The sequence below is a fragment of the Glycomyces sp. NPDC021274 genome (assembly GCF_040641195.1).
Lineage (GTDB): Bacteria > Actinomycetota > Actinomycetes > Mycobacteriales > Micromonosporaceae > Glycomyces.
This window is the reverse complement of the sequence record NZ_JBFADC010000016.1, coordinates 1-55,704: the sequence shown is the minus strand read 5'-3', so window position 1 is coordinate 55,704 and position 55,704 is coordinate 1. Positions and strand designations below refer to the sequence as shown.

The 55,704-nt window shown below is 70.2% G+C and carries 51 protein-coding genes, 1 tRNA gene and 3 pseudogenes (1 of these 55 only partly in view); 25 read left to right on the top strand and 30 right to left on the bottom strand.

All coding sequences use genetic code 11. The annotated features are described in order from the left end of the window. Window positions 1-277: the 3' portion of a hypothetical protein gene (locus tag AB0I03_RS24505; RefSeq protein ID WP_360416667.1), read on the top strand. Its footprint begins 26 nt before the window's first position; only the last 277 of its 303 coding nucleotides appear in the window; the start codon falls outside the window, past its left edge; its stop codon occupies window positions 275-277. Between the two features lie 235 nt (window positions 278-512). Then, the gene (locus tag AB0I03_RS24500) at window positions 513-2,336 is read left to right on the top strand and encodes a protein kinase (RefSeq protein WP_360416665.1); all 1,824 of its coding nucleotides are present in this window, start codon (window positions 513-515) and stop codon (window positions 2,334-2,336) included. A 259-nt stretch (window positions 2,337-2,595) separates the two neighbouring features. On the opposite strand, the gene AB0I03_RS24495 is transcribed toward AB0I03_RS24500, so the two are convergent. Next, a complete protein-coding gene (locus AB0I03_RS24495; protein WP_360416663.1) occupies window positions 2,596-5,565 on the bottom strand; it encodes a UPF0182 family protein in 2,970 nt (989 codons plus the stop codon). A 164-nt stretch (window positions 5,566-5,729) separates the two neighbouring features. After that, the gene (locus AB0I03_RS24490; protein WP_360416661.1) at window positions 5,730-6,701 is read right to left on the bottom strand and encodes a PDZ domain-containing protein; all 972 of its coding nucleotides are present in this window, start codon (window positions 6,699-6,701) and stop codon (window positions 5,730-5,732) included. Between the two features lie 112 nt (window positions 6,702-6,813). Here AB0I03_RS24490 and AB0I03_RS24485 point away from each other — a divergent pair, with 112 nt between their 5' ends. Further along, window positions 6,814-8,082 carry a zinc-dependent metalloprotease gene (locus tag AB0I03_RS24485; RefSeq protein WP_360416659.1) on the top strand — a complete coding sequence of 423 codons (1,269 nt, stop codon included), beginning with the start codon at window positions 6,814-6,816 and terminating at the stop codon, window positions 8,080-8,082. Between the two features lie 24 nt (window positions 8,083-8,106). On the opposite strand, the gene AB0I03_RS24480 is transcribed toward AB0I03_RS24485, so the two are convergent. Beyond that, entirely contained in the window at window positions 8,107-8,637 is a 531-nt protein-coding gene (locus AB0I03_RS24480; protein WP_360416657.1) for a M48 family metallopeptidase, read from the bottom strand. A gap of 145 nt (window positions 8,638-8,782) precedes the next feature. After that, entirely contained in the window at window positions 8,783-8,947 is a 165-nt protein-coding gene (locus AB0I03_RS24475) for a DUF5679 domain-containing protein (RefSeq protein WP_360416655.1), read from the bottom strand. 364 nt (window positions 8,948-9,311) lie between these two features. On the opposite strand from AB0I03_RS24475, the gene AB0I03_RS24470 reads away from it, so the two are divergent. Continuing rightward, window positions 9,312-10,610, top strand: a complete 1,299-nt coding sequence (locus AB0I03_RS24470; RefSeq protein ID WP_360416653.1) for an AarF/UbiB family protein — start codon at window positions 9,312-9,314, stop codon at window positions 10,608-10,610. A gap of 110 nt (window positions 10,611-10,720) precedes the next feature. Here AB0I03_RS24470 and AB0I03_RS24465 read toward each other — a convergent pair whose 3' ends face one another. From AB0I03_RS24465 to AB0I03_RS24450, 4 genes are all read right to left on the bottom strand, one after another. Further along, entirely contained in the window at window positions 10,721-10,942 is a 222-nt protein-coding gene (locus AB0I03_RS24465; RefSeq protein WP_360416651.1) for a hypothetical protein, read from the bottom strand. Then, window positions 10,939-11,298, bottom strand: a complete 360-nt coding sequence (locus tag AB0I03_RS24460) for a WhiB family transcriptional regulator (RefSeq protein ID WP_353895565.1) — start codon at window positions 11,296-11,298, stop codon at window positions 10,939-10,941. Before AB0I03_RS24460 ends, AB0I03_RS24465 begins: the two co-directional genes overlap by 4 nt. Before the next feature lie 159 nt (window positions 11,299-11,457). Continuing rightward, window positions 11,458-11,826 carry a hypothetical protein gene (locus AB0I03_RS24455; protein WP_360416649.1) on the bottom strand — a complete coding sequence of 123 codons (369 nt, stop codon included), beginning with the start codon at window positions 11,824-11,826 and terminating at the stop codon, window positions 11,458-11,460. A 221-nt stretch (window positions 11,827-12,047) separates the two neighbouring features. After that, entirely contained in the window at window positions 12,048-14,195 is a 2,148-nt protein-coding gene (locus tag AB0I03_RS24450; protein ID WP_360416647.1) for an ATP-dependent DNA helicase UvrD2, read from the bottom strand. Between the two features lie 168 nt (window positions 14,196-14,363). Here AB0I03_RS24450 and AB0I03_RS24445 point away from each other — a divergent pair, with 168 nt between their 5' ends. Then, complete coding sequence (locus AB0I03_RS24445; protein WP_360416645.1) at window positions 14,364-14,597, top strand: mycoredoxin; 234 nt, start codon at window positions 14,364-14,366, stop codon at window positions 14,595-14,597. 180 nt (window positions 14,598-14,777) lie between these two features. Further along, a pseudogene (locus AB0I03_RS24440) lies at window positions 14,778-15,599 on the top strand (EamA family transporter); the annotation flags it as partial. A 132-nt stretch (window positions 15,600-15,731) separates the two neighbouring features. Here AB0I03_RS24440 and nudC read toward each other — a convergent pair. Genes nudC through AB0I03_RS24425 form a run of 3 tightly spaced genes read right to left on the bottom strand, consistent with a single transcriptional unit; the run spans window position 15,732 to window position 19,218 of the window. Beyond that, entirely contained in the window at window positions 15,732-16,613 is an 882-nt protein-coding gene (gene nudC / locus AB0I03_RS24435; protein ID WP_360416643.1) for an NAD(+) diphosphatase, read from the bottom strand. Continuing rightward, entirely contained in the window at window positions 16,610-17,920 is a 1,311-nt protein-coding gene (locus tag AB0I03_RS24430; RefSeq protein ID WP_360416641.1) for a pitrilysin family protein, read from the bottom strand. Before AB0I03_RS24430 ends, nudC begins: the two co-directional genes overlap by 4 nt. Next, on the bottom strand, window positions 17,917-19,218 hold the full coding sequence (locus AB0I03_RS24425) for a pitrilysin family protein (protein WP_360416639.1): 1,302 nt from the start codon (window positions 19,216-19,218) through the stop codon (window positions 17,917-17,919). The genes AB0I03_RS24430 and AB0I03_RS24425 overlap by 4 nt, the downstream gene beginning before the upstream one ends. Between AB0I03_RS24425 and AB0I03_RS24420 the strand changes: the two genes are divergently transcribed. From AB0I03_RS24420 to AB0I03_RS24400, 5 genes and pseudogenes are all read left to right on the top strand, one after another. Then, window positions 19,217-19,423, top strand: coding sequence for a hypothetical protein (locus AB0I03_RS24420; protein WP_360416637.1), 207 nt, complete (start codon window positions 19,217-19,219; stop codon window positions 19,421-19,423). The two genes, AB0I03_RS24425 and AB0I03_RS24420, sit on opposite strands and share 2 nt — an antisense overlap. Before the next feature lie 64 nt (window positions 19,424-19,487). Then, window positions 19,488-20,198 (top strand): annotated as a pseudogene (locus tag AB0I03_RS24415) (methionine ABC transporter ATP-binding protein); the annotation flags it as partial. Between the two features lie 53 nt (window positions 20,199-20,251). Then, window positions 20,252-20,905 (top strand): methionine ABC transporter permease, encoded by a 654-nt coding sequence (locus AB0I03_RS24410; protein ID WP_360416635.1) that lies wholly within the window; start codon window positions 20,252-20,254, stop codon window positions 20,903-20,905. Window positions 20,906-20,937: 32 nt separating this feature from the next. Then, on the top strand, window positions 20,938-21,771 hold the full coding sequence (locus AB0I03_RS24405; protein WP_360416633.1) for a MetQ/NlpA family ABC transporter substrate-binding protein: 834 nt from the start codon (window positions 20,938-20,940) through the stop codon (window positions 21,769-21,771). 113 nt (window positions 21,772-21,884) lie between these two features. Continuing rightward, window positions 21,885-21,957, top strand: a tRNA-Trp gene (locus AB0I03_RS24400). A 120-nt stretch (window positions 21,958-22,077) separates the two neighbouring features. On the opposite strand, the gene AB0I03_RS24395 is transcribed toward AB0I03_RS24400, so the two are convergent. Together AB0I03_RS24395 and AB0I03_RS24390 are read right to left on the bottom strand one after the other, a co-directional pair. Further along, window positions 22,078-23,343 carry an ATP-binding protein gene (locus AB0I03_RS24395; protein WP_360416631.1) on the bottom strand — a complete coding sequence of 422 codons (1,266 nt, stop codon included), beginning with the start codon at window positions 23,341-23,343 and terminating at the stop codon, window positions 22,078-22,080. Window positions 23,344-23,648: 305 nt separating this feature from the next. After that, complete coding sequence (locus tag AB0I03_RS24390; protein ID WP_360416629.1) at window positions 23,649-24,755, bottom strand: epoxide hydrolase family protein; 1,107 nt, start codon at window positions 24,753-24,755, stop codon at window positions 23,649-23,651. 234 nt (window positions 24,756-24,989) lie between these two features. Here AB0I03_RS24390 and AB0I03_RS24385 point away from each other — a divergent pair, with 234 nt between their 5' ends. The 3 genes from AB0I03_RS24385 (at window position 24,990) to AB0I03_RS24375 (ending at window position 27,794) form a co-directional block, all read left to right on the top strand. Continuing rightward, entirely contained in the window at window positions 24,990-25,943 is a 954-nt protein-coding gene (locus tag AB0I03_RS24385; protein ID WP_360416627.1) for an NAD(P)-dependent alcohol dehydrogenase, read from the top strand. Window positions 25,944-26,176: 233 nt separating this feature from the next. Next, window positions 26,177-26,341 carry a hypothetical protein gene (locus AB0I03_RS24380; protein WP_360416625.1) on the top strand — a complete coding sequence of 55 codons (165 nt, stop codon included), beginning with the start codon at window positions 26,177-26,179 and terminating at the stop codon, window positions 26,339-26,341. A gap of 241 nt (window positions 26,342-26,582) precedes the next feature. Beyond that, on the top strand, window positions 26,583-27,794 hold the full coding sequence (locus AB0I03_RS24375) for a zinc-dependent alcohol dehydrogenase (protein WP_360416624.1): 1,212 nt from the start codon (window positions 26,583-26,585) through the stop codon (window positions 27,792-27,794). A gap of 40 nt (window positions 27,795-27,834) precedes the next feature. Here the strand turns inward: AB0I03_RS24375 and AB0I03_RS24370 are convergent, their stop codons facing one another. The 4 genes and pseudogenes from AB0I03_RS24370 to AB0I03_RS24355 form a co-directional block, all read right to left on the bottom strand. Then, entirely contained in the window at window positions 27,835-28,980 is a 1,146-nt protein-coding gene (locus tag AB0I03_RS24370; protein ID WP_360416622.1) for a hypothetical protein, read from the bottom strand. Beyond that, on the bottom strand, window positions 28,968-30,422 hold the full coding sequence (locus tag AB0I03_RS24365) for a hypothetical protein (protein ID WP_360416620.1): 1,455 nt from the start codon (window positions 30,420-30,422) through the stop codon (window positions 28,968-28,970). Before AB0I03_RS24365 ends, AB0I03_RS24370 begins: the two co-directional genes overlap by 13 nt. A gap of 174 nt (window positions 30,423-30,596) precedes the next feature. After that, window positions 30,597-31,763, bottom strand: a complete 1,167-nt coding sequence (locus AB0I03_RS24360; RefSeq protein ID WP_360416618.1) for an epoxide hydrolase — start codon at window positions 31,761-31,763, stop codon at window positions 30,597-30,599. A gap of 34 nt (window positions 31,764-31,797) precedes the next feature. Next, a pseudogene (locus AB0I03_RS24355) lies at window positions 31,798-31,986 on the bottom strand (hypothetical protein); the annotation flags it as partial. 81 nt (window positions 31,987-32,067) lie between these two features. Here AB0I03_RS24355 and AB0I03_RS24350 point away from each other — a divergent pair. The 5 genes from AB0I03_RS24350 (at window position 32,068) to AB0I03_RS24330 (ending at window position 36,263) form a co-directional block, all read left to right on the top strand. After that, window positions 32,068-32,904 carry a CPBP family intramembrane glutamic endopeptidase gene (locus AB0I03_RS24350; RefSeq protein WP_360416616.1) on the top strand — a complete coding sequence of 279 codons (837 nt, stop codon included), beginning with the start codon at window positions 32,068-32,070 and terminating at the stop codon, window positions 32,902-32,904. Then, on the top strand, window positions 32,901-34,049 hold the full coding sequence (locus AB0I03_RS24345) for a histidine kinase (RefSeq protein WP_360416614.1): 1,149 nt from the start codon (window positions 32,901-32,903) through the stop codon (window positions 34,047-34,049). Before AB0I03_RS24350 ends, AB0I03_RS24345 begins: the two co-directional genes overlap by 4 nt. Next, window positions 34,046-34,705, top strand: coding sequence for a response regulator transcription factor (locus tag AB0I03_RS24340; RefSeq protein ID WP_360416612.1), 660 nt, complete (start codon window positions 34,046-34,048; stop codon window positions 34,703-34,705). The genes AB0I03_RS24345 and AB0I03_RS24340 overlap by 4 nt, the downstream gene beginning before the upstream one ends. A gap of 84 nt (window positions 34,706-34,789) precedes the next feature. Continuing rightward, window positions 34,790-35,308 carry a hypothetical protein gene (locus AB0I03_RS24335; RefSeq protein WP_360416610.1) on the top strand — a complete coding sequence of 173 codons (519 nt, stop codon included), beginning with the start codon at window positions 34,790-34,792 and terminating at the stop codon, window positions 35,306-35,308. 97 nt (window positions 35,309-35,405) lie between these two features. Beyond that, window positions 35,406-36,263 carry an arylamine N-acetyltransferase gene (locus tag AB0I03_RS24330; RefSeq protein ID WP_360416608.1) on the top strand — a complete coding sequence of 286 codons (858 nt, stop codon included), beginning with the start codon at window positions 35,406-35,408 and terminating at the stop codon, window positions 36,261-36,263. Window positions 36,264-36,313: 50 nt separating this feature from the next. Here the strand turns inward: AB0I03_RS24330 and AB0I03_RS24325 are convergent, their stop codons facing one another. Together AB0I03_RS24325 and AB0I03_RS24320 are read right to left on the bottom strand one after the other, a co-directional pair. Next, window positions 36,314-36,778 (bottom strand): SRPBCC family protein, encoded by a 465-nt coding sequence (locus AB0I03_RS24325; RefSeq protein WP_360416606.1) that lies wholly within the window; start codon window positions 36,776-36,778, stop codon window positions 36,314-36,316. A 141-nt stretch (window positions 36,779-36,919) separates the two neighbouring features. Then, complete coding sequence (locus AB0I03_RS24320; protein ID WP_360416605.1) at window positions 36,920-38,308, bottom strand: cellulase family glycosylhydrolase; 1,389 nt, start codon at window positions 38,306-38,308, stop codon at window positions 36,920-36,922. 119 nt (window positions 38,309-38,427) lie between these two features. On the opposite strand from AB0I03_RS24320, the gene AB0I03_RS24315 reads away from it, so the two are divergent. Both AB0I03_RS24315 and AB0I03_RS24310 read left to right on the top strand, forming a co-directional pair. Then, entirely contained in the window at window positions 38,428-38,826 is a 399-nt protein-coding gene (locus AB0I03_RS24315; RefSeq protein ID WP_360416603.1) for a hypothetical protein, read from the top strand. 99 nt (window positions 38,827-38,925) lie between these two features. Next, window positions 38,926-39,600, top strand: a complete 675-nt coding sequence (locus AB0I03_RS24310) for a DUF6766 family protein (protein ID WP_360416601.1) — start codon at window positions 38,926-38,928, stop codon at window positions 39,598-39,600. Here AB0I03_RS24310 and AB0I03_RS24305 read toward each other — a convergent pair. Beyond that, complete coding sequence (locus AB0I03_RS24305; protein WP_360416599.1) at window positions 39,597-40,100, bottom strand: DUF4395 domain-containing protein; 504 nt, start codon at window positions 40,098-40,100, stop codon at window positions 39,597-39,599. The two genes, AB0I03_RS24310 and AB0I03_RS24305, sit on opposite strands and share 4 nt — an antisense overlap. Window positions 40,101-40,239: 139 nt before the next feature. On the opposite strand from AB0I03_RS24305, the gene idi reads away from it, so the two are divergent. Then, window positions 40,240-40,788 (top strand): isopentenyl-diphosphate Delta-isomerase, encoded by a 549-nt coding sequence (idi, locus tag AB0I03_RS24300; protein ID WP_360416597.1) that lies wholly within the window; start codon window positions 40,240-40,242, stop codon window positions 40,786-40,788. A gap of 30 nt (window positions 40,789-40,818) precedes the next feature. Here idi and AB0I03_RS24295 read toward each other — a convergent pair whose 3' ends face one another. From AB0I03_RS24295 to AB0I03_RS24270, 6 genes are all read right to left on the bottom strand, one after another. Then, window positions 40,819-41,583, bottom strand: coding sequence for an enoyl-CoA hydratase-related protein (locus AB0I03_RS24295; protein ID WP_360416595.1), 765 nt, complete (start codon window positions 41,581-41,583; stop codon window positions 40,819-40,821). Between the two features lie 15 nt (window positions 41,584-41,598). Continuing rightward, window positions 41,599-42,891 (bottom strand): hypothetical protein, encoded by a 1,293-nt coding sequence (locus AB0I03_RS24290; protein ID WP_360416593.1) that lies wholly within the window; start codon window positions 42,889-42,891, stop codon window positions 41,599-41,601. Beyond that, entirely contained in the window at window positions 42,888-44,393 is a 1,506-nt protein-coding gene (locus AB0I03_RS24285) for an amino acid adenylation domain-containing protein (RefSeq protein WP_360416591.1), read from the bottom strand. Before AB0I03_RS24285 ends, AB0I03_RS24290 begins: the two co-directional genes overlap by 4 nt. Window positions 44,394-44,640: 247 nt before the next feature. Continuing rightward, entirely contained in the window at window positions 44,641-46,041 is a 1,401-nt protein-coding gene (locus AB0I03_RS24280) for a hypothetical protein (RefSeq protein WP_360416589.1), read from the bottom strand. Window positions 46,042-46,192: 151 nt separating this feature from the next. Further along, window positions 46,193-46,870 (bottom strand): response regulator transcription factor, encoded by a 678-nt coding sequence (locus AB0I03_RS24275; protein WP_360416587.1) that lies wholly within the window; start codon window positions 46,868-46,870, stop codon window positions 46,193-46,195. Next, entirely contained in the window at window positions 46,867-48,066 is a 1,200-nt protein-coding gene (locus AB0I03_RS24270; RefSeq protein ID WP_360416585.1) for a histidine kinase, read from the bottom strand. Before AB0I03_RS24270 ends, AB0I03_RS24275 begins: the two co-directional genes overlap by 4 nt. A 143-nt stretch (window positions 48,067-48,209) precedes the next feature. Between AB0I03_RS24270 and AB0I03_RS24265 the strand changes: the two genes are divergently transcribed. The 3 genes from AB0I03_RS24265 (at window position 48,210) to AB0I03_RS24255 (ending at window position 50,466) form a co-directional block, all read left to right on the top strand. Next, the gene (locus AB0I03_RS24265) at window positions 48,210-49,130 is read left to right on the top strand and encodes an ATP-binding cassette domain-containing protein (RefSeq protein WP_360416583.1); all 921 of its coding nucleotides are present in this window, start codon (window positions 48,210-48,212) and stop codon (window positions 49,128-49,130) included. Next, complete coding sequence (locus tag AB0I03_RS24260; RefSeq protein ID WP_360416581.1) at window positions 49,127-49,930, top strand: ABC transporter permease; 804 nt, start codon at window positions 49,127-49,129, stop codon at window positions 49,928-49,930. Before AB0I03_RS24265 ends, AB0I03_RS24260 begins: the two co-directional genes overlap by 4 nt. Window positions 49,931-49,998: 68 nt before the next feature. After that, a complete protein-coding gene (locus AB0I03_RS24255; protein WP_360416579.1) occupies window positions 49,999-50,466 on the top strand; it encodes a GNAT family N-acetyltransferase in 468 nt (155 codons plus the stop codon). 64 nt (window positions 50,467-50,530) lie between these two features. Here AB0I03_RS24255 and AB0I03_RS24250 read toward each other — a convergent pair whose 3' ends face one another. From AB0I03_RS24250 to AB0I03_RS24235, 4 genes are all read right to left on the bottom strand, one after another. Then, entirely contained in the window at window positions 50,531-51,856 is a 1,326-nt protein-coding gene (locus AB0I03_RS24250; RefSeq protein WP_360416577.1) for a hypothetical protein, read from the bottom strand. A 123-nt stretch (window positions 51,857-51,979) separates the two neighbouring features. Beyond that, entirely contained in the window at window positions 51,980-53,878 is a 1,899-nt protein-coding gene (locus AB0I03_RS24245) for a beta-L-arabinofuranosidase domain-containing protein (protein WP_360416575.1), read from the bottom strand. A 4-nt stretch (window positions 53,879-53,882) separates the two neighbouring features. After that, window positions 53,883-54,695, bottom strand: coding sequence for a carbohydrate ABC transporter permease (locus AB0I03_RS24240; protein ID WP_360416573.1), 813 nt, complete (start codon window positions 54,693-54,695; stop codon window positions 53,883-53,885). Further along, entirely contained in the window at window positions 54,692-55,681 is a 990-nt protein-coding gene (locus AB0I03_RS24235) for a sugar ABC transporter permease (RefSeq protein WP_360416691.1), read from the bottom strand. The genes AB0I03_RS24240 and AB0I03_RS24235 overlap by 4 nt, the downstream gene beginning before the upstream one ends. Window positions 55,682-55,704 lie beyond the last annotated feature (23 nt).

The window sequence follows — 55,704 nt, the reverse complement described above, 5'->3', positions numbered from 1 at the left end:
CCCTCCGCCAGACGAGCCGCCCAGCGAAGTGCTGGTGCCGAGCCTCTGGCGCGTGCAGGCGCGCTGGTGGAAACGCCACACACCCGCCCTCGACCAGCGCAGCGCCAAGCATCCCGTGTGCGGACACTGCAGCCAGTCCTGGCCGTGCCACTCGTGGGCGTGCTGGGACGGCCAGCTCGGCCAGGCCGTCGGCGGCCGGGCCGCCCCCCGCTCGCTCCCCGGACCCGCGACCCCGGTCCGCGCCATCGGCGCCGTCGTCGCCGCGGCGAAGTCCTAGCGGCCGGCGCCGCGAGCGGACGCGGCGCCGAAATCCTTCGATCGAGCCGAAGTTCGGCCCATCCAGCGCGTAGCCTCAGCCCCCGCCGTTCGTTAGACCCTCAGAACTGGTCCGACACCGGGCAGAGATGATGGCTCGCAAGCTTCGCCGGAGCTGCGGAACCACAGCTCGCGAGCTTCGCCAAGGCTGCGAATTCGCGGCTTGCGAGCTTCGCCGAGAAGGGGAAAGCCGCCGGATGCTGAGCACTCGCAACCTCAAGGCAGGCGTGGTCCTGGACGGGCGGTACCGGCTCGAACGCCGCATCGGCGGGGGCGGCATGGGCGACGTCTGGGAGGGCGTCGACACCATCCTCTGGCGCACCGTCGCCATCAAGGTCCTCCTCGCCGACCTCGTCGACGACCGCGGGTTCCGCGAGCGCTTCCGCCGCGAGGCCCGCGCCATCGCCGTCATGCAGGGGCCCGGCGTCGTCGAGGTGTACGACTACGGCGAGATCGAGGACGAGGACGCCCAGCTCGCGTACCTGATCATGGAGTACGTGGACGGCAAGCCGCTCTCGCGGCTGCTCGGCCTGTGGGGCAAGCTCAGTCCCGCCGACTCGCTGCGCGTCATCGGCGGCGTCGCCGAGGCGCTGCACGTGGCCCACTCCGCCGGGATCGTCCACCGCGACATCAAGCCCGGGAACATCCTCGTGCGCTCCGACGGCTCAGTGGTCCTGGTGGACTTCGGGATCGCCCGCGTCAGCCACAACCTGACCCTCACGACCACCGGGGTCGTGCTCGGCACCGTCACCTACATGTCCCCCGAGCAGGCGGCCGGCGAGAACCTCACGGCCGCTTCGGACCTCTACTCGCTCGGCGTCGTCGCCCATCAATGCCTGGCCGGGTCGCCGCCGTTCAAGGCCGACACCCCGCTCGGGGTGCTCTCGGCCCACCTGCGCAACGCCCCGCCGCCGCTGCCCACCGAGATCCCGTACGAAGTCGCCGAGATCGTGCGGCGCTCGCTCCAGAAGGACCCCGCGGCGCGCTGGACCGACGCCGCTGAACTGGCCGACGCCTGCAACGAGACGCGCGCCGCGATGCTCGCAGGCCGCGCACCAGCCATGGCCCGCACGCGGGTGCAGCCCGCGCGGGCGGCGATCGGCATGGGCTCGATCGGCACCGGTGCCGGCGCGGTCGGCCCGCCTTCGGGCGCGCACCGGCGGCCGTCGCCGGAGGGCGACACGGGGCTCGGCGCAGGGCAGCTCTCGACGTACCAGACCGGGCCGCAACCGGTCTCGCGTGCAGTGCCGCAGTCGCCGCAGCGCGAGCCGCATCCGTCCTCGCCCCCCTCGCCGCACACCGACGGGCACACGCTGCCGCCGTTCACCGGCGCGCACACCGGATCACACGCGGCGGCCCCGCCCGCCGGTCCGACCGGCCCGGCCCCGGTGCCCGCTGACGAGAGCCCCCGCGACCGCTCGCGGCGGCGCGGCCTGTGGCTGTCGCTCGCCGCCACGCTCACGGCCGTGGCCGCCATCAGCGCCATCGCGATCACGCTGCCGTGGAACGAGGAGGAGCGCGGCGGCACCCTGCCGACGGGCGAGACCGGGCTCGACGGGGCCGAGGTCCAGGGTCAGGACGGCGACGGCGGCGTCTGGCATGAGGGCGACGACGACGGAGGCGACTCGCCTTCGGCCGATCCGAGCGAGACCGCTTCGGACGCAGGGCAATCGGAGCCCGAAGCGGGCACGGCCTCGGCCGGGCCCTCCTTGACGCCGAGCGGCACGCCGAGTGCCTCCGAGAGCTCGTCACCGCCGCCGCCCGCAAAGACCGCGGTGCCGAACGTGGTCACGCAGTCCGAGTCCGACGCCCGCGCGCGAATCGAGGAGTCGGGGCTCACCCCTGCCGTGGACTACGAGGGCGAAGGCGAGGCCCGCTGCGGCGTGGTGCGCCAGTCGCCCAGCGCCGGAAGCGAAGTCGATCCGGGCTCCACGGTGCAGTTGACCGTGCGACGCGCGGTCGATGCCGAGGGCTGCAAGCCGGAGACGGGCGAGACCGAAGCTCCCGAAGAGGAGCAGTAGTGCTGTACGCGCCGCGATGACCGGTCGGGCCGGCGGGCGGTCAAGCCCGCTGCGGTCCACAGTGCCTTGCCGACCGCATGGAACAGTGCAGCAGCGCTCGCCGGCACTACCGCGACGGCCCGCATTGACGTTCTGCAAGGAGACGGTCGAGCCCGCGGCCGCCTCCCACGCCTCGCGATCGCATCCACGCCACGAACACGAAAGCGCCCGGCGACCAGATGGTCGCCGGGCGCTTCACTTCAATTGCGGGGCAAGGCCCTTACTGGCCCGCCGCCTGCCTTGCGGCCTCGAGCTCGTCGAGCGCTGCGAGCAGTGCGTCGAGGGCCGCGCCCTCCTGCTCGTTCGAGCCGGAGGCCTGCGCCTCCTCGTAGGCCGCCTGTGCGTCGAGGACCTTCGTGATGGCCGCCTCCACTTCCGGCGGGTCGGCTGGGGCCGGAGCCTCGGCCGAAGGCGTCTCGCTCGGCGTCTCCGACGGGGTCTCGGTCGGCTCCTCGCCTTCCTCGCCCTCGTTCTGCTCGGCCTCGCTCGGCGCGCCGGACACGTACTTGTCGACCACCATCGCCACGGCCTCTTCGAAGCTGGGCGCGAAGCCGACGTAGCCGCCGTAGCTGATCGCGACGTTCGTGAGCCGCGGCAGGTCCTCGCCCTGGCCGCCCGCCTGCCGTCGCAGGTACATCGGTTCGAGGTACAGGATGCCGTCGCCCACCGGCAGCGCGAGCAGGTTGCCCCACTCCACCGTGGTGCCGGCCTGCGTGGCGTCGCGGAGCGTCGTCACCACCTCCGATGTGGACGTGATGATCTGGTGTATCTGCCGCACCGACTGGTCGTCGCCGCCCACCACGTCGTAGATCTGGAGTTTCGGATCGCCGTTCTCGTCGTAGTAGCCCGACATGAGGCTCGCCAGCGCGTTCTCGCGGTTTCTCGGCGTGAAGGTGCTGGTGAGCTGGAAGTACGGCTGCGTCTGCTCGGGGTAGGTCGCGTACACGTAGTAGGCCGGCTGGATGACCGGCGACTGCTGCGACGGGTCCTCGGGGGTCGCCCAGGCCTCGCTGCCCTCGATGAAGGTGCGCGACTCGTCGACGTGGTAGCGCTGGAGCAGGCTGCGCTGGATCTTGAACAGGTCCTGCGGGTAGCGGAAGTGCGCCTCGAGGGACTCGGGGGTCTCCTCCTTCGGCGTGATGAGGTCGCCGCCGTAGATCGCGTTCCAGGCCTTGAGGATCGGGTCCTCGTCGTCGAACTCGTAGAGCTCAACGGAGCCGTCGTAGGCGTTCACCACTGCCTTGACCGAGGAGCGGATGTAGTTGATCTCCTCGGACGGCTGGTTCGCCACGCCCTGACCGGAGTAGGTGTCGTTCGTCGCGTCGGCGAGGTTGACCCGGTCGGAGTAGGGGAAGTCGTTCGTGGTGGTGTAGCCGTCGACGATCCAGACGATCTCGCCGTCGACGACGGCCGGGTACGGGTCGGCCTCGACGGTGAGGAACGGGGCGACCTTCTGGACGCGTTCGCGCACGTTGCGGTTGTAGAGCAGCTGCGACTCGTCGTTGATCTGGTCGGAGAGCAGGAAGCGGGGCTCCTGGAACTCCCAGGCGTAGAGGAGCCGGCGGCCGACGGAGCCGATGTCGATGCCGCCGTCGCCTTCGAAGGTGGTGTACCGGTCGGCGCCGATCTCCTCGGCGTCCTCCTCGGTCGAGTCCTCGTCGGCGACCGCGACGTCGATCGGCCGGTCGTACTCGCGCGGGGTGTCGCCGTTGGGGATGCCGACGATCGCGTACTCGTTGTTCAAGAGCCCGTAGTAGATCTGGGGCTTGTCGACATCGATGATGTCGTTGCCGATCTGGCAGTTGCCGGGGTCGTCGGAGAGGACGCCCGAGGTGAAGCAGGGCGCGCCCGAGTCGCTCTCGGTGGTCGAGGCGGAGACGAAGCCCCAGCCGTGCGTGTAGACGGTGTGGGCGACGGTCCAGTCCTGCTGCTCGTCGGCGAGCTGGCTGGGGTTGAGTTCGCGCAGGCCGACGACGAAGTCCTGTGTGACCTCTTGGCCGTTCTCGTCGGTGTAGGTGTAGCGGTCGATGTCGAGCTTCTCGTTGAAGTCGTAGAAGCTGCGCGGCTGCTGCGCCTGGGTGAAGGCGTCCGAGACGACGAACGGGTCGATGAGGCGCACGAACGGGACCGTGGACTGGTCGGCGGCCATGGTCTCGGCGTTGGGCTGGGAGGCGACCGGGTAGGTGGTGGTCTCCAGGTCCTCCATGCCGTACGCGTACCGCGTGCCGTCGATGGTGTGCTGGGCGTAGGGGCCTTCGCGCTGGGGGCGGTTGGGCTCGACCTGGAAGTTGCGGACGACGGCGGGGTAGATGCCGCCGGCGGCGATCGCGGTGACCACGACGAGGCCGAGTGCGGCCGCGGGGAGCGCGAGGGAGCGGGTGAAGCCCCAGGAGAAGACGAGGATGACGACGGCCGCGATGAGGGAGACCCAGATGAGCGCGTTCTTGGCGTTCATGAGGGCGGTCATCTCGGTGTAGCCGCCGCCGACGATGCCGGTGACCTGGTTGTCCTGGGTGGTGAAGTCGAAGCGGTCGAAGTAGTACGCGACGGCCTTGAGCCCCAGGAAGAGCGCCACGAGCACCGAGAGGTGGATGCGGGCGACGTTGGTCATGCGGTCGCCGGTGCCGGAGAACCGCAGTGCGCCGTAGAGGTAGTAGGCGCTGAGGGAGGCGAGGATGCCGACGACGACCGCGGCGAAGCCGAAGCCGATGAGGAACTGCCAGAACGGCAGTTCGAAGACGTAGAACCCGGCGTCCATGTGGAGGACCGGGTCGCTCTCGCCGAACTCGCCGCCCTGGCGGAACAGCAGCCAGGTCTCCCAGCGGCCCTGGGCGGACATGCCGGCGAAGATGCCGACGATGACGGCGACGCCGCCGATCCACCATCCGGCCTTGGGCGAGATGAGCTCGCGGTAGCGCTCCAGGCCCTCCTGCTCGCTGGTGGCGGGCCAGGTGTCGGGCCGGAACCGGTAGGCGAGGTAGAGGTTGAGGCCGCACCAGGCGGCCATCGCCAGGGTGAAGACCCCGAAGAGCCCCAGGCGGGTCCACATCATGGTCGAGAACACCGCGGTGTAGCCGACCGAGTCGTACCAGAGGTAGTCGGTGCGCAGGCCGACGAGCCAGCCCAGTACCGACAAGAGGACTATCGCCCCCACCAGGAGTATCAGGACGTAGCGTCCTCGTCGGCTCATCCGTGGGGGGGTGGGCGTCCGGTTCGCCACTGCAGCAACTCCTTCACGTCTTGCGGTGCGGGCTCGGCTTTCGCTCTCTTACGGTTCGCAGGCTTCGCCGAGGCCGCTCGGTGTCGGCTCGCAAGTGTCGCCGAGGCTGCGTACGAGCCGTAACTTCAGCGGGGTCAGCAGGTCGTGACTTCCCCGCCGGCCGCTAGGGACTCGAGCGCCGAGACCGCGTCTGCGAGCGTCTCGACTCTGACAATAGTCATGTCGTCGGGCGCGACGGTGACGGCGTCCGAACAGTTCGAAGCCGGGGCGAGGAAGACTTCGGCCCCGAGGTCCGCCGATGCGGTGATCTTCTGCTGGATGCCGCCGATGCCGCCGACGTTGCCTTCGGCGTCGATCTCGCCGGTGCCGGCGATGACCTTCCCGTCGGTCAGATCGCCCTCGGTGACCCGGTCGACGATGCCGAGCGCGAAGATGAGGCCGGCCGAGGGGCCGCCGATGTCGAGGGCCTCGGTGTCGATCTCGATGCCGTACGGATCGTCGTGCGTGGACTGCAGATCGGCCTCGCCGAGCGTCACTGCGGGGACGTCGACGCTCGCTCCGGCGCGGGTGACGGTGACCGTGGTTTCGCTCTCGGCGTAATCGGCGAGGTCCTGGAGCGAGGTGACGGCGGTGCCGTCGACCGCGGTGATGACGTCGCCGGCGACGAGGCCGCCCGAGTCGGCCACGACCTCGATGACGGCGGGCTCGCCGAGGTAGGCCAGGGCGGCCTGCTCGGCGTTCGACTGGGATTCGGCCCAGTCGGCCTCCTGCTCCTCGGCGATCTCCTCCTCGGACTCGCCGGGCGGGTAGACGAGGTCGCGCGGCACGATGGCGTACTCATTGGACGTCCAGTACTTCAGTGCCTGGACGAGGGTGACCGACTGCTTGACGCGCACGGTGGTGAGGTGCAGCTGCCCTTCGGAGTCGTACTCCGTTTCGGCGCTGATGATCTGGTGCTCGACGCCTTCGACCGCTTCGGCGCCGAGGACGTCCTCGGTGGGGCCGGGGCTGAAGACCACGTAGGCGACGTCCATCGTGAGGGCCTGCCAGGTCAGCAGCGCCACCAGGGCCGCACCCAACAGGACTGTGATTCCTCGCCTTCGCATGCGCGGAAGCCTACATGCCCTAGCCCACAGGCGCGTTCGGCCCGCAGCGAACAGGGCGTTTCAGTTCGGCGGGCCGTGGCCCGGGACCCCTACTCTGACGTACGGTTGGCCCATGGGCTCCGACATTCCTTTCGGCTTCGGCAACCTGGGCGGCGACCTGCCCGACCCGAACGATCCGCGGGTGCAGCAGATGATGCAGCAGCTGCAGCAGATGATGGCGCAGTCGCTGTCGTCCGGTCCGGTCAACTGGCAGCTGGCCAAGCAGCTCGCCGAGTCCGAACTGAAGGCCGAGAACACCGTCGGCCCCGCCGAGCAGTCGCAGGTCGCCGAGGCCGTGCGCCTCGCCGACCTCTGGCTCGACTCCGCCGTGAACTGGCCTTCGGGCGTCACGGCCACTGACGCGTGGACCCGCAAGCAGTGGATCGCGCAGACCGAGAACTCCTGGAAGCAGCTCGCCGAGCCGCTCGCCGCCCAGATGGGCGAGGCGATGCAGACGCTCGTGCCCGAGGAGATGGCCGGGATGCTCGGCCCCATGGCCGACGTCATGAAAGGCGTCGGCTCGGCCCTGTTCGGGGCGCAGATGGGGCAGGCGCTCGCGAAGCTCGCCGGGGAGGTGCTCTCCTCCTCCGAGGTCGGCCTGCCGCTCGGCAAGACGGGCGTGGCCGCGCTGCTGCCGGGCAACCTCGCCGCCTACGCCGAGGGCCTGGAGCTGCCGGTCGAGGAGGTGCGCCTGTACGTGGCGCTGCGCGAGGCCGCGACCCACCGCCTGTTCACGCACGCGCCGTGGCTGCGCGCGCACCTCTTGGGCGCGCTGGAGGCGTACGCGCGGGAGATCCGCATCGACGAGTCCGCGATCGAGGAGGCCATGTCGGGCATGGACCCGATGGACCCCGAGGCCGCGGCGACCCTCGACCTGAGCGAGGTCTTCAAGACCGAGGACACCGAGCAGCAGAAGGCGGCGCTGTCACGCCTGGGCACGATGCTGGCGCTCATCGCCGGCTGGGTGAACACGGTCGTGGCCGAGGCCGTGGGCGACCGGCTGCCGACGATCGACCGGCTCATGGAGGCCGCACGGCGGCGCCGGGCCACCGGCGGGCCCGCCGAGCAGACGTTCGAGGCGCTGGTCGGGCTCGAGCTCGACCCGGCGAAGGTGCGCGCGGCCACGCGGCTGTGGCACTCCCTCACCGAGGCGCGGGGCATCGAGGGCCGCGAGGCGGTCTGGGCGCACCCGGACCTCATGCCGAGCGCCGGCGACCTGGACCACCCCGAGGGGTTCGCCACGGTCTCCGAGGCGCTCGAGGACCTCGACATGTCGATGTTCGACCAGCTCGCGGTCAACGACCCGAAGGACGAGGACGACGAGGAGCCCGGGGAGAAGTAGGCCCCGGGATTCGAGGATCGGCGGCTACTGCCGCTCGCTCGCCTCGGCGTCCGCGATGCCTTCGAGGTACCCGCGGGCCCGCTCGGCCTTGGAGTAGCGGGCGACCATGTCCCAGAACGGGCGCGAGTGGTCGGGGTGCACCAGGTGCGCGAGTTCGTGGAGCAGGACGTAGTCGATCACCCATGAGGGCATCATCATGATCCGGCGGGAGATGCGGATCGTGCCGTCCGAAGGCGTGCACGAACCCCACCTGCGCTGCTGGTTGTCGACCCATCGAACGCTCCTGGGGGCGGCGCATTCGGGGTGTTCGGGGTAGTACCGGCGGGCGAGCCTGACGGCTCGGTCACGCAGGGCCGTGTCGGACGCGCGGCCGTCGCGGGCCTCGCGCTTCTGCAGCCTTGCGAGCATGTGGTCGATCCACTCCCGCTCCTCGGTCTCCGAGAAGGCGTCAGGGATCATGACCACCACGCGGCCTCGTTCTTCATAGGCCGCTACGGTTGCCCGGCGTCGGGGAGAGCGCCGCACTTCAACGGGGGGATGCACTTTGCGCGCCATGAACGCACACTAAACCCGGGGGGTGACAATCGCATAACGCGGATGTCGCGATTGCGGTGAGAGCAGTGGAATGCCAAGAAAATCCCCTCGCCGATTTCCCGCAGAATGGGATCAGACGAGGGGGTGGGGCCGTCCGGCCCCGAGGTCACGATTCCTTGCCGAGAATCCGGTTCATCTTGGTGCCGCACTTCGGGCACGTGCCCTTCGCCATCCGGCGGCCCGAGTCCGAGACGACCACGGTGCCCTCGAAGTCACGCTTCTCGCGGCACTTGACGCAGTATCCGGTGTAGGTCTTCGTCGCTTGAGCCACTGGTTTCCCCCTGTTGTGCGCGAGCCTGTGATGAGGCCCTGTTGCAACGATCACTCTGTGCGACCGTTCGGCCTCAGAATGCCACAGATTTCACGCCTGTAAGCCCCGCCTCGCCGCATCACCCGGAGGGGTGACATGGGCACAGCACTCGGGTGGGTGACATGAGCGGGCTTCCAGGCGGGGGAGGCGTAAGGGACGGCCGGGTCGTTACGAGGACGCCGGGTCGGAGCCGAGACGGGCCGACATGGCGTACCCGTGCCGTCGCCAACTGCCGCTTCGCCGTGAGAGCATTGGGAACGTGAGCGACAGGCATGGACCGGGCCATTCGGGTGACGACCTCCCCCGGCGGGCGATCGTTCGAGGTATGAAACTCGCCTCGCTGCCCTTGGGGCTGGCGGGCCGGGCGACCGTGGGGCTGGGCAAGCGGGTGACCGGGCTGGCCGACGAGATCCTGAGCGAGCAGGCGCAGCGGCGCACGGCCGAGCACGTGTTCAGCGTGCTGGGGCAGCTCAAGGGCGGTGCGATGAAGCTCGGCCAGGCCCTCTCGATCTTCGAGGCGGCCCTGCCCGAGCACCTCGCCGCGCCCTACCGCCAGGCGCTCACGAAACTCCAGAACGCCGCTCCCCCGCTGCCGGTTGCCAGCGTCCACGGGGTGCTCGAGCGGCAGATGGGCGCCGACTGGCGCGAGCGGTTCGCTGAGTTCGACGACGCGCCGGCCGCGGCCGCGAGCATCGGGCAGGTCCACCGGGCGGTGTGGCACGACGGCCGGCAGGTCGCCGTCAAGATCCAGTACCCGGGCGCGGGCGACGCGCTCCGCTCCGACCTGCGCCACCTCTCGCGCATGGCCCCGATGTTCAAAGTGCTGCAACCGAACTTCGACGTCAAGAAGATCACCGTGGAGCTGCGCGAGCGGCTCCTCGAAGAGCTCGACTACGAGCTGGAGGCGGCCACCCAGCAGCAGTTCGCCGAGGCCTTCCTGGACGACCCGCTCATCGTGGTGCCCCAGGTGGTGCACGCGAGCGGCGAAGTGCTCGTGACCGAGTGGATCGCCGGACGCCCGCTGTCGGAGGTCATCACCGAGGGCACGCAGGAGGAGCGCGACGCGGCCGGCCTCCGGCTGGCGACGCTGCACTTCTCGGCGCCGAAGCGCGCCGGACTCCTGCACGCCGACCCGCACCCGGGGAACTTCGCGATCGGCGAGGACGGGCGGCTCGTGGTGTACGACTTCGGCGCGGCCGCGCGCATGCCCGGCGGGATGCCGGTGCAGGTCGGCCGGTTGACGCGGCTCACGCTCGACGGGAAGGCCGACGACGTCGTCGCGGGACTGCGCGGCGAGGGCTTCGTCCCGCCGGGCCTGAAGATCGACGCGAAGGCGATGCTCGATCTGCTCCAGCCGATGCTCGAGCCGATCGCGGGCGACGAGTTCCAGTTCTCGCGCGAATGGCTGCGCAAGGAGAGCACCCGGCTGACCGGGCAGGGCTCCGAGGCCGCGAAGCTGAACAAGCAGATGAGCTTCCCGCCCGCGTACCTGCTCATCCATCGCGTGACCATGGGTTCCATCGGCGTCCTGTGCCAGCTCGGCGCGACCGCGAAGTGGCGCTCGATCCTCGAGGAGTGGCTCCCCGGGTTCGCCGACCCCGAAGGCACCGACCCGAACCGCTGAGCGCCGCTCGCGTAAGCGCACGTTGCCGAGTACGACGCCGGGCTGCATAACAAAAGGGGCCCATCCCCTCTCAGGGATGGACCCCTTCAGCCAACGCGGTTAGTGCGTCGTCAAAGTCGGCCCCGGCGGCGGTGCCGTCCGGTGTGTCGCGGCGTCCGGGCGTAGCCGGCTTCCTTCCACAGGCTCCGCATCCGGAGTCGTCCGACCCCGCTGAACAGCGAGCCCGTCTCATGCAGCGGCCGGACCGCTTCGATCTCCTCGCCGAGGAGCACTTCGAGATCCGGGGCGCCGACATCCTTCTTGAGATGGCGGCTCAGGTAGTCGACCGTCATGACACCGTCACCCCCGCGAGCGCGAGTTCCCGGGTCCGCTCGGCGAGCTCCGCCTGGGCGGCCTGCTCGATGAGCGCGGCGTCCTTACGGGGCCGGCCGCGGGGCCGCTTGCGGGCCACGACGTTGCCCTTCTCGAAGATCTCGCCGCCCCACACGCCCCAGGGCTCGTGGCGCTCGAGCGCTCCGGCCAGGCAGGCCAGGCGCACCGGGCAGTCGGTGCACAGGGACTTGGCGAACTCCAGTTCGGTGGGCTGCTCCGAGAACCACAGGTCCGCGTCGTACTCGCGGCAGGCCAGGTCGCCGCCGGTCTCGCGGGCCTGGTCTCGCAGCTCGGGCCCGATGAGGGTGTCGGTCATGAACTCGGTCTCCTCTCTCATCTCGATGGTCTTCTCGACGTTCGGTCGCATCAGTGCTGGCTGAGGACTCAATTGCTTCGCAATCTGTCTCGTCTGTCTTCAACTGGTGTGGGCCGCGACCTTGCCGATTTCTGACTCGCCGTCGAGGTGACGGGCGTTTCAGCCATACAAAAAGGCCGCGATCCCTGGGGCGGGATTCGCGGCCTCGAGAGTTCCGAGCGGGCTTAGCTGTAAGCCCTTTCGATGATCTCGAGGCGGTCTCCCGCGGGTGGCGCCGTGACGCTTCTCGGAGCCGTTGACCGGCTGCCAACCGAGGCCCGCGAATGCACGGCCACGTCCGAGGGCGACATTGGTGCCCATATCGGTGCTGTCAATGGTCTTCACGGTGCTCAGCGTCGTGATCTGGACGGCGCCGGGCAGAGTGGTGCCACGAACCGGGGCGGAGACGGGCGCGATGTGCCGATAGACGTCGGCTGCGAACGCCACGCCGAGCGGCGTCGTGCTCTGGGTTTCGTTGAGCAGCTTCATCGTCTGTCCCCTCCCTTCGGGTTTCGTGGTCAACATGGTGTCTTCATCTCCTAGTCGCCGGGCGCAGGTTCGGCTCGCAAGCTTCACCGTATTCCGCCTTGAGGCACACACCTCACCCCGGCTTGAGCAACGCTACGCCCGTCTCGCTTGGGAGCGCAACGTCTTTTTCTGCGAGTCTCGCGAGAAAGTTTTTGCCATGAGATTTACCGGTCAAGTGCCGGTCAGGACTCGCTGTTGCACATCGCGATGGCCTCCGTCACCTCTCCGCCGTTGACCAGGTGCAACACCGCCGGGCCATATTTGTCGAGTTTGGACTTGCCGATGCCGTGCAGGGAGGCGAGCTCACTGTCGGATCCCGGACAGCGCTCGGCGATAGCGATCAAGGTCACATCAGTGAAGACCGTGAAGGCCGGCTTACCGTCCTGCTTGGCCACGCTGACGCGCCACTCGCGCAGCCGCTCGAACAGACCCTCGTCCATAGTGGCGGGACAATCTTCGCAATGCCCCAGCTTGCGGTCGCGCGCGTCGGTGAGCGGCTTGCCGCAGCCCGAGCAGTCGAGGACCTTCGCCTTCTTGCGCTCGCGCGGCTTCGGCGCCGCCGCACCGGGGTCGGACGGGCGCGGGAAGCCGCCGAGGCCGAGCGGCGCGAGGAAGCGGCAGAGCCGCCGCTCGCGCCCGCCCGCGTTGCGGGCGAGCCCGTAGGAGAGCTGCAGGCGCTCGCGGGCGCGGGTGATGCCGACGTACAGCAGGCGGCGCTCCTCTTCCAGCGCGGTCTCGGTGCGGGCGAACGTGGTCGGCAGCGTGCCGTCGGCGAGGCCGACCAGGAACACCGCGTCCCACTCGAGGCCCTTGGCCGCGTGGAGGCTCGCGAGGGTGACCCCTTCGACGGCCGGCGCGTGCTGCTCGGCGGCCCGCCGGGAGAGCTCGGCGCAGAACGCCTCGAGGTCGGGGTCCGGGCCGTCCTCGTCGGGGTTCGCCCGGTGGTGCTCCAAGAACTGTTCTGACAACGCCGCGATCGCGGCGACCGCTTCGTACGCTTCGCGCTGCGCCCCACCGGAAGGCGCGGCGTCAGGGCGCCAGCCGACCGCTTCGAGCGCGGCGGGCACCGCCTCGGCCAGTGGCATCGCGCCGATCTCGGTCTTGGCGGCCGAGCGCAGGGCGACCACGGCCTGGCGCACCTCGGGCCGGTCGAAGAAGCGCGCCGCGCCGGTGATCACCGTGGGCACGCCGTAGGAGGCCAGCGCCTCTTCATAGGCCTGCGACTGGGCGTTCGTGCGGTAGAGGACCGCGATCTCCGAAGGGCTGAGGCCGTCGGCGATGAGCTTGGAGCAGCGGCGGGCGATCATGTCCGCCTCCTCGGCCTCGTCGGCGAAGACCTCGGCCGTGACGGCGGGGCCGTCGGGCCGCTGGCCGACGAGTTCGAGGCGCATCTTCGCTTCGCGCCCTTTGGACTCGCCGATGATCTGGTTGGCGAGGCCGACCACCTGGGGGGTGGAGCGGTAGTCGCGCACGAGGCGCACGAGCGCGGCGTTGCGGTGGCGGCGGGTGAAGTCGAGCAGGTTCCGGGAGGTGGCGCCGGTGAAGGAGTAGATGGTCTGGCTGGCGTCGCCCACCACGGTGATGTCGTCGCGGTCGCCGAGCCAGGCGTCGAGCAGGCGCTGCTGGAGCGGGGTGACGTCCTGGTACTCGTCGACGACGAAGAACCGGTACTGGCTGCGGATCTGGTCGGCGGTGGCGGCGTGGTCGCTGATGAGGTCGGCGGTGTACGCGAGCACGTCGGCGAAGTCCATGACGCCGGCGCGGCGCTTGGCCTCGATGTAGGCGGCGTAGACCTTGGCGACGTCCTCGGGGGCGGCGGGGGCGTCGCGGCCGAGGGCGGCGATGGCGCTCACGTAGTCGTCGGGGCCGATGAGCGATGAGGCGGCCCATTCGATCTCGGTGGTGAGGTCGAAGTTCTTGGCGCGGGAGGTCTGGAGTCCGGCGCGGGCGGCGGCGATGGCCGTGAACTTGAGGGTGGAGTCGACGAGTTCGGGGAGCTGGCCGCCGAAGCGGCGGGTGCCGAAGTAGCGGAGCTGGCGCAGTGCCGCGGAGTGGAAGGTGCGGGCGTTGACGCCGGCGACGCCGAGGCCGCGGAGGCGGTCGCGCATCTCCCCCGCCGCGCGGGCGGTGAAGGTGACGGCGGTGACGTGCTGGCCGCGCATGTCGCCGCGCAGCACGCGCCAGGCGATGCGGTGGGTGACCGCGCGCGTCTTGCCGGTGCCGGCGCCGGCCAGGATGCAGACCGGTCCCGGCGGGGCGGTCACCGCCTCGCGCTGTTCAGGGTCGAGTCCGGAGAGGAGTTGTTCGATGGCCTGATCGCGTGCGGTCATCCGACCAGTGTCCCAGAGGCCTCCGACAAGAACTGGTGGGCCGCGGGGCGGTGACGGGCGGGCGGGGCTCGCGGGCGTCGCCGGACGTGAGCACTGCCACGATGATCTGCGTCCGGAAGGAATGCCCCTGTGCGGTATCGCGTTACTGTCGATGATGAAGGAGGTTCGATGATCACCATGTACAGCACCACCTGGTGCGGTTACTGCAAGCGGCTGAAGTCGGCGTTCGACCGGGAGGGCGTGCTCTTCAAAGAGGTCAACATCGAGGAGGACCCCGAGGCCGCTGCGTTCGTCATGGGGGTCAACGGCGGCAACATGACCGTCCCGACGGTGCTCTTCGAGGACGGCAGCGCGCTGACGAATCCCTCTCTGGCGCAGGTGAAAGCGAAGATCAACGCTTGACCTGTGCCACATGCCGAGACTATGGTCACGTTTAGGACACAAAGCCGGTACGATGCCCTATAGTTGACTCGTCAAGCTTGCTTAGCGACTTCGAGGGGTGGTCGCTAAGCATTCAAGGCCCGGGATGGATCCGTCCCGGGCCTTTTTTCATGTGCACTGTTCGTGAGCAATGGAGCCTGTATGTCGTCACCCCGCGCCGCCCTCGGCGTCACCCTCGTTCTGGCAGCGTCGCTGTTCTTCGGCGTCTGCGGCCCCTTCGGCAAGGTCGTGATCCAGGCCGGACTCACCCCCATCCAGGTCACATGGCTGCGCATCTGCGGTGTCGGACTCATCGCGGTCGCCGCCGCCATCGTGCCGCTGCTGCGGCTGCGCGGCAGTGACGAGCGCCTGCCGTGGCGCGCGCTGGTCCTCTTCGGCCTCACCGCGATCGCCGCGGTGCAGGCCTTCTACTTCATCGCGGTCGAGCGCCTGCCCGTCGGCATCGCGCTCCTGCTGGAGTTCATGGGGCCCATCGTGGTCGTCGCCTGGGTGCGCTTCGTACGGCGCACGGTGCTGCCGCGCGCCGCGGTGATCGGCACGCTGCTGAGTATCGCGGGCCTGTGCATCGTCGTCGAGGTCTGGTCGGGCCTGCGGCTCGACGCCGTGGGCCTCGTGGCCGGTTCGGCCGCGGCCGCCTGCCAGGCCACGTACTTCCTCTCGGGCGAACGGCTCACCGCGAAAGTGGACGTGCGGGTGCTGCTCGCGGTCGGCTTCGCCGTCGGCGCGGTCGCCTTGGCGCCCTTCGCCGCGCCGTGGGCGCTCGACTGGGCGACGCTGTCGTCGGAGGTCGCGCTCGGCGGCGTCGAGACCACCGGGCTGGTCAGCGTGCTCCTGCTCATCGGCTGCACCGCGCTCGCGTACGGCCTGGGCCTGAGCGGGCTCCGCTTCATCACGGCGCCCGTCGCCGGCGGCATCGGGTACGCCGAGGTCGTGGTCGCCTCGCTCTCCGCCTGGGCGCTGCTCGGCGAGGCGCTGACGGTGCCGCAGGTCATCGGCGGGTTCGTGGTGATCGCCGGGGTGTTCACCGCGCAGCGCGCCGTGTCCGCCAAGGCGGGGATTCCCGACGAGACCGCCGAAGCGGCCGTCACGAAAGTCTTATGCTTCGGCGAGCCAGCCGTCGATCAGGAAGCGCGCGATGGAGATCCGTACGGCGCTCGGCGTCGAGTCCTCGGTGTCGACCCACATCTGCCGCACCTCGTCGCGGGTGAACCAGCGCGCGTCCGTGATCTCCTCCGCCTGGAGGAGCAGCTGCTGCGCGGGGTCCGCGGTGGCCCGGTAGCCGAGCATGAGCGAGCGCGGGTAGGGCCACGGCTGGCTCGAGACGTACACGAGGCGGTCGATCTTGATGCCGATCTCCTCGCCCACTTCGCGGTGCACGGCGGCCTCCGCCGACTCGCCCGGCTCGACGAATCCCGCGATGCAGGCGTACCGGTTGCTGCGGACGGCCGCCGGACCGGTCTTCGGGGTGCCGGAGTAGCGGCGGTGCTGCGCGAGCAGGACGCGGTCGGCGCCGTCGTCGATGAGGACGATCACGGCCGGGTCGGTGCGCGGGAACACCGGGCGGCCCGAGACGGCCTCGAGTTCCCAGCCCGCCTGGCGGGCGCTCAGCGGCTCGCCGGTGGTCGGGTGGAACCGGTAGGTCGCGTGCCAGTGGCCGATCGCGATGGCCTGCACGGCGATCGCGAGGTCGCGGCGGTCCCAGTCCGGCTTGATCCAGCGGCCGGGCAGGCCGTCGGGCAGGTCGGCGAGGACGGTGAACACGGGCGGGCTGTCGCCGCCGAGGTAGATCCGCTGGCCTTCGGGCGCGGTCGCGGCGTCGAAGTAGTGCAGGCCGTCCTCGTCCGCGGCGATGCGCTCGTTCACCGGGTCGCAGACGACGATCTGCGCCTGTTCCCAAGCGGCCGTGAGCCATTCGTCGTCGCCGCGGTACTCGCCGAACCGGTCGAGCACGTCGATCGCCAAGGGCGGGTGGCTCATGCGGCTTCGATCTCCCCGAACGCGTTGAGCGCTTCGCGGATCTCGCCCCCGTCGCCGAGGACCACGGTCACGGCGCGGTCGGGGTCGAGCCGCTCGGCCGCGACGCGCTGGATGTCGGCGGGCGTGACCTCGCGGATCCGCTCGGAGTGCTCGGCGAGCCAGGCCAGCGGCAGGCCCGCGGCGGCGAGCACGGAGATGTAGTTGGCGATGCCCGCCTGGGTCGCGGTGGCGAGCTTGACCGAGCCGAGCGCGTAGCGGCGGGCCAGGTCGAGTTCCTCAGCAGCGGGCGGGCGCTCGGCCATGCCGCGCAGTTCCGCGTGGACCTCCGCGAGCGCGGGGCCGGTCACCTCGGTGGCGACGTCGACCGCGGCGAGCTGGATCGAGCCGGCCGGCGCGTGGTCCACGCGCGAGCGCGGCGAGTAGCCGTAGCCCTTCGTCTCGCGCAGGTTCATGACCAGGCGCGAGGAGAAGTAGCCGCCGAAGATCATGTTCGCGAGGTGCTGCGCGGCGTTGTCGGGGTGGGTGCGATCGACGGCCGGGTAGGCGACGCGGATCGCGGACTGGACCGAACCGGGCCGGTCCACCAGGACGAGCGGTCCCGGGACGAGCGCGGGCAGCGGCTCCATGAGGCGCGGCACGCCCGCGCCGTTCCAGTCGCCGAGGGCCTTCTCGACGGCGGCGAAGGCCGCGTCGGTGTCGATGTCCCCCACGATGACCAGGCGCGCGCCGACCGGGTGCACACGGGCGGCGTGCAGGGCGAGGACCGCGTCGCGGTCGACGACCTCGACCTCGGCGGCGGTCGGCTGCTGGTGGCCGTACGGGTGGCCGCTCCACAGGCGCGCGTCGAGGACGCGGTTGACCTGGAAGTCCGGCTGCTGCTCGGCGACCGAGAGGCCGTCGATGATGCGGGAGCGCTCGACCGCGAGCGGGCCCTCCGGGTAGTCGGCGGCCTTGAGGAGCTCGCCGAGGACCTCCAGGAGTTCGGGCAGGCCGGTGGCGAGGCTGTTGCCGGACACGGCGATCCGGTCCGGGTCGGCCCCGGAGCCGAGCGCGCCGCCGACGCCTTGGAGGCGCTGGGCGATCTGGGTCATCGAACTGGTCTCGGTCCCGGAGAACAGGGCCGCGGAGAGCAGGTCGGCGACGGCGAGGTCGGCGTGCGCGGCCGGGATCGACAGGCGCACCTCGGCGAGCGGGACGCCGGGGCGGCGCGTGAGCAGCACCCGGAGGCCGTTCGGGAGGGTCCGCTCGACCGGGACCGGCAGGGACAGCGGGACTTCCGGCGCGAGACCGGGAATGACGTTGCTCACTGCGCTCCTCCTGGGATGACTTCGAGAACGGCGCGGCGGTTCGGCGTCAGCGCCGCCGCCGCTCGGGCGACGGCCTCGCCGGTGACCTCGCCGAGCAGGACCGGGAAGCGGGTCGACATCGCGGCGTCGCCGTGGAAGATCTCGGCGGTCGCGAAGCGGCGCGAGCGTCCCATGACCGAGTCGTCGCCGCGCAGCAGCTGGGCGGCGACGCGGGCCTTGACGCGGTCGAGCTCGGCCTCGTCGACGCCTTCGGCGATGCGCGCCAGCTCTTCCTGGATCGTGCCGAGCACGGTGTCGACGGCGTTGCCGGGCGGTAGGAACGCCTGGACGAGCATCACCGTCGGCCCGCGGGACGCGAACGGCTCGGCCATGAACGTGGTGTGCGCGGCCACGGCGGTGGCGGTGCGGTCGGTGTGGATGAGCCGCTCGACCAGGCGCGACGCGTCGCCGTCGGTGAGGAGCTCGCCGAGGACCACGTACGGCAGGAAGTCGTCGAGTTCGGTGACCGGGTCGGGGACGCGCCAGGCGACCGCGACGGCCGGGAGGGTCGCGCGCTCATCGGTGTACGAGACGCGGCGTTCAGCGCTGAGGTCCGGTTCGGCGAACGACGGGTGCGCCGGCGCAGTGCGGGCCTCCACGGTGCCGAAGTGGCGTTCGACCAGTTCACGGGCCTGCGTCAGGTCGAAGTCGCCCGCGACCGACAGGACCGCGTTCGAGGCCGGGTAGTAGGCGTTGAAGAACGACTGCGCGTCCTCCACCGTGGCGGCGTCGAGGTCGACGAACGAGCCGTAGCCGTCGTGCGAGTTCGCGAAGGTGTCGAACATGACCGGCGGGAGCTTGATCCACGGGAAGCCGCCGTAGGGGCGGTTGAGGACGTTGACCCGGATCTCCTCCTTCACCACCGAGACCTGGTTCGCGAGGTTCTCCTCGGTGATCGCCGGGCCGCGCATGCGGTCGGCCTCCAGGAACAGCGCGAGTTCGAGGCCGTTGGACGGCAGGAGGTTGAAGTAGTCGGTGTAGTCGATGTGGGTCGAGCCGTTGAAGGTGCCGCCCGCGGACTGCACGTGCCGCATGTGCTCGGCCTTGCCCACGTTGTGCGAGCCCTGGAACATCATGTGCTCGAACAGGTGGGCGAAACCGGTCCGGCCCTCGGGCTCGGAGCGCATGCCCACGTCGTACACCACCGCTACGCCGACCACGGGGGCTCCGGGGTCCGGCGCGAGGACCACCCGCAGCCCGTTGCCGAGTTTGAACCGCTCGATCGCGAACGCCGGAGCGGGAATCGTCGCAACAGTCATGGCCGAACCCTATCTCAGCTCGGTGTCCGCGCTCCGCCAAGCAATGGCCCGCAAGCCGCCTTGGGAGTTCGCGGCGTTCGTCACAAGTGCTTGGATGCGGCACGAATCCCTGCTTGACTTCTGGGCTATGAACTCGGAGCACATCGAACGCCTCAGCGACGCCCACGGCGCCGCCGCGTCGTGCTGCCGAATGTGCGCCTGCTGAGGGCTCCTGCACCGCCGCGCCCCGAAGCGGCGATCTCCCACAGCGAAAGCGATCCTCCTTCCTCATGGAACCAAGACCTGGTATCCGCCTGTCCGGTGTGACCAAGCGCTTCGGCTCTTTGGTCGCCCTCGACGGGGTCGACCTCGACGTCGCCCCCGGCGAGATCTTCGGCATCCTCGGCCGCTCCGGCGCCGGCAAGTCGACGCTCCTGCGCACCGTCAACCTCCTCACCAGGCCCGACGCGGGCACGGTCGAGGTCGACGGCGTCGAACTGACCGGCCTGCGCGGACGCGAGCTGCGGGCGTCGCGGTCCAAGACCGCGATGATCTTCCAGCACTTCAACCTCCTGTCGAACCGCAACGCGGCGTCCAATGTGGCCCTGCCCCTGCGGTTCCGGGGAGTGCCGCGCGCTGAGCGGCGCGAACGCGCGCTCGAACTGCTCGACCTCGTGGGCCTCTCCGACAAGGCGAAGGCCTACCCCGGGCAGCTCTCCGGCGGCCAGCGCCAGCGCCTGGCGATCGCCCGCGCACTGTCGACCGCCCCGGCCGTGCTGCTCTCCGACGAGGCCACGAGCGCGCTCGACACCGACACCACCGACGAGATCCTCGACCTCCTCTCGCGGCTCAACCGCGAGCTGGGGCTCACGATCCTGCTCATCACGCACGAACTCGAAGTGATCACCCGCATCTGCCACCGCGCCGCGGTGATGGAGGAGGGCCGGTTCGTCGAGATCGGCGCCGTCCCCGAACTGCTCGCCGACCCGGACTCCCGCCTCGGGGGCCAGGCCCGGCGCCTCGCGGCCCGCCTGCTCGGCGAGGAGGTCGTCCGATGACGGACCGACTCGTCGAACTGCTGACCGAAGCGTTCTGGGAGACCCTGCACATCGTCGCGGTCGCCGGCGCGTGGACGCTGCTGGGCGGACTGCTGCTCGGCACGATCCTGTACATCACGTCCAAGCCCGGCCCGAAGCCGATCGCGGTGGTGAACGCGCCGCTCGGCCTGATCGTGAACATCGGCCGGAGCGCGCCGTTCGTCCTGCTCATGGTCGCGGTCGTGCCGCTCACCCGCCTCATCACGGGCACGAGCATCGGCACCGAGGCGGCGATCGTGCCGCTCGCCGTCGCGTCCGTCCCGTTCTTCGCGCGCCTGGTCGAAGGCGCGCTCCTCGAAGTCCAGCCGGGCCTCATCGAGGCGGCCCGCTCGATGGGCGCGGGGACTCCCGCGCTCGTATGGCGGGTCGTGCTCCCTGAGGCCACGCCGGGCCTGATCCGCGGTTTCACCGTGACCCTCGTCGCGATCGTCTCGTACTCCGCGATGGCGGGGATCGTGGGCGGCGGCGGCCTGGGCGACCTCGCCTACCGGTACGGCTACCAGCGCTTCGAGACCGAGTACATGATCTGGCCGCTGGTCATCCTCGTCGTGCTCGTGCAGCTCTTCCAGATTCTCGGCGACCGGTGCGCCCGCACCCTCGACCGCCGCTGAAGTTATTTCCCTACCTTCCTTAGGAGAACACCGTGTTCAATCGTCGTGCCCTCGTGGGCGCATCCGTAGCGACCGCAGCCGCTTTGACCCTGACCGCTTGCGGCGATGGCGGCGGCTCGGAGGCCACTGAGACCAACGGCACGGTCGTCGTCGCCGCGACCTCCGTCCCGCACGCCCAGATCCTGCAGTTCGTCCAGGACGAGCTGGCCGACGAGGCGGGGCTGACCATCGAGATCGAGGAGTTCAGCGACTACCTCCAGATCAACCCGTCGACCGCCGACGGCTCGACCGATGCGAACTTCTTCCAGCACCTGCCGTACCTCGAGGAGGACAACGCGAAGAACGGCACCGACCTGGTCGAGATCGCCCCGGTCCACATCGAGCCGCTGGCCCTGTACGCCAACACCGCCGCCTCGGTCGAGGACATCACCGACGGCGCCCAGATCGCGATCCCGGCCGACCCGTCCAACGGCGGCCGCGCGCTGGCGCTGCTGCAGGACGCCGGCCTGATCACGCTCGCCGACGGGGTCGAGGTCACCACCGCCACCGAGGACGACATCGCCGAGAACCCGCGCAACCTGGAGTTCGTGGCCGTCGAGGCCGCCCAGCTCCCCCGCACTCTCGAGGACGTCGACGCCGCCGTGATCAACGGCAACTACGCCCTGGAGGCGGAACTGAGCCCGGCCGAGGACGCCATTGCAAGCGAGTCCGCCGAGAACAACCCGTACGCGAACTACCTGGTCACCACGGCTGCGAACGCTGACAACGAGGACATCAAGAAGCTCGGCGAGCTCCTGCAGTCCGACGAGGTCAAGCAGTACATCCTCGAGACCTGGACCGACGGCTCGGTCGTCCCGGCCTCCTAGCAGCGCCCGCAAAGCCTCCGCCGAGGCCCGTTGCACCCAGTCCAACCCGGTTGCACCGGCCGATCCGCAACACGTAAGATGGTTGCGGCCAGGCCGGGCAACCGGACGGGCGAAGGAGTGTGGCGCAATTGGTAGCGCATCGGTCTCCAAAACCGAGGGTTGCAGGTTCGAGTCCTGTCACTCCTGCAGATTGTTGAAGGGCCTCTCCGGCACGTCGGAGAGGCCCTTCACTTTCCCTATTCGAGTTGCCGGGCGCACATCGATCGTTGCCGAGTTGCGGTGGACCTCAATGCGTCGAAGCGGCGGTCACGGCAGGGGCGCTCCGCCCCAGAGCGCTGAGAGGGGAACGGCTGCCATGTCGGGCCCGAACGGCCGCAGCTCCTCACCCAGGTAGAGGACATAGCCTGCCCTGAACCGGTCGCCGAGTCGATCGCGGAGCCAGTGGAGGTGCTTGAACGAGTCGGCCCGCACCGTCGCTGAGGCCTTGACCTCGATGGCGACTACCGCTCCGTCTCTGCGTTCGAGCACGAAGTCGATCTCGCGGCCGTCCCTGTCGCGGTAGAAATGCAGTCCAGCCCTGACCGCACTCACGGTCAGCTGTCGGGTCAGCTCGGCGAACACGAAGGTCTCCACCAGCGGTCCCGCGAGCGGGTGCCCGGGGGCGGACACCGCTTCCAGATCCGCTCCGAGTAGCGATGCCGTCAAACCCGAGTCGGTGACGTAGGCCTTCGGAGTCTTGATGAGCTTCGAGGTCAGGTTGGTCGACCACGTCGGCAGTTTCGCTGTCAGGTAGACGATGTCGAGATAGCCGAGATAGTCACGAACCGTGGCGTGGTTGAGTTCGAGGCTCTTGGCGAGGTCGGAGAACACCAGGTTCGATCCGCTACGCGCGGCGACCAGGCGCAGGAGTTGCGGCACCAGGTTGGCATGGCGAACGTCTGCGAACTCCGCGACGTCCCGCAATACCACCGTGGACACATAGCTGTCGAACCAGTCCGCGCGAAGCGGTTCGGACCGGATTCGGATCGCCTCCGGATAGCCTCCCTCGCAGATGAGTTTGAAGTAGTCGCTCCTATCCCACTGCGATGCCGGCAATGAGTGCAACAGTCGCTCCCGATCGAACAGGAGCGCAGGCGCATCCACCTCTGACCTCGTCCGCTCGGCGGCGCTCAACGGCCAGAGGTCGACGAACACGGCTCGCCCCGCAAGCGACTCTGACAATGTCGGTACCGTCAGAAACCGCGTCGAGCCCGACAGCACGAACTGGCCGGGCGCATCGTCAAGATCCGTGAGCCGCTTGACCGCGAGCAGAAGATCATCGCCACCGCGTTGAACCTCGTCGAAGATCCGCGGCGCCGAACCATACCCAGCGAATCCCGACGGGTCAGCCCGGACCGTCTGGAGAACGGTCGGATCATCGAGTGTCGCGAAGGTACCGCCTCGTTCAGCATGCAGCTGCCGCAGCAGCGTGGTCTTTCCCGCTTGCCGAGGACCACCGACCACGACCGCTCGAAACGCGTCAACGCGCTCGTTCAGATGGGCGAGCGCTCGGCGAGGCAGAAGGTTCGACATGCGGCGATAATATCAGACGAATTTATGATCGTAATAACAGATCTGCCGATACTACAGTCATAGTTTCGCCGCACTTCTGATCGGAGTTCGACCGCGTTTAGCGCTGGTTACATCTGAAATCTCCAGCCAGACTGACCGCCATGCAGGCGCGAAGGGCGTCTACCTGCGGGGACAAGTTCCCATAAGCCTCGATGATCCCTGCAGATTGAGTAAGGCCCGGACCTCTTGGTCCGGGCCTATCTCTTTGTTCACTGTGAGCTTCGACGAGCCGCAGGCGCTCAGGGCACCATCGCGCGGATCCGGGATCAGCGCAGCGCGGTGAAGAAGTCGCGGAGGTCGGTGGCAAGCACTTCCGGGACCTGGTGGGCGGCGTAGTGACCGCCGGTCTCGTGTGTCCGCCATTGCGTGATGTTGGTGTAGTCGCGTTCGGCGAAGCGGCGAATGGACTGGAAGTCCCCGGCGAAACTGGAGTTGGCGACCGGGAAGTCCGCCGGCGTGCTGCCGATCGGGTGGTGCTTGTTCTCGAAGTAGAAGCGCATCGATGATGCGATGGTGTCGTTGAGCCAGTGCACAATGACGTTGTCGATGACGAACCGGTCGTCCAGTTCGTCCCCCAGCAGCTGGTCCATCCAGGCGAGCAGGCCCCGGGGCGAGTCGGCCAAGGCGTGGGCGAGCGTCTGCGGCTGCTGGGAGTGGAGCTGGTCGTAGGAGCTCTTGTTCTCGTAGAACCACTGCAGCACCTGCAGCGCACCCATCTCCTCCTCGGACATGCCCTCCATCTCGGACGGGTCGCCCGAGGGGAACGAGAAGATCTGGTCCACATGCACGCCGATGACGTGCTCGCCGTCGATCCTGCCCAGTTCCGGGGCGATGACTGCGCCGGCGTCGTTGCCGTGTGCGCCGTACCGCTCGTAGCCGAGGCGCGCCATGAGCGTCGCGAGCGCCTTCGCGGTGCGGGCGGCGCCCCAGCCGGTCTCCGTTGTCGGGCCGGAGAAGCCGAACCCCGGCAGCGAGGGGATGACCAGATGGAACGAGGGGCCTTCGTCCGGCCGAGTGAGCGGCTCGATCAGGTCGACGAACTCCATGATCGTTCCGGGCCAGCCGTGGATGAGCAGCAGCGGCACCGCGGCGGGATCGGGTGACTCGATGTGGAGGAAGTGCAGGCGCTGGCCGTCGATCTCGGTGACGAACTGCGGGTATCCGTTGAGTCGCGATTCGGTCTCGCGCCAGTCGTACCTCTGGAGCCAGTAGTCGGCCAGGTCGTCGACGCGATCGACGCTCACGCCGTACTCGTCGCCGACTCCGGGGATCTCCTGGGCGCGGCGGGCTCGCGACAGGCGGTTGCGAAGGTAGTCGAGTTCGGACTGCGGGATCTCGATCGTGAAGGGCTGGATCGCCTCGTGCTGGGCCATTGCCGTCTGCCTCTCGCTCGTCCGGGAGCCGGTGCTCCTGGGCTGCCTCAAGCATATCAGAACGGAATGATCTATTCCAGTCTTGAGGCGGGCAAGTTTTTTGCGGCCCGATCCGGGGTCGTCGGCTGCCGACTCGCAAGTGGGCGTGAGCCCGGGCTGAGGCGCGAGTCTCGACCGTGTCGGCGTTTCCGGCTACAGTGGAGAGATTCGTGGCCCCGAGACGGGAGTCCCCTCATGAGAGCCGTCATCCAGGATCGGTACGGGCCCGCCGAGGTCGTGCGTGTCGGCGATGTTCCAGAGCCGGTCCTCAAGGACGACGAGGTGCTGATCCGGGTCAGGGCCGCTTCGCTCAACGGATCTGATCGGGAGAACCTCGTCGGCAGCCCCTTCTACGCGCGGTTGGGCGGACTCCGCCGCCCGCGCAATCCGGTGCCCGGGTCGGACGTCGCCGGGGTCGTGACGGCGGTCGGCAGTGGGGTCACCGAGTACGCGGCGGGCGATGCGGTGTTCGGTGAACTGGCCGGGTATCGCGGCGGGCTCGCCGAGTACGTCGCGACATCGCCGCGGCTGCTCGCCCGCAAACCGCCGGGCTTGTCCTTCTTGGAGGCGGCGGCGATACCGCAGGCGGGCTGCATCGCGTTCAAGTCGACGCGTGGGATCGAGGCGGGTGACCGGGTGCTGGTCAACGGCGCTGGTGGAGCGGGCGGCGCGCTCATCGTCGGGCTCGCCAAGGACCTCGGGGCGGTGGTGACGGGCGTCGACCGCGCGGACAAGGCCGGCCATCTGCTGCGGCTCGGAGCGGACGAGACGATCGCGTTCGAAGACGAGGACTGGGCAGGCCGGCGCGGCCGGTACGACCGGGTCGTCGATCTCGTCGGGCACCGGTCGCCGTTCCGCGTCCACCGGGCGCTGCGCCCGGGCGGGGTGTATCTCATGGTCGGCGGGCATGCTCGCGTGCTGATCGCGGTGTTCGCCGCCGGCTGGTCGATCCGGAAGGCGGGGAGGCGGGTCAAGGTGCTGGCGGTGCCGCAGTCGCGCGCCGATCTGGAGGCGGTCACCGCGTTGGTCATGGACGGGAAGGCCGCCATCGCGGTCGACCGGGTCTATCCACTGGAGGAGGCACCCGCGGCGTTCGCGAGACTCGCCGCGGGAGACAACTTGGGAAAGATCGTCGTCGAGATGCCGTGACTGGCGCACCGGACCCGATCGAGATGCATGTGACACGCGAGGAATGGCTTGCCGCATGGGGCGCAACGACATTGGTTCGTGGAATGATATTCCAGCTCAGATGGGTTTTAAACCTCGAATCACGGGTGGATATCAATCCATTTTAGTCGTACGATCGGGAAAGTCGTCGCTCGCAATGCAACTGCGAAGGCGAGCGGTGTCCCGACAGTTCCGCCCACCACATCGGAGTCATCATGGCCGTATTCCAAGCGCTGTTCTATCTCATCGCGATCGTGCTGCTCGTCGCCGCAGCACTGCCGATGCCGTCCCGCCGCACCCGCGGCGTGGGCCTCGCCCTCCTGGCCGCCGCATTCGCCTTGACGGCGTTCGCAGCCCCGACGTTCGACGCCGCATTCTGACCTGACCCGGCCGGACAGTGCTGATCGGCGCTGTCCGGCCGGCACCGGCCTCCTTCGCCCGATACGGCGTCGGCCCCGTCGCAGGAGACGGCACGTGTCGCGTCGCGGCCGACGGGTACTCCTCATCGCAAGCGATCGGAGCCGCTCGGTGGCGGGGACCGGTGGCCCGGCCCCTCCGAGGGGATGGCGGGCAGAGCCGAAGTCTCGGCCGATGCGGCGCAATTCCGCAAGGGGGAACGCGATGAAGGCCGTGGTATGGCATGGGACCGGCGACATCCGACTCGACGAGGTGCCCGATCCGAAGATTCAGGAACCGACCGACGCGATCATCCGGATCACCCGCAGCGCGATCTGCGGCACGGACCTGCACATGGTCCGCGGAACGATGCCGGACATGGTCGAGGGCACCGTTCTCGGCCACGAGGCCGTCGGCGTCGTCGAGGAGACCGGGGCGAGCGTGCGCGGTTTCAGCCCCGGTGACCGGGTCGTGGTGACCTCCTCGATCGGGTGCGGCACCTGCTCCTACTGCAGGGCCGGCTACTACGCCCAATGCGACACCGCCAACCCGAACGGACCCGCCGCGGGCACGTGCTTCTTCGGCGGGCCGAAGTCCACCGGGCCGGTGGACGGGCTGCAGGCCGAGTACGCGCGCGTGCCGTACGCGGCGACGAGCCTGGTCCGGGTCCCGGACGCGGTGAGCGACGACCAGGCGATCCTCCTCTCGGACATGTTTCCCACGGCCTGGTTCGGCGCGGAGCTCGCCGAAGTCGGGCCCGGCGACAGCGTCCTGGTCCTGGGCGCGGGCGCGGTGGGCCAGTTCGCCGTCGCCGCGGCCAAGCGGCAGGGCGCCGGACGCGTGCTGGTCGTCGACGGCATCGATTCGAGGCTGGACAAGGCACGCGGACAGAACGCCGAGACGATCGACTTCAACCGCGAGGACCCTGTCGCCGTGGCCAAGGACCTCACCGGTGGGATCGGCGTCGACCGCGTCATCGAAGCGGTCGGTGTCGACGCCGAGCGCCCGAAGGCCGGCCCGGCCGCCAAGGCGACTGAACAGGACGCCGAACGCTTCGAGAGCGAAAGAGCCGCAGCCGCACCGCAGGGCGATCCCAGTGGCGACCAGTGGGTGCCCGGCGACGCGCCGAGCCTCGCACTGCAGTGGGCGGTCGACGCCGCGGCCAAGGCCGGCAGCATCGGCATCATCGGGGTGTACCCGCCGGGCTTCCGCAGCTTCCCGATCGGCGCGGCGATGAACAAGAACCTCACCGTCAAGATGGGCAACTGCAACCACCGCCGGTACCTGCCGGGCCTGCTCGACCTCGTGGTCGAGGGCACGGTCGACCCCACCGCGTTCATCACGCGTCACGAGCCGCCCGTCGACGCCATCGAGGCGTACGAGACGTTCGACCGCCGTGAGGACGGCTGGCTGAAGACGGTCCTCGACGTCACCTGAACGCCTCCGCGCTGGACGGTCCAGGGCGGCGAGGCGTTGATCAACGGCGGTCTGCCCGAGACCTTGAGCGGTCGAGATTCATGGACCGCCAGTGGTCGAGCACGTCCTGCCGCAACAGGCCGCCGTAGCCGGCCGCGTCGATGCGTGCGACCAGGGCCGGGGGTACGAGGCCCATGCTCGCGGCCGCGGCTTCGAGGTTCCAGTCGTGGTCCGACAGCGTTCGCAGGAGCCGTCCCCGACGCGATTGGGTCTCGGAGAGGCGGAACGTGCGCAGGTACGCGAGTCGGCCTTCGTCGTCGGTGATGGCCTCGCCCACATGGGTCTCGCTGCCGGGCACGAAGTGCGGCCGGAACCTGCGGAGCATGAACCGCTCCATCTGGTAGTCCTCGGTGAAGACGTACTCGGCGTCGAGGAGCCCGGCGGCCATGACGTCCCGGTGGAAGTCGGCCCACTCCTGCTGTGCGGCCGCGATCGCCGCGCGCAGGTCTGCGACGGTGTCGGTTGCGCTCTCATCAAGGCGCGGAACGAAGTCCGGGCTTTCGTCGTACAAGTGCGCGTACCGCCAGATGAGCTCGCCGAACCCGTCTTCGATGAGGCTCGGGTGCAGGGCCCGGTAGTCGTCCGGGTGCGGGGTGACGACGGCCGAGGCGAGCGCGTCGGCGACGTACACCAGCACGCCGCACTGCCCGGGGTGGATCTCGAAGACGCGCAGGGCGTCAGCGAGTCCTTCGACGTCGTAGCCGCTGTACTGCGGTTCGACCGAGTGCGGCAGGCCGCGGCGGAACACGCGGGTCGACCATTCCCGCCAGGCGATCGAGGGGCGCCGGAACGTGAGCGGCAGGAAGGCCTCGAGCGCGGTCTGGTGCGGGACGAAGTGCACGCGGGTGCGGCGTTCGAGCCTGGTCGCCGGACGCCGTGACTTGCGCATCGTCCTGGCCGGCATGCGGAGTGCGGTGCCGAGTGCGGGTACGGCGGTGCCGTCCTCGGTCCACTCGGCGGTCAGGCCGTGCGGCACGTAGCAGCAGTGCGGCGCGTAGTCGCCGAACGGATCGTCGTCGGCGGGGAACCCGCTGGGGTGCAGGCGCAGCGACACGATCGGCTCGTCGCGGACGAGCGGCACGAGGCGAATGCCGCCCCATACCTGGCCGGGGCGGGCCTGGAGTCCGTCGAACGTCAAGCGGTGCACGGTGTCTCCTCAGCGAGCCGGCGTTCCACCCGCGCCTCGATGTGGGCCCGCAGTTCGGCGATCCCGGTGCGGCCACTGGCGAAGCGGGCGAACTCGACGAGTTCGGGCAGGTCCTCGGCGTCGCGGATGCCCACTGTCGGGGTGGTCGGCGAGAGGCGGCGCACTTCGAGACCTGCGGCGTCGAAGACCGGGTTCAGGTGGGCCACAGCGGTCTTCCGCTCGGGGTCGAGCCGCTCCTCCCAGACGCGCAGTACTTCGGCGGCCATGCCGACCGGGGCGTTGTCCCAGCCGTCCGAGACCACGACCAGCAGATCCGGACGCGTTTCGAGCCCGTCGAGGAGGCGTTCCCCGAGGGCGGTGACGCCGCGGGCGCGCGCCATGAGCGGGTCGTCGTCGCCTGACAACCACAAAGGACGGTATTCGGCGGCGAGTTCCCGCATGAGGAAGTGCGCGGCGAGGGCGACGACGAGCGGTCGCCGCCGCTTCTCACTCGAGCCGCTCGCCGAGTAGCTGTCGTCGAGCACGGCCGAGACCCGCCCCCAGGTGCCGGCCCGCAGGCCGGCGACGCGCAGTGCGGCTGCGCGGAGCGCGTCGGTCAGTTCCAGGCGCCGCTGCTCGCGCTCGTCCACCGGCAGCGCCAGCACGTATGCGGCAAGGCGGGTCAACGGCATCCGCGACAGGTCCGCGAGGTCGGCGACCACGCCGAGCGCGCCCACCCGCGCGGCCGAGCGCTGCAGCCGAAGTCGCTCGTTGCGTGTGAGCTGCGGGGCGATCTTCTCGAGGAATGCGGCGCGGGTGATGCGGTGACCGGCGGCGAAGCCTTCGGCCACGGTGTAAGGCAGGTCGAACACGGCCCGGCGGTCGTAGTGGGCGCGCCGCCAGGTCTCGAACAGCGGTGTGGCGAAGCGGCCCGCCGCACGCCAGTTGAACAGGAACGCGTCCAGCTCCTCGCCCGGCAGGTCCTCGATCTTCATGTGCGCGTGGCGCACCGCGCCGAGGAACGCGGACCGGTACTTGACGGCCTCGAACGCCGGATCCGGGCGCGCGGCGAGCCATTCGCGCATGATCGCGCGGGTCCGCCGGTTGTTGACCCGGGCCCTCCGCAACGCCGTGAACAGGTGGTAGACCCGGTGCGTGGGGAGTTCGGTGAGCGCCTTGGCGATCAAGCGGCCTTCGACGGCCCGCTGCGCGGGACTCGCGTCGCGTCCGGTCTGCAGGAGCCGCATGATGATCGCGGCGGCGTTGCGGTCGTTGACGCCGAGGGTGAGCGTGGCGGCGTACAGGTCGCGGTAGTTGACGAGCATGTACTCGTGCAGGAACTCCATCGACCACTGCTGCGCGTCGCCGTTGGAGTGGAACTCGCGCTGGCCGGTGGAGGCGATGGCGGCGTTGACGAACAGCAGCACGTCCTCTGCGGCGGCGCGGTCGGCGAGGAGTTCCAAGGGGTGTCCGGGGTCTCGAGGAGCGAAGGCGCCGACCGGGGAATGAGAGGCACGAAGGCGAAATAGCGCTTAACAAACGGATCCGGGAGTCGCACCCGAGTCCCGCGGTCGGCAGCGCCCACCTTACTGGCGGGGCACCATGCGCCGCCATCGGATAGCACCGCGCCATACCCACTACGTTCGCAAGGGGCGGAAGCACTCCCTGAGGTCGTCGACGAGGAGGTCCGGGGCCTCCATCGCCGCGAAGTGGCCGCCGCGGTCGAATTCGGACCAGTGCACGATCCGGTGCCGGCGTTCGAGGAGGCGGCGGATCGCCGGGTCGTTCGGGAACACGGCGACACCGGTCGGCACACCGGAGGGCCCGCCCTCGTCCGGTTCGTCGCGCACGGCCCGGTACTGGTGCGCCGAGCTCGCGCCGGTCCCGGTGAGCCAGTAGAGGGTCACATTCGTGAGCAGCTGATCGACGTCGACGGCCTGCTCCGGGAGTTCCTTGGAGGGGTCGGTCCAGTCTTTGAACTTGTCCACGATCCAGGCGAGCTGCCCCACGGGAGAGTCGTTGAGCGCGTAAGCGAGCGTCTGCGGTTTGGTCGACTGGAGGTCGGCGTAGCCGGTGCCGTGGCGGACGAGGTCCCGCACGTGCTCCAGGCGGGCGAGTTCGGTTTCGTCGAAGTCGGGGTCGTCGACCGCCGGCAGTTCGAGGCCGCCGTTGATGTGGACGCCGACGACCCGGTCGGGTGCCAGGCGGCCGATCGCCGGGGAGACTTTGGAGCCGGTGTCGCCGCCGTGCGCGCCGAAGCGGTCGTATCCGAGCCGGTCCATCAGGGTGAGCCAGGCGCGGGCGATGCGGGCGTGGTCCCAGTCGGGCGCGGAGAGCGGCGTCGAGAAGCCGAAGCCGGGCAGCGACGGGGCCACCACGTGGAAGGCGTCGGCGGAATCGCCGCCGTGCGCGCGCGGGTCGGTCAGGGGCCCGAGAATCCGCGTGAACTCGACGATCGAGCCGGGCCAGCCGTGCGTGATCACGAGCGGCAGCGCGTCGGGTTCGGGCGATCGCACATGGAGGATGTGCACGCGCTGCCCGTCGATCTCGGTGAGGCCCTGCGGAAAAGCGTTCAACGCCGCCTCGTGGACGCGCCAGTCGTAATCGTGCAGCCAGTAGTCGGTGAGGCGGCGCAGGTACAGGACCGGGACGCCGGAGGCCCAGCCCGGTTCAGGGCTCGATGCCGGCCAGCGCGTCAGGCGCAGCCGCTCGCGCAGGTCGTCAAGCGCCGCCTGCGGGACGGTGATCTGGAAGTCGGCGATCGGGTCCACGGCGGTCCTCCGGTGGTCGTTCCTGTGCTCCATGCAATCAGGGTCACCGCGGGTCGGGGTCGGTGGGCTCGCCGTCTCGGGGCGCGTTCCAGTCGCGGGCGATCTTCGCCGCATAGTCCTCGTTGAGGACCGGGTAGAAGACCGGCTGGTCCGGGAGACGCGGAGGCCATGCGGTCCATCCGGATTCGCGGACCAGCTCGAGTTCGGCCGGGCCGCCTTGTCCCCCATGGGAGCTACACGGAAGTGTCCACTTCACGGGGACGGCGACGGGTGCGCTGATCCGTAGCGTTCAGCGCAGCCGCGGCGCCCCCGCCGCGGCGTTGCGGAAGGAATCGTCATGAAACTCGTCTGGCAGCTGCTCGCCGTCGGTGTGGTCGCCTTCGCCGGCAGTCCAGCAGCGATCGCCCTCGAAGGGCGGCCGTGGATGGTGCTGATCGTCGGCCTGGCCACGAGCGTGGTCGCGGTGCTCGTCTACCGGTGGGTCGTGGGGCGCACCGAACGCCGTCCGGTCGTGGAATTGGCGGGGGCGGGCGCGGTCGGCGCGGTCGGGTTGGGGACGGTGCTCGGCGTCGCCATGTTCGGGGCCGTGATCGCGAACATCGCGTTCCTCGGGCATTACACGGTCGACGGCCTCGGGTCGCCTGGCGGCGCGATCGGGTTGCTCGGCTTCATGGCCGCCGCGGCTGTGACGGAGGAACTGCTCTTCCGCGGTGTCCTGCTCCGCATCGTCGAATCGCGTTTCGGCACCTGGATGGCCTTGGCGTCCACCAGCCTCGTGTTCGGGCTGTCGCATCTGGTCAACCCGAACGCCACCTTGTGGGGCGCGATCGCCATCGCGATCGAGGCCGGCGGGATGCTGGGGGCCGCGTACATCGCGACCCGCAGCCTGTGGCTGCCGATCGGGCTCCACTTCGGATGGAACATCGCCGCCTCCGCGATCTTCAGCACCGAGGTCTCCGGCAACGGCACGCCGCAGGGCCTGCTCGACGCGGCGACCTCCGGTCCGACCGCGATCAGCGGGGGCGCGTTCGGCCCGGAAGGCAGTGTGTACGCGGTGGGCTTCGGCACGATCCTGATGATCGTGTTCCTCTGGATCGCCAAGCGGCGCGGCCGCATCGTGCCGCTGCGGCGACGCGCAGCGCGGGCCGACGCCGCGGCTACACTGCCCCGGTGATGGATCTCCGGCGGATCCGGGAGCACTGGCGGCGACTCGACGTCACGATCCGGGACCTCCCCTTGGGGCTGATGCTCGCCGCGATGTCGTTCCTGCCCCTGCTCCGCGGCCACGAGACGCAGGTCGGCGAGCTTCCCGGCCGACCGCTGGACGCGTTCGGGCTCGGCGTCCTCGTGCTCGAATGCCTCCCGCTCGCGGTGCGGCGGCGCTGGCCGGGCGTGTGCCTCGCGCTGGTGTCGCTCGGGTTCGTCCTCGCCTCGCTCGGCCGCTACCACCTGGTCGCGAGCACGGCCGTGGCGTTCGCCCTGCTCAGCGCCGGAGCCCACCTGGAGCGGCACCGGAGGACGGCCATGGTCGTCCTCTCGATCGCCTACGGCGGGTTGGCGATCGGGCTCGTCCAGCTCGGGTCGGCCGAAGGGGTGGGCGGTTTCGCGACGTTTTACCTGCTACTGGCCGCCTGCTGGGGCGCGGGGGCCTGGCTGCGGGCCACGCGCGCGGCCGAGGCCGAGAAGCGCCGCCGCGTCGCCGAGACGACCCGTGCCGCGGAGCGGACCCACATCGCCCGCGAGCTGCACGATGTCGTCGCCCACCATGTGACGGCGATGGTCGTGCAGGCCGAGGCGGCCCGGTACCTGACCGGCGCACCCGACCGCCTCGACCAGGCGCTGCAAGCCGTCGGCGACACCGGTCGGCGCGCCACCACCGATCTGCGGCACCTGCTCGATCTCCTGAACCCCGACCACGGCAATGAATCCAGGACGCCGGCGGTCGGGCGGCTGCTCACCCTGGTGGAGCAGACCCGGCTGGCCGGACAGCCCGTGGAATTCACCGAGGAGGGCGCGCCCGCGAGCGACACCGGCAGCGCCGACCTGGTGGCCTACAGGGTCGTCCAGGAAGCGCTCACGAACGCCGTCAAGCACGCCCGCAGCAGCCCCACCGCCGTGCGGGTGCACCACCGCGCCGGCGACATCACCGTGGAGGTCAGCACCGAAGGGTCCGTCCCGTCGACGCTCACGGGGAGCGGACGCGGCCTCGCCGGTCTGCGCGAGCGCGTCGACCTCCTCGGCGGCGACTTCGACGCGGGACCGCAGGCGGGCGGCGGGTTCACCGTGCGGGCGCGCATCCCCGCGGGGAGCCCGGCGTGACCGCGCCGATCCGGGTCCTGGTCTGCGACGACCAGATGCTCGTCCGCACCGGCCTGGTCACGATCATCGACGCGCAGCCCGACCTCGAGGTCGCAGGCGAGTGCGGCGACGGGCAGGCCGCGGTCGACCTGGCCGGGCGGCTGCGCCCGGACGTCGTGCTCATGGACGTCCGCATGCCGGTGCTCGACGGCATCGAGGCCACCCGCCGGATCGCGGGCGCTGCGGTGAACGACCCGGTCAAGGTCCTCGTGCTGACGACGTTCAACCTCGACCGGTACGTCTACGAGGCGCTGCGGGCCGGAGCGAGCGGGTTCCTGCTCAAGGACGCGCCGCCTTCGCAGCTGCTCCAAGGGATCCGCACCGTCGCGACCGGCGCGGCGCTGCTCGATCCGGGCGTGACGCGCGCCCTCGTCGGCAGGTACGCCGCGCGCATCCGGCCCGCCGACTCCGAAACTCCCGAAACTCCGCTCACCCCACGGGAACTGGAGGTCCTGCGGCTCATCGCGGACGGCCGCTCCAACCGCGAGATCGCTGCGGCCCTGGTCATCAGCCCCGAGACGGTGAAGACGTTCGTCTCGCGGATCCTCGCCAAGCTCGGTCTGCGCGACCGCGTCCAAGCCGTCGTCTACGCCCACCGGCACGGCCTGGTCACCTGACCGCGGGGTCACTTCCCCTCTGCGGGTGAGGCATTCCCCCTCACGAGGGAGGTCGGGCGGGGACGCCGAGGAAATACTCCAGACATGAACGAACACACCGCAGTAGAGGCCCCGCGCTGGGCCGTCCGCGCGGCCTGGGCGTCGGCGCTCTCGTCGACCGTCGGATTCATTCCGATTCACGCGGTCTGGGCCGCTGGGATCCCGCTGTGGGCCGACCCGGACAAGTTCAAGGACTGGTACGTCGAAGGCGGAGGCCCCTACCTCTTCGTCCTCAGCGGACTGGCGACACTGGCCGGAATCCTGGCGCTGAGCCTGATCAGACCCTGGGGACAGATCTTCCCCCGCTGGGTCCCGCTGCTGGCCGGCCGGAAGGTGCCCCGGCGGACCCTGTCCGGCACCGCCTTCGCCGTGTCGGTCTTCCTCCTGGGTTACACCGGCTGGGCCGCCTGGCTGACCGCGGCGGACTTCACCGACGAGGGCATCTTCAGTCCGTGGATCGTCGTCTACGGCATCCCGCAGTTCCTGGTCTGGGGCATCGGGCTGTTCATGGCCGCGTGGTCCTACCGGGCACGCACCGCCCCGCGTCCGGCACCGCGGACCTGACACTGCAAAGCCCAAGGAACCGAAGGTCCGCAACGCCGCCGGAGCTCGAAGCGACCGAGGCGGAATAGCGAGGTGCGGCAAGGGCGTTGCCTCACACATGTGGAACAGCGAGGACCTCGACCTTGACGCGTATCTCGGCTTCCTGGGCTACGAAGGCGACCGCGCGCCGACTCTGGAGACGCTCCGGGTGCTGCAACGCGCGCATGTGCTCACGGTGCGGTGGGACACGCTCGACAGCTTCCTGTACCAGAAGGTGCGGCTCGACCTCCCTTCATTGCAGGACAAGCTGATCCGTCGCGGGCGAGGCGGATACTGCTATGAGCACGTCACGCTGTTCGCGGCGGCGCTGGAGCGGCTCGGGTTCCGCTTCACCGCCGTGTCGGGCCGGGTGCAGCTCGGCGCGGGCGCGCAGAAGCCGCGTCCGGCGACGCACGCGATGCTGATCGTGGAGCTGGACGGCACGCGCTGGCTGAGCGACGTCGGTTTCGGCGCCAGCCCTTTGGAACCGATCGAGCTGGTCGACGGCGCGATGAGCGAGGCGGGACCGTGGCCGTACCTGCTGCGGTGGCAGGAGATCACCCACGGGTCGCCCGGTTGGGCCGTGCACCAGCTCGGGGACGGACCCCACGCACGGGACGGCTGGGAGATTCGGCAGGTCTTCACCGAGAACCCGCAGTACCCGGTCGATTTCGCGGTCGGGAACCACTTCGTGGCCTCGAACGAGCGCTCCCCGTTCGTCATCCGCCCGTTCGTCCAGCGGACGCGCACCGACCGGTACGACACGCTCGACGCGCTCACCTGGACGACCGAGCGGCCTGGCGGTGTCACGAGCAAGGAGACCGTCCAGCCGCATGAGGTGCCGAAACTCCTCGACGACGTCTTCGGGATCCGCACGGACCCCGAAGAGGCCGATCTGCTGGTGCGTCGACTGAGCGACCTGCCCGAACGGCATTGAGCCGCGGTGCGGCGAAGCCGTGCCTCGCCGCACCAGGGCTTCCGCCAGGGTCAGAGCGTGCCGGGCGGGTCGATGTCGCCGCGCCAGCCGCCGGTCTCGGCGCCGCGTTCTTCGATGAACTCCTTGAAGCGGCGCATGTCGCCCTTGACCTTGCGGTCGATGATGCCGAGCTTGTCGGCCGCCTCCTCGGCGAACCCCTCGGGGTCGATGTCCATTTGGGCGGTGACCCGCGTGTTGGCGTCGTCGAGGCGGTGGAACGTGACCACGCCGGCGTGCGTGGGCCCGTTGATGGAACGCCAGGCCACCCGTTCGTCCGGGTGCTGCTCGGTGATGGTCGCGTCGAACTCGCGGGTGGCGCCGCCGACCTTCGTCACCCAGTGCGTGTGGGTGTCGTCGAGCTGGCGGACGTTCTCGACCCCCTCCATGAAGTTGGGGAACGACTCGAACTGCGTCCACTGGTTGTAGGCCCGCGAGACGGGAACGTGCACGTCGACTGATTCGGTGATGGTGCTCAAGGCGTTACTCCTTCGTCGGTCGCGGCGAGCGTCAGCGCTGCACCTGTCCACCGGCGAATACCCGTGACGGCCGGACTCGACACATGCGCGGCGCGCACGGGAGCGGCCCGGACCTGGCGGTCCGGGCCGCTTCGCGTCAGGTCAGTCGATGTGCTCGATGACGAAGGGGGCGTGGCCGTGGAGGTGGTTGTCCCAGCCTCCGGTGACCGGCGCTCCCGAGGAGAGGAGGTTGGTGGAGTCGGTGCCGACGTCGAGTTTCCAGGCGGTCCAGGAGATCCCGTTGGCGGCCATCCAGTCGATCCAGCGCTGGGCCTCGTCGAGGCAGACCCGGCCGTCGAGGCCGCCGTCGGCGGCGCTGGCGCCCCATTCGGTGACGAAGAGGGCGATACCGGCGTCGATCGCGCGGTCGGCGGTGTCCCGCAGCCAGCTGGTGTGGGTGCACGAGTAGAAGTGCAGCGTGTACATGAGGTTGGTGCCGGAGACGGGGTCGGCCGCGGCGTCGTCGACGTCCTGGGACCAGCTGGGCGTGCCGAGGACGACGATGTTGTCGGGGTCGTGCTCGCGGATCGCGGCGAGGACGGCCTCGTGGTACGGCTTGATGCTGCCGCTCCAGGAGATCTGCAGGGGCTCGTTGTAGGGCTCCCAGATGATGTTCGGCAGGTGGCCGTAGCGCTCGGCGAGGTCGCTGAAGAACGCGACGGCCTCGGACCGGTGGAGGTGCGCTTCGTGCGCGTGGAAGTCGACGATCACGTAGACGCCGGCGGTGGCCGCGTTCTCGATCACGGTCGCCACTTCGGACTTCCACCGGCTCGGGTCGTCCAGGTAGGCCCCTTCGGGTTCGACGCCCATGGCGACGCGGAAGACCTCGATGTTCCAGTTGTCGCGCATCCACTCGAGCCCTTGCAGGTTCTGCGCGTAAGGCTGGGTCTGCCAGTGCAGCCACATGCTCGAGACGCCTTGGAGCTGCACGGGGTCGTTCTGCTCGTTGCACATCTGGGTGCCGCAGACGTGGAGCTTGCCGTGCTCCTCGACCGGGGTGCCGTCGGGGGCGGGTTCGGTGGGTTCGGGCTCGGTGGGCTCTGTCGGCTCGGGTTCGGTGGTCTGCTCGCCGCCTTCGCCGCAGAGGACGCCGTTGACTTCGGCGGCTTCGATGTCGCCGGGCGAGCCGGAGGCGGTGAAGCCGAAGACCTCGCGGGTCTGGCCGGCGGCGATGGTGGCGTTCCAGCCCGCGTCGGAGGCGGTGAAGTGGGCGCCGTTCAGGGTCTGACCGGTGACGTTCCAGGCGCTGATGCCGGAGACAGCGCTGGTGAAGTCCCATTCGACGGTCCAGTCGTCGATCGGTTCGTCGGTGGTGATGCTGATGTTCGCCTGGAAGCCGGAGCCCCAACTGCTGACGATGTTGTAGTCGACGTCGCATCCTGCGGCGGCGTTCGCGCCTTGTGACGTGGCGATGGTGATCGCGCCGGCGCTGAGTGCCGCCGCGGCCGCGCCGATGATCGCGGTGAGCTTTCGCCTTCGGTGTCGTTGCATGTTCGCCTCTCCTCGGGATCGCTCCCATTCGTAATATCAAAGTTTGTCAATGTATACCCGCGGAGTCAAGCGCGCACCTTCACGGTTTGCCCGGGGCTCGCAAAGGGAACTTCTGGGACATGCTTCGGAAGACGCTGGCCACGGCATGTGGCCTGGCACTGGTCTCGGGAGCCTCGGCCTGCGGCGGTGATCAGCGGGATTCCGGGGCTTCCGCCGCTGCTGCGGCGTTCTCGGACGCGATCGCGCGCGGCGACGCGGCGGCGGCGTGCGCGGCGCTCGCCCCCGAGACCGTGGAGGCGATCGCCGCCTCGCAGGGCGAGTCCTGCGAGGCGTCGCTGGGCGCGCAGGAGCTGCCGAGCGGCGCGGTGGGGGAAGTGGACGTGTGGGGCGATCGCGCCCAGGTCCGCACCGACGCTGACGTGCTGTTCCTCGTCGAGCTCGAGGAGGGCTGGAAGGTGGTCGCCGCCGGCTGCGAGCCGCAGGGCGAGCTCCCGTACGTGTGCGAGGTGGGCGGCTGATGGACCGGCGCTGCATGTTCTTCGGGTATCTGATCGTGGTCTTCGGCGGGCTCGCGTATTTCATCGCAGTGGGCCTGCTGCGCCTGTGAAGGAGGGGAAATGAAGCGGTTCCTGCGGGACAACGGCCTCAGCCTGGCCTTCGGCGTCATGTTCCTCGCCACCCTGGTCGGCCAGGCGTTCGCCGGGCGGTCCGACTTCAACGACCGGCAGCTCTCGCAGGGCGGCCGGGAGCTCTCGCTGCTGGAGTACGTGACGTCCAGCGACTTCGCCGTGAACGTCTCGGAGAACTGGCAGTCGGAGTACCTGCAGTTCTTCCTGTTCGTGTTCGCGACCGTCTGGCTCGTCCAGAAGGGCTCTCCGGAGTCGAAGCCGATTGACCAGGTCGGCTTGGAATCGGACGAGCAGCAGGAACTCGGGCGCTACACGAGCGAGGACTCCCCCGAGTGGGCGAAGGCGGGAGGGTGGCGCACCGCAGTGTTCTCGCGCTCGCTCGGCATCGTGATGGGCGTGATCTTCCTGATCTCGTGGTTCGCGCAGTCCGTGAGCGGCCTCAGCGTCTACAACGCGGACCAGCTCGCCGAACTGCAGGATCCCTTGACCTGGGGCGCCTATGTCGGCTCCGGCGAGTTCTGGAACCGGACGCTGCAGAACTGGCAGTCCGAGCTCCTCGCGGTCGGCTCACTCGCCGTGCTCAGCGTCTACCTGCGCCAGCGCGGTTCACCCGAGTCGAAGCCCGTGGGCTCCTCGCACGAGACGACCGAGACCTCCGGTTAGGCGCGTTCGAGGGCGGCGTCGGTGCGGGCGCGGATGTCGTTGCAGGCTTCGCAGATCGAGTCGGGGATGAGGCCGGCGCGGGTGAGCAGGGCGAAGATCTTGCAGCCCAGGCAGAATGCGAAGAACGCCTCGAGGGCGGCGGCGATGGTGAGGGCGCCGAGGACGATCCAGCCGGCGGTATCGAGGTCGAAGGCGAGGAGCAGCAGCGCCGACGTGATCGAGAAGGCCGCGCCGATGCCTTGCGCGAAGCGCTTGGGCGGGCCGGGGACTGGCTTCGGGGCGGCGGGCAGCATTGGGGTGACGACCCGGGTCACGAACTGGCCGAGGACGCTCAAGGTCGGGCCGGTGGCGACGCGGGCGATGAAGCCGAGTGCGATGACCGCGACCAGCCATTCGAGCTGGAAGGCGAGCGCGGCGGCACTCATGGCGACCACGCCTCCGGCGACGAGGCGGGCCGAGACCTCGTTCACGGGATTGGGGAAGCTGAACAGGCGTCGCATGCGGTGGGTCCTTCGACGAGCTTGAAATCGGGGCAAGGCGGCCAATGCTAGCGCCGTCAAGCGAGGGCGGCCATGTTGACGGAGGCGCTGCCTGCGGCGGCGCGATACCATCGGTGCCCGATCGATTACGGGGGCGTGTGTGGGGGAAGCGACGGAGATGGTCGTGCTGCTCGGCGACGACGGCATACCGACGGGGACTGAACGCAAGGACCGGGTGCACGGCGCGGAGACGCCGCTGCATCTTGCGTTCTCCTGCTACGGGTTCGACGCCGAGGGGCGGCTGCTGGCGACCCGCCGCGCCGACGCGAAGCGGGCGTTCCCGGGCGTGTGGACGAACACGTGCTGCGGGCATCCGGGGCCGGGCGAGTTCATGGAGGCCGCGGTCGACCGGCGGCTGCGCTCCGAATTGGGCGTCCACGTCCGTGACCTGGTGTGCGCGCTGCCCACCTTCCGGTACCGGGCCGTCTCGAACGGGGTCGTCGAGAACGAGATCTGCCCGGTCTACCTCGGCCGGATCGACGAGGACCCGGTGCCCGACGCCGACGAGGTCGCCGACTTCGAGTGGATCGATTGGCCCGCGTACGTCGCCCGGGCGCAGCGGGCCGACTCGGACCTCTCGCCCTGGTCGCGGCTGCAGGTGGCGCAGCTGGAGCGGTGGGGCTCGGTGGAGCGGCTGCTCAACGGCTGAGGGGCACCGCGCTCGCGGTGCCCCCGCTCGTCACTTCCCGCTGAAGGTCGCCTGGCGCTTCTCCTTGAACGCCCGCATGCCCTCCTTCTGGTCTTCGGTCGCGAAGAGCGCGTGGAAGACCCGGCGCTCGTAGCGGATGCCGTCGCTCAGGCCGGTCTCGAGGGCGCGGTCGACGCAGTCGCGGGCGGCCGTCACCGCCAGCTTGCCGAACCCCGCGATCCGCTCGGCGACCTCGTTCGCCTCGGTGGCGAGGCGGTCGGCGGGGACGACGCGGGAGACCAGGCCGATCCGCTCGGCCTCGGCCGCGTCGATGAGGCGGCCGGTGAGGATCATGTCCATCGCCTTGGCCTTGCCGACGAGCCGCGTGAGCCGCTGCGTGCCGCCGATGCCGGGGATGACGCCGAGGGTGATCTCCGGCTGCCCGAACTTCGCGGTGTCGGCCGCGATGATCATGTCGCACATCATCGCGAGCTCGCAGCCGCCGCCGAGCGCGTATCCGGCGACCGCGGCGACCTTCGGGGTCCGCAAGGCCGCGAAGGCCTCCCAGCCCGCGAAGTAGTCCTCCGCGAGCATGTCCGCGGCCGACTTCCCCGACATCTCGGTGATGTCGGCGCCGGCCGCGAAGGCCCGCTCGGAGCCGGTGACCACGAAGCAGCCGACGCCCGGATCGGCGTCGAGCGGCGTCAGCGCCTCGACCAGCTCGGTCATCAGCGCGGCGTCGAGGGCGTTCAGGACCTCGGGCCGGTGCAGGCGCACCCGCACCACCCGGCCGATGCGTTCGATCTTCAGTCGCATAGTCGTCTTCCTTTCTCAGGAGTCCCAGATGGCGCCGTACGCCGGGATGCCCCGGCGTTCGAGGCCGTGGACGACCTGCCAGGTGAGCTTCTTGTTGGAGATGCAGATGACCGCCTCCGCACCGAAATCGCGGTAGGCGGCGACCGCGAGGCGCACCATGTCGGGCTTGCCGCGCTGCGCCGTGTCCCAGATCCGCGCGTCCGGCTGGACGGCGAGGATCTCGTCGACCAGCTCGTCGCCGAACGTGTCGCGCGGCGCGCGGGTCGACCAGACCAGCAGCGCCGGCACCTCCTGCGCCAAGAGGTGCGGCAGGCACGGTCCGATGCCGCTGCCGGTGGCCACGTACACGACCTTCCGGAACAGCACCTCGATGTTCGCGACGCCCGCGACCGTGATGCCCTTGACCCACACGTGGCTGGGCTGATCGTCGATGAACCGGCCCGTCCAGTCGCCCGCGCGCGAGATCGTCAAGCGGAAGCCGTGCTCGTCGGGCGAGGGGATGTTCGCGAACGAATGCCACTCGCGCAGCGGCGAGCGGCTGATCGCCGTCGAGGAGCCCGCGAAGGGCTTGCGGCCGTGCGTGAACCGTGCGATCGCCACGTGCGACGACGGCCGCTTCACGTCCACCGGGACGCGGCGCAGGCGCGTCCACGGTGCCGCGATTGCGATAGTGAGCACCAGCAGCACCCAGAACTCCAGTACGGCGAATACCGGTTCGCCGCCGTGACCGATCTGGAGCATCGTCATCCACCACAGGAGGACCAGCGACAGCCAGCCGCCGAAGCGGTGGACGAGCTCGAACCGGTTGTGGCGCTTGGCCCGCAGCTTCGGAATGGTCGTCACCAGCATCGCCGCGAAGAGCCCGATGATCGCGTACGCCAGGACGAGCACGTCCCCCGGCGCTCGCTCCACTGTGGCCAGCACGACGAACGCTGCGAACCACAGCGATCCCGCGAGCGCGCCGCCCACGTGCAGGCCGCCGAAGTGGTACACCTTCGCAAGCGTCCAGCGCACCCGCAGCGGCCAGGTCACGGGCGCGGCGGTCGCCATCCGGAAGAGCAGGTTGATGAGGCGCTGGCGGCGGATGAGCACCGCCAGGGCGAGGTTGCACAGCGCTGCGCGCGAAGCGAACTCGGCCGTTATGCCCTCGGGGAGCGCCGCGATCAGGACGGCGAGGTTCACGGCGATCACGGTGGCGGCGAGCCGGTTGAAGTGCATGAGCGCCGGGTGCTTGAAGGCGCGCCGCGCGAGCGGGAGCAGCGGCGGGAGGTCGACGTCGTCGCTGACGTCGGGCTTCAGCTGCGTCATGCCGTCGCCTCCCGTCCGAGGCGGGCGAGCCGCAGGAGGCGCGCCTTGTCGATCTTGCCGCGATCGGTGAGAGGGAGCGCTTCCAGCAGGTGGATGGATGCCGGAACGCTGTAGTAGGGCAGGGCTTCGGCGACGGTCTTGCGCGCGAGCACCGGATCGACATGGGCGGGCTGCACGAACGAGGCCAGGGTCCGGTCGTCGAGCTTGACGGTGGCCGCCCGGACGCAGCCGGGAACGCCTTCGAGCACTGCGGACACGGCGTCCAGCTCGACGCGGAAGCCGCGGACCTTGACCTGGTCGTCGGTGCGCCCGAAGTGCTCGAGTTCGCCGTCGACGGTCCAGCGCCCGAGGTCGCGGGTGCGGAACATCGTGCGCCCGCCGCCGAGGAACGGGTCGGGCGCGTACCGCTCGGCATTCAGCCCGGGGTTGGCGAGGTAGCCGGCGGAGACGCCGTCGCCGCCCGCCCACATCTCCCCCACTTCGCCTATCGGGCAGGGGTTTCGGTGCTCGTCGAGGAGGTAGACGGTGTTGTTGGGCGTGGGCCGGCCGATCGTGAGCCGCGCGCCGGGGCGGTGGCGCTGCATCGTGTTCACGATGGTGGTCTCCGTCGGGCCGCAGCCGTTGTAGAAGACGCCCCGCCCGGCCCACCGGTCGGCGAGCGTGCGGGGGCACGGCTCGCCGGCGACGGCCACCGTCCGGATCTGTTCGCACGCATCGGGATCGAGTCGCGAGAGGATCGTGGGGGTCGCGATCAGCACGTTCACCCTGCGGGCGGTCGCGCCGATGTCGTCGCCGCGGATGAGCAGCGTGCCGCCGTGCGCGAGGCAGCCGAGGATCTCCCAGGCGGCCATGTCGAAGGCGATGTTGAGGATCTGCCCGACCGTGGTGCCGGGCCGGATGCCGAGGTTCCCCGGTTCGGTGAGCAGCAGGTTCGCGAGGTTCGCGTGCGTCACCGCGACCCCGTTCGGCGTGCCGGTGGTGCCCGAGGTGAACAGGACGTAGCAGGCCCGCGCGGGGTCGCGGGCGATGCGCGGGGCCGGAGCGTCGGGCGCTTCGGCGCGGGCCCGGTCGATGTCGATGCCGAGGACGCCGGGCGGGAGCTCCACGGGCGCATCGGATTGCGTGAGCACGACCGCGCAGTTCGCGGTGGCGAGGATGTGCCGGAGTGCCGGGTTCCGGATCATCTTGGCGTCTTGCGGCACGTAGGCCGCGCCGGCCTTCAAGATCGCGAGGATGCCGACGCACATCGATATCCCGCGGCGGACGACGAGCGCGACGCGGTCGCCGGGGCTCACGCCGCTCTGGATGAGGAGGGCGGCGAGCCGGTTGGCCTGCCGGTCCAGCTCGCCGTAGGTGAGGTGCTCGCCGCCGTGCTCGGCGGCCGTCGCCGCGGGCCGCACGGCCGCGTGCCGTTCGATCAGCTCGTGGATCGGTACTCGGGGGACGGCACGGGCGGGACCCCATCCGAACCGGCGGAACAGGCGCGAGTCCCGTTCGTCCAATCCGGACGGTGCGCCGCCGGGGCATGTCGTTCCACCCGTTCGCTTGACGTAGTTGATTCGTTGCGTTGAGTAGTCTATTTTTGGCATGGGTCACCCGCCAGTTCAGTGCTTTCTGCTTGAATCCCAACCCTTTCGGCTCGTGCGCGCACTCAGTGTGGTAGCGCTCACACGAGAGATAGTATAGATTTCAATCAATATCAAGTCAATGCTTCCCAAGCCGGGCACACCTGCGGCGGCGCCGATCCCGCTATCGAACCGCGAGGTCACCGTGCTGTTCAAGGGCTGCAGGAAGATCGATGGATTGCCCGCGGAGGGTGGCGTCGAGGAAGCTGATGGTGGCGTCGGCGGTGGCGCGGAGGCCTTCGGTGCGGCCGATGGTGCCGACCACCGAGGGGACGGGCGGGAAGTAGAGGGCCGCGTCGACGAAGGAGAAGTGGCCGGAGTCGGGCAGCTCGAGGCGGTAGGTCTCGTTGGCGCCCAGGGCGAGTGCTGCGTCGAGGGTGGGCAGGTAGTCGGGGTTCTGGTCCGCGGATATCGGGCTGGTGATCGACAGCGCCGGTTGCGTGAAGGGTCCGGGCAGGAGGGTCGGTTCGAGGCCGCCGTCGATGTGCACGGCGGCGTCGAAGCGGGGGTCGGCGGCCAGCGCCGCGAGGGCCGCGGCGGCGCCGCGTGAGTGTCCGGCGACGGCCGCGCGGCCGGTGTCGATGCGTTGGGCGAGGTCGGCCGGGAGGCTTTCGAGCCGGGTGAGGACGAAGCTGAGGTCGGCGCTGCGGGTCTCGATGTTGGTGCGGTTGATCACGGCGATCTCGGCTTCATCGGTGGTGTCGAGGACGTTGCGAGAATGCACCGGTTCGCTGTCCACATAGGTCATGGCGGCGTCATAGGGGTGGTCGAGGGTGGCGACGATGTAGCCGTGGCCGGCCCACTCCTCGGCGAGGACGGTGTTGGCGGTGCGGGTCGCGCTCAGGGCCGGGGAGAACACGATGACCGGGTAGCGCTCCGATCCGGCGGCCACCGGCGCGTCGAAGACGGCGTGCGAGGGGGCCGCGGCGGCGTCGGCGAGGAGGAACCCGGGGATGCCGAAGAGCTCGGCGGAGGCTTGCGTGATCGCCTGCGACTCTTCGAGTGTGGGCCTGCCGCCGATGGCGCGTTCGGCGTCCTCCGCGGCGTCGGCGGGGTACCAGAGCTGGACGACGACCGTGCGGTGGTCGTCCGGGTCCTCGGTGAACGGCTCGGCGCGGGACTCGTCGGTCCACTCGAAGACGGCAGTGCCGACCGCGTGCTCGCCGGTGGGCTCGGGGTAGACCGGGACCGGCAGCGCCCAGGTCGCCACCGGTGTGGCGGCGAGGACGAGCAGGCAGACGGCCGTACCCGGTACCGCGAACCGCCGGCGCATCCGGCCGCGCCGCCGCCGTGCGACGGCGACGGCCAGGACGAGCGCGGTGACCGCGAGGACCGAGACCAGCTGCCAGCGCAGTCCCACCACCGCGAGGACGACGCCGGCGACCGCGACCGCCGCCGCACCCGAGTACAGGACCGGCCTGCGGGCGCGGGGCGGCAGCCAGCGGGCGATCACGACCGCGATCGCGCCGAGCACGGCCAGGATCTCCAAGGGGGACATGCTCAGTCCCGGGACCGGTTCGGTCATCGGCTCGCCGCTGTGGTGTTCACCAGGGAATGCTGGCACCGGGCCCGTCCCGGCGGCTTCGGCCGTTCGGTCCGTATCCGGCCTCGCCCCTCGGTCTTTCGGCCGATCCGGGCAGGGCGACGGCGAGGCTCAGGGGCGGGTCGGACACCGGCTAGGGCAGGGGGTCGCCGGGTCGGACCAGGCCTGCCTGGTAGGCGATGACGACGAGTTGGGCGCGGTCGCGGGCGCCGAGTTTGGTCATGGCGCGGTTGACGTGGGTCTTGGCGGTGAGGGGCGAGAGGTAGAGCTTCGCGGCGATGTCGTCGTTGGAGAGGCCGTGGGCGGCGAGGGCGAGGACTTCGCGTTCGCGTTCGGTCAGGGCCGCAAGGGGTTCGGGGCTCGGGAGGGGGCCCGGTTCGTTCTGGCTGAGGAAGCGGCCGATCATGCTGCGGGTCGCCTTGGGCGAGAGGAGGGCCTCGCCGCCGGCGACGACCCGGATGGCGCGCACGAGGTCGGCCGGTTCGACGCCTTTGCCGAGGAAGCCGCTCGCGCCGGCGCGGAGGGCGAGGACCACGTTGTCGTCGTTCTCGAAGGTGGTGAGGACGAGGATGCGCACGCCCGCGAGGTCCTCGTCGGCGGCGATCCGCTTCGTGGCCTCGATGCCGTCGACCTCGGGCATGCGGATGTCCATGAGGACGACGTCGGCGCGTTCGGAGCGGGCCAGTTCGACCGCCTCGCGGCCGTTGCGGGCCTCCCCCACGACCTCCAGGTCGGGCTCGGAGCCGATGATGAGGGCGAAGCCCGCGCGGATGAGCGCCTGGTCGTCGGCCAGCAGGACTCGGATGGTCACGGCGTCTCCTTCGCGGTGGCGGGCAGTTCGGCGTGGACGGCGAAGCGGTCGCCTTCGGCCCCGGCGGTGACCGTGCCGCCAGTGGCGGCGGCCCGTTCGCGCATCCCGACGAGACCGTACCCGGAGCCGTTCGGCTCGGCGTCCTTGGCGATCGCATTGTCCACATCGATCTGGACCGCGTCCGGCGCGTACGTGATCGCCAGGCGCGCCCGGCCGGTGCCGTACTTGTGGGCGTTCGTCAGCGACTCCTGCACGATCCGGTACGCGGCCAGGTCGACCACCGCGGGCAGGTCGCGCACGGTGCCGCTCTGGCGGTGCTCGACCTGCAGGCCCGCGGCGGCGAAGGAGTCGAGCAGTTCGGCGAGGCGGGCCAGGCCGCGGGTCGGCTCGGTGGACTCGTCGAGCCCGCCGCCGTCGTCGCCGCGGAGGACGCCGACGACCGAGCCGAGCTCCTGCATCACCGTGTCCGCCGCGCGCCGGATGTGCGCCAGCGCGGGCCCGACCGCCTCCGGGCGGGTCTGGAGCACGTGCGCGGCGGCCCCGGCCTGCACGTTGATCACCGCGATGTGGTGGGCCACAACGTCATGGAGTTCCCGGGCGATCCGCAGCCGCTCCTCGGCGACGCGGCGGCGGGCCTCCTCTTCGCGCGTCGCCTCGGCGCGGCGGGCGCGCTCCTCGACCTCGTCGATGTAGGCGCGGCGGCTGCGTGCGGCGTCCGCGATTGCCACCATCGCGATCGCCCACGCGGTGAAACCGAAGTTGTCCGGTGCGACCCAGCCGCTGCCGCCGAACGCGCCGGCGGCGAGGAACATGGCCGCGATGCAGGCGCCCGCGACGAGCCACGCCCGGCGCCGCGGGGTGCGCCGCGCGAACGTGTAGGCCACGATCAGCCAGGTCACGATCAGCAGCGGGTGGCGGTACCCGGTGGCGACCATGATGCCGACCGAGACCGCCGTGTCGAAGACGAGCAGCCGCGCGGGCCAGCGCCGGCGGGCCGCGAGCGCGAACAGGGCGGTGGCGCCGGCGACGGCATGCGCGGGGCCCGAGTCGGCGATGGCGATGCCGCGCGGGCCGTGCCCGTCGCTGTCGCCGAAGAAGTAGCCCATGAAGAACAGCCCGACGAACACGACCGCGAACACCGTGTCGATGAGCGTCGCGTGCCTGCGCGTCCACGCCCGGACCGTCCCCCATGCCATGCCGAAATCGTACGCGCGAACGAGTTCCCAGGTCATCGTCCACGCGCAGTAGCGGTGCACGCCGCGGCTACTGCAACTGCGGTAGTGCACTCGCCCGCGCTCGGACGACGACGATTACCGGCGCCCGATCCGAGACTTGACGCATGATCGAAGTACACGACCTCACCAAGCGCTACGGCGACAAGACCGCCGTCGACGGCCTCAGCTTCCACGTCAAACCCGGCATCGTGACCGGCTTCCTCGGACCGAACGGCTCCGGCAAGTCGACGACGATGCGCATGATCCTCGGCCTCGACCGGCCCACCTCCGGCACGGCCACGGTGAACGGCCGCCCCTACGCCGAGCACCCCGACCCGATGTTCCAGGCCGGCGCGCTGCTCGACGCGAAGGCCGTCCACACCGGACGCACCGCCTACCACCACCTGCTCGCCCTCGCCGCCACCACCGGCGTGCCGAAGTCCCGTGTGCACGAGGTGATCGACATCGTCGGCCTGCACGAGGTGGCCCGCAAGCGGGTCGGCGGGTTCTCCCTGGGCATGGGCCAGCGGCTCGGCATCGCGTCGGCGCTGCTCGGCGACCCCGAGGTGGTCATCCTCGACGAGCCGACGAACGGCCTCGACCCCGAAGGCGTGCTGTGGATCCGCAACCTCATGCGCGGCCTCGCCGAGCAGGGGCGGACCGTGTTCGTCTCCTCGCACCTGATGAGCGAGATGGCGCTGACCGCCGAGCACCTCATCGTGATCGGCAAGGGCCGCCTGATCGCCGACGTCTCGGTGAGCGGGTTCATCGAGAGCGCGTCGAACGAGAGCGTCCGGGTGCGCTCACCGCACGCGAACGCCCTGCACGACCTCCTCGCCGGGCCCGGGACGACGGTGCTCAGCATCGACCGCGGCCTGTTCGAGGTCACGGGCCTGTCCGCCGAGGAGATCGGCGACCGGGCCGCGGGCGCCGGCATCCCCGTCCACGAGCTCACCGTCATCCGTCCGTCCCTTGAGGAGGCCTTCATGGAACTCACCAAGGACGCCGTCGAATACCAGTCCACCGAGATCGGAGCCTCCCGATGACCACCGCAATCGCCGCACTCCCCCGCAAGCGGGTCAGCCTGCCGCGCGTCGTCAAGAGCGAGTGGATCAAGTTCTGGTCGCTGCGCTCGACCTACATCACCCTGGGCATCGCCGCCCTGCTGCTCATCGGCTTCGGACTCCTCGCCTCGTCCCTCTACGGCGACGGCAGCGACCCCGGCGGGCCTCCCGGCAACGAGCCGACCGACCCGATCGGCGCGAGCTTCACCGGCACGAACTTCGCGCTGCTGGCGTTCGGGGCGCTCGGCGTCCTGTTCACCGCCGGCGAGTACAGCACCGGCATGATCCGCTCCTCGATGGCGGCCGTGCCGAAGCGCCTGCCGGTGCTGTGGGCCAAGGTCGCCGTGTTCGCCACCGTGGTCTTCGTGGTGGCGCTCGCCGCGTCGGCCGTCGTCTTCACCGCGGGACAGGCGCTCATCGGCGACGGCGGCGCCTCATGGTCCGACCCGGGCGTGGCACGCGCGGTCGTCGGCACCGCGGGCCTGCTCACCGGCTCGGGGCTCCTCGGGCTCGGGCTCGGCGCGCTCCTGCGCTCCACGCCCGGCGCGATCACCACGCTGTTCGGCGTCATGTTCCTGCTGGCCATGGTCGCCGCACTGCTGGTGCCGGAGAGCTGGAGCGACGTCGTGCAGTACCTGCCCTCCGAGGCGGGCGACGCGTTCACCGCGGTGACGCAGGCGGACGACTCGCTCTCGCCGATGGCCGGACTGGCCGTGTTCGGCGGTTACATCGCCGCCACCCTCGGCGCGGCGGCCTGGCGCATCAAACGCTCCGACGTCTGACCTCACACCATGGGAACCCCCGCCCCGGGCCTCTTGGCCCGGGGCGGACCCGTGTCAGCATGGGCGGCATGGAGACCGTCGAAGTCCGCCCCGCCCGCCCCGAAGAGTTCGCCGCCGTCGCCGGGCTGCGCTGGCGCTGGGAGGTGGAGGCCGGTGAGACGCCCCAGACCACGGAATCGGCGTTCGTGGAGGGCTTCGCGGCATGGGCCCGCCAGCACGTGGACACGCACCGGTGCATTGTGGCGACCCGTGACGGGTCCGTGGTCGGCATGGCCTGGCTGGCGGTCGTCACGCGGACGCCGACCCCGGACGCGATGGTCCGCGCGACCGGCGACCTGCAGTCGGTGTACCTGATCCCCGAAGCCCGCGACGGAGGCCTGGGCGGACGCCTCGTGGCGGCGGCCCTCGCCGAGGCCCGCGCTCTCGGCCTCTACAAGGTCACGGTCCAGTCCACGACCCGAGCGGTACCCGTGTACGCCCGCAACGGATTCGCGGCCTCGCCGAAGCTCCTCCAAATCGAGCTCCCGCGTCCTTGAGCGGCAGCTGCCGCAGACCGGACGCCCCCGCCTCCAGCTGAGAGCGGGGGCGACCAGTCCTCGTTCAGGCCGTGGCGGGGAACGCCGCGACGCCGCCGCTCGCCTCGTCGGCCGCGATCCCGATGTACTCGTTCACCAGGTAGGGGGCGGCACCGGGGGCGATCTCCAGGTCCGCGCCGGTGCGCGCGTCGAGCACGACCGGCCCGTTCTCGGTGAGGCCGTAGACGGCTCCGTGCCAGACGGTGGTCACCATCGGCGCGATCCTGGAGCCCGCCTCGTCCGGCAGCGACCACAGCCACTCGCTCGTGTTCGCGTCGAACGCCCCGGCCCAGTCCTCGCCACGGCGGAAGCAAATCGTCGTGTCGGCGCCGTCGTACTGGCAGTCGATGAGGGCGTAGTCGCCGAGGCCGGAGTCCACGACCGCTCCGGTCGCGGCGTCGACGATGTTGAAGGCGTCCTCGGTGCTGCTCAAGGTCTCGTCCTTGATGGTCACGAAGTACTTCGGGCCGGCCGGCTTGAGGCCGTGGCCGTCATAGTCCATGTTGCCCTGCCATTTCGGCTCGCCGTCCTTGACGGAAAGACCCGCGATGCCCGTCTCGAGGCCCGTGCTGCCCTGAGTCGGCCAGCCGATGAGCGTGTCGCCGGCGACGACCTCGACGCCGAAGTCCCTGGTCCACACCTGCTCGCGCGTGGCGAGGTCGATGCCGATGGTCTGGTGTCCCCCTCCTGAGACCTCGACCACCACGACGCCCTCGGAGTGCGCCAGAGCCACGGCGTTGACCGAGTTGTAGGAGTCGTCGGCCCAGTCGGCCAGGTCGACCGTGGCGGTGAGCACGGGCTCGAACGTGGCGGCGTCGACGCCGATCAGCTCCAGCGCCCGGCCCGGCGCTTCCGTCCCGGCCGCCTCCCGGTCGACGATGAACGGCACGAGCACCACTGCGGCGCCGTCGACCTCGGCGAGCAGGGGCGCCTCGGTCGGGTTGGATCCGACGAAGACGCCGATGCCCGGCTGGTTGGCGGCTGCGAGGGCGGGTTCGACCGTGGTGAGGACCTCGCCGGTGATCGCGTCGACCACCTGCAGCCGGTTCACCGACGCGACGAACGCGGTGGTCCCGCTCAGTGCCACGGGCAGCGGCAGGATGTTCGTGCCGCCGATGCTCACCTTGCTGTCGCTGGCCTCGGGGGGCATGGCGACGAGCGCCGCGGCATCGAACTTGGTGGGCGGGTCGAAGGCGGGCAGCTCCGGCGCGGGTGCCGCCTCAGTCGGTTCCTCCGAGCTGACCTCGTCGATCACACCGTCGTCGCCGGGGTTCGCCTCGCCGCACGCACTGATGAGGAGCAGCGCGGCGGCCATGACGGCCCCGAGTCCTGCACGTACTTGAATTCCCATGTCACGCCTTATAGTTGGCCGGCTCTGCATCCGTGCCGGGTAATCGCGCGTCAGTGTAGGCGCAGACCGCCACCGGAGGCGCGGTCGGCGCCTCCGGTGGCGACCCGGTCAAGGGCCGCAAGGTCACACGGTGGGCAGGAAGACCCGCATCGCGGTGCTGCCGCGCTGGGCCCAGCGGTGGTACGGGATGAGGCCGAGTTCCAACGTCGCCGCGGCGTCGAAGCGTCTCGGGTTGGGGCCGTACGGCAGTGCGCCGGGTGTGCTCGTCGCCGCGGCCATGGTCGCTTCCACGATCGCGCCCTCCCCTGCAGTGCGCGGGGGGATCGACGGGTCCACCCGGAACGTCTCGATGACCTCCTCGCCGGGGAGGTCGATCGATTCGGCGCACAGGACCAGCGGGCCGCGTTCGACGGCGACGCAGCCCCGCACCGCGTCGATGCGCTCGTCAGGCCAGGTGAAACGGGGTTCCACCGGGAGTCGCAGGACGATGACCGTGCCCGGTCGCAGCGCGTGCTGCGGGCTCGCCCAGCCCGGCTCCACGGCTTGCGCTCCCGTGTCGGTCGCCAGCCTCGCGCCGTCCGCCCAGTGCGGGACCCGCAGTCGCAGCGATATCGGGCGATCGGGGGCCTCCAGCACTTCGATGCGGATCGTCCCCTCGTACGGGTACTCGGTCGTCACCCGCAGGGCCAGTTCCTCGCCGTCGCCGAGGGCGATGCGCATGTCGCCGCTCGCGTACTGGAGCAGCGAGACCTGGTCGCCCTCGACGGAGGCGGCGTAGGCCTGCCAGCTCGCCAGGGTCCGAGCGAGGTTGGTGGGGCAGCACGAGACGTCGAACCAGGGGGCGCGCACGCCGCCTTCGGCGCGCGGGTTGACCTCGTCGGGGCGCACTTGCGCTGCGGCGCTGCGCTGGTGGAGCGGGTTGGCGTAGAAGAAGGCCCGCCCGTCCTCGGCCGGGGAGGCGGCGATGACGTTGTAGAAGGTGCGTTCCATCAGGTCGGCGTACTTGACGTCGCCGGTCGCCAGGTACAGCCGCCATGACACCATGTTCGAGGCGATCCCCGCGCACGTCTCGCAGTAGGCGCGGTCCGGCGGGAGCTCCCAGTCCTCGCCGAAGCCCTCGTCCTGGTGGCGCGAGCCCATGCCGCCTGTGAGGTACATGCGGCGCTCGACGGATCGGACCCATTGGCGCTCAATGGCTTCCAGCAGCTCAGTGTCCTCAGTGTCCACCGCGACGTCGACCGCTCCGGCGGCCAGGTACAGCGCCCGCACCGCGTGGCCGCGCCAGGCGTCGGCGTCGCGGACGGGGAGGTCGTCCTGGAAGTAGGCGGCGTCGAGCAGGGTCACGGGCTTGAGGGTGCCGCGGCCGCGGCGTTCGATGAAGAGCCGGGCCTGCTCGGTGTAGCGCGGCTCCTGCAGCGCCCGGCCCAGTTCGGCAAGGCCCACTTCGATCTCGGGGTGGCCGCAGATGCCGTCCCGCCCGTCGGCGCCGAACGTGCGGCACACTTCGTCGGCGGCCTGTCTGGCGATCTCGACGAGCTTGTCCTCGCCGACGGTGCGCAGGCGCGCGACCGCGGCCTGCAGCAGGTGGCCGGTGCAGTACAGCTCGTGCCCGGTGGAGAGGTCGGCGTACCGGTCCGCTTGGCCCGCATGGCCGTAGCAGGTGTTGAGGTAGCCGTCCTCGTCCTGGGCGGCGGCGACGCGCTCGGTCAGGGCCGTCAGCGTCTCCTCGGCCCAGGCCGAGCCGGTGCGGCCGTACTCCCAGGCCAGGGCCTCCATGAGCTTGTAGATCTCGGAGTCGGAGAACTGCCAGCCGGGCCGCTCCCCGCCCGTGTCCCCTTGGGCGACGCGGTCGAAGTTCGCGATCCAGCCGAGGCGTTCCATCCACTCCAGGCAGTGCTGGAGGGTCGCTGCGGTGTTGGCGGCCTGGAGGCCGCCCCAGAAGCCTCCGGCGAGGTGGAACTCGCCGACGCCGAGGCCGCGCGAGCGGCCCGGGGCGTCGACCGGCACGGTGTGGTCTCGCACTGGTTCAGTCCTTCACGGCCCCGGCGGTCACGCCGGCGGCCACATATCGTTGGGCGACGACCAGGAGGATCGCCGCGGGGAGCGACGCGACGACGGCGGTGGCCATGATCGCGTTCCACTGCGTGGTGTTGTTGCCGATGTACTGGTAGATCCCGAGGGTGATCGGCACGTACTCGCTCGCGCGGTTGAGGGTCGAGGCGAAGATGAAGTCCGACCAGGCCCACAGGAACGCGAAGAGCGCGACGGTGAGCGTGGAGTTGCGGCTCACCGGGAGCACGATCTTCGTGAACGTGCCCCAGGCGCCGGCGCCGTCGACGCGGGCGGCCTGGATGAGCTCCTTGGGGATGCCCGCCATGAACGTCGTGTACAGCAGCACGCCGAAGGGGACGGCGATCGTGGAGTCGGCGATGATGAGGCCCCACACCGTGTTCAGCATGCCCAGGCGCACGTAGATCGCATAGAACCCCATGGCCATGACGACCGCCGGGACCATCTGCGCCACGAGCAGCAGGAAGTTGAGCGCCCGCCCGCCGCGCAGGTTGAGGATCGCGAGCGCGTAGCCCGCGGGCGCGGCGATGACCACGGTGAGCAGGACGCAGCCGGCGCCGATGGCGAGGCTGGTGCCGAGCGCCGGGAGCTGCTGGGCCAGTGCGGACTCGAATCCTTCGAAGGTGGGGTGCACGGGGAACCAGTTGGTCTGGCGCAGTTCGTTGGTGGGGGTGAGGGAGACGTTCACCATCCAGTAGACGGGGAACAGCATGACGGCGGTGAAGACGAGGCCGAGGCCGGTCTTCCACCAGGATCGGGTGGTGGTCATCGCTGGGCTCCGTTCCGCTGGATGCGCAGGTGCACGAAGCCGAAGACCAGCGCGATGACGATGAGCAGGTTGCCGATCGCGGCGGCGGGCGAGAAGTCGGGCTGCCCGGTGCCGAAGGCTTCGCGGTAGGACCAGACCGCGAGGGTGAGCGAGGCGTCGCCGGGCCCGCCGGTGGTCATGATCCAGATGACGTCGACGACTTTGAGCGTGTAGATGAAGCCGAGGAGCAGGGTGATCGCGGAGACGGGGCGCAGGAGCGGCAGCGTGATGTGCCAGAACTGCTCGCGGGCGTTCGCGCCGTCCAGGGACGCGGCCTCGTAGGTCTCCGGCGGGATCTGCTGGAGTCCTGAGTAGAGGATCACCAGGTTGAAGGGGATGCCCAGCCAGATGTTGGCGATGATCACGGCCGTGAGCGCGGTGTCGGGCGAGGTGAGCCAGTTGACCTGCTCGCCGCCGAACGCCTCGATCACGGAGTTGACGATGCCGTTCTCGCTGTTGAGCATCCACGCCCAGGTGGAGGACGAGACGATGAGCGGCAGCAGCCACGGCACGAGGAACAGGGCCCGCAGCACGCCCGAGAGCCGGAAGTTGTTGCGGAAGAACACCGCCAGCGCCAGGCCGATCGCGTACTGGAAGGCGATCGAGACGACGGTGAACAGTGCGGTGTTGAGCACGGCGGTGCCGAAGGAGCCCGAGCCGAAGACCTCCGCGTACTTGGCGAAGCCCACGAACTCGGGGTCGCCCTGCACGAAGGCGCGCACCGTGTAGTCGTGGAGGCTCAGCTCCACGTTGCGCCACAGCGGGTACGCGTAGAAGACGAGCAGGTAGGCGAGGAGCGGCGCGGCGAAGCCGAGGGCGGTCCAGCGCGAGGCGCCGCTGAGGTGCTTGCGGCGGGCGCCCGGGCCGGGTGCGGCGGGGGGGGGGGCCGCCCCCCCCGGGGGCGCCCGCCGCCCCGGCGGGGGGGCCCCGGGCGGGGTGGTTGGCACACCCGCGTACGCGGTGGCGGGAG

Coding starts and splice junctions, on each gene's coding strand:
- AB0I03_RS24490 (WP_360416661.1), bottom strand. CDS start 6,701: ATGCGAAGGCGAGGAATCACAGTCCTGTTGGGTGCGGCCCTGGTGGCG.
- AB0I03_RS24270 (WP_360416585.1), bottom strand. CDS start 48,066: ATGGCATGGGGGACGGTCCGGGCGTGGACGCGCAGGCACGCGACGCTC.
- AB0I03_RS24480 (WP_360416657.1), bottom strand. CDS start 8,637: ATGGCGCGCAAAGTGCATCCCCCCGTTGAAGTGCGGCGCTCTCCCCGA.
- AB0I03_RS24410 (WP_360416635.1), top strand. CDS start 20,252: ATGACGGACCGACTCGTCGAACTGCTGACCGAAGCGTTCTGGGAGACC.
- AB0I03_RS24310 (WP_360416601.1), top strand. CDS start 38,926: ATGAAGCGGTTCCTGCGGGACAACGGCCTCAGCCTGGCCTTCGGCGTC.
- AB0I03_RS24330 (WP_360416608.1), top strand. CDS start 35,406: ATGTGGAACAGCGAGGACCTCGACCTTGACGCGTATCTCGGCTTCCTG.
- AB0I03_RS24250 (WP_360416577.1), bottom strand. CDS start 51,856: ATGGGAATTCAAGTACGTGCAGGACTCGGGGCCGTCATGGCCGCCGCG.
- AB0I03_RS24385 (WP_360416627.1), top strand. CDS start 24,990: ATGAGAGCCGTCATCCAGGATCGGTACGGGCCCGCCGAGGTCGTGCGT.
- AB0I03_RS24260 (WP_360416581.1), top strand. CDS start 49,127: ATGACCACCGCAATCGCCGCACTCCCCCGCAAGCGGGTCAGCCTGCCG.
- AB0I03_RS24425 (WP_360416639.1), bottom strand. CDS start 19,218: ATGACTGTTGCGACGATTCCCGCTCCGGCGTTCGCGATCGAGCGGTTC.
- AB0I03_RS24445 (WP_360416645.1), top strand. CDS start 14,364: ATGATCACCATGTACAGCACCACCTGGTGCGGTTACTGCAAGCGGCTG.
- AB0I03_RS24290 (WP_360416593.1), bottom strand. CDS start 42,891: ATGACGCAGCTGAAGCCCGACGTCAGCGACGACGTCGACCTCCCGCCG.
- AB0I03_RS24265 (WP_360416583.1), top strand. CDS start 48,210: ATGATCGAAGTACACGACCTCACCAAGCGCTACGGCGACAAGACCGCC.
- AB0I03_RS24465 (WP_360416651.1), bottom strand. CDS start 10,942: ATGACGGTCGACTACCTGAGCCGCCATCTCAAGAAGGATGTCGGCGCC.
- AB0I03_RS24335 (WP_360416610.1), top strand. CDS start 34,790: ATGAACGAACACACCGCAGTAGAGGCCCCGCGCTGGGCCGTCCGCGCG.
- AB0I03_RS24315 (WP_360416603.1), top strand. CDS start 38,428: ATGCTTCGGAAGACGCTGGCCACGGCATGTGGCCTGGCACTGGTCTCG.
- AB0I03_RS24305 (WP_360416599.1), bottom strand. CDS start 40,100: ATGCGACGCCTGTTCAGCTTCCCCAATCCCGTGAACGAGGTCTCGGCC.
- nudC (WP_360416643.1), bottom strand. CDS start 16,613: ATGAGCCACCCGCCCTTGGCGATCGACGTGCTCGACCGGTTCGGCGAG.
- AB0I03_RS24240 (WP_360416573.1), bottom strand. CDS start 54,695: ATGACCACCACCCGATCCTGGTGGAAGACCGGCCTCGGCCTCGTCTTC.
- AB0I03_RS24255 (WP_360416579.1), top strand. CDS start 49,999: ATGGAGACCGTCGAAGTCCGCCCCGCCCGCCCCGAAGAGTTCGCCGCC.
- AB0I03_RS24455 (WP_360416649.1), bottom strand. CDS start 11,826: ATGAAGCTGCTCAACGAAACCCAGAGCACGACGCCGCTCGGCGTGGCG.
- AB0I03_RS24375 (WP_360416624.1), top strand. CDS start 26,583: ATGAAGGCCGTGGTATGGCATGGGACCGGCGACATCCGACTCGACGAG.
- AB0I03_RS24470 (WP_360416653.1), top strand. CDS start 9,312: ATGAAACTCGCCTCGCTGCCCTTGGGGCTGGCGGGCCGGGCGACCGTG.
- AB0I03_RS24360 (WP_360416618.1), bottom strand. CDS start 31,763: ATGGAGCACAGGAACGACCACCGGAGGACCGCCGTGGACCCGATCGCC.
- AB0I03_RS24495 (WP_360416663.1), bottom strand. CDS start 5,565: ATGAGCCGACGAGGACGCTACGTCCTGATACTCCTGGTGGGGGCGATA.
- AB0I03_RS24350 (WP_360416616.1), top strand. CDS start 32,068: ATGAAACTCGTCTGGCAGCTGCTCGCCGTCGGTGTGGTCGCCTTCGCC.
- AB0I03_RS24395 (WP_360416631.1), bottom strand. CDS start 23,343: ATGTCGAACCTTCTGCCTCGCCGAGCGCTCGCCCATCTGAACGAGCGC.
- AB0I03_RS24450 (WP_360416647.1), bottom strand. CDS start 14,195: ATGACCGCACGCGATCAGGCCATCGAACAACTCCTCTCCGGACTCGAC.
- AB0I03_RS24420 (WP_360416637.1), top strand. CDS start 19,217: ATGGCCGAACCCTATCTCAGCTCGGTGTCCGCGCTCCGCCAAGCAATG.
- AB0I03_RS24485 (WP_360416659.1), top strand. CDS start 6,814: ATGGGCTCCGACATTCCTTTCGGCTTCGGCAACCTGGGCGGCGACCTG.
- AB0I03_RS24500 (WP_360416665.1), top strand. CDS start 513: ATGCTGAGCACTCGCAACCTCAAGGCAGGCGTGGTCCTGGACGGGCGG.
- AB0I03_RS24320 (WP_360416605.1), bottom strand. CDS start 38,308: ATGCAACGACACCGAAGGCGAAAGCTCACCGCGATCATCGGCGCGGCC.
- AB0I03_RS24380 (WP_360416625.1), top strand. CDS start 26,177: ATGGCCGTATTCCAAGCGCTGTTCTATCTCATCGCGATCGTGCTGCTC.
- AB0I03_RS24460 (WP_353895565.1), bottom strand. CDS start 11,298: ATGACCGACACCCTCATCGGGCCCGAGCTGCGAGACCAGGCCCGCGAG.
- AB0I03_RS24295 (WP_360416595.1), bottom strand. CDS start 41,583: ATGCGACTGAAGATCGAACGCATCGGCCGGGTGGTGCGGGTGCGCCTG.
- AB0I03_RS24390 (WP_360416629.1), bottom strand. CDS start 24,755: ATGGCCCAGCACGAGGCGATCCAGCCCTTCACGATCGAGATCCCGCAG.
- AB0I03_RS24280 (WP_360416589.1), bottom strand. CDS start 46,041: ATGACCGAACCGGTCCCGGGACTGAGCATGTCCCCCTTGGAGATCCTG.